Here is a 57,037-nt window from a genome sequence, read left to right as displayed (position 1 = left end):
TCCGGATACCCACCCGCGCCGGCGGCTGGGCCACGATCCACGGCTGGCGGCTCACCGGGCCCGACCGCGTCGCCCTGTCCATCGAGCACAGCCGCCCGGAGGCGGTGACGTCACTGGCCCTGGACGGCTACGGTCTGTCCGCGCGCGAGCGCGAGGTCGTGCGGCTGCTCCTCGCCGGCCGGTCGACCCGCGAGGTGGCGACCGACCTGTACCTCTCGCCGCACACCGTCCGTGACCACGTCAAAGCGATCTTCGCGAAGACCGGGGTGCGGAGCCGGACCGAGCTTGTGGCGGCGCTGCGACCGATCCGCTGACCGGGTCAGAACTCGCCGCGCCGGCGGCGCAGAGCGGCCAGCGCCTCGGCGAGCAGTGCCTCGCCGTCGGCGTCGCTGCGGCGCTCCTTCACGTAGGCCAGGTGCGACTTGTAGGGCTCGGCGCGCGACGGGCCGGGCGGGTTGAGCTGGTCGAGGCCGCCGGGCTGGCCGCATCGAGGGCAGTCCCACGTGGCCGGTGGGGCGACCTCGGCCGCGAGCAGGACTTCGATCGAGTGGCCCTTCGCGCACCAGTACGTCACGGGCCGGCGGGGGGCGGGGTCGCACCGCTCGGTGGGCCGGACAGGGCCCGATCCGACACGGGTGCCGCGGATGGCGCTGCCATGTGGCACGGCTCTTCGCTCCTGTCGTCGAGTGGGGGTTCGACGTCGCGACGGGGAACCAGGGGATAAATCAGACCGCGGAGAGTCTATGACTACGTACGGTGCTGAGGGCCCTAAGGGTTCATCGCGAGTTTGAGCCAAAGGCCTAGGCCGACAATACAGGCAAACCAGACGATGCCCACCAAGATGGTGTAACGGTCGAGGTTCTTCTCCGCCACGGACGAACCGGCGAGGCTGGTGCTCACACCGCCACCGAACATGCTCGACAGCCCACCGCCCTTGCCGCGGTGCAGCAGGATCAGCAGCATCAGCAGGAAGCTGGTGATTACGAGCAACACGATCAACGTGTATGCGAACGCGATCGGCATGGTGGCGGTCAGTCCTCTCGACACAGAAGCCCATCGAAGATAGCCCATCGACGATGGACACCAAGGAGCCCACCAAGGATAGCGGAAGCGGATCCGGGCGGGCCGGCCCGTACCGCCCCCATATCCGGTGCGAACCGGCCCGACCGGCCACGATGACCATATGAACCGCCGCCCGCCGCTGACACAACGCATCACGACCGGTTGGTTTGCCGGCGGCACCCGCGCTGACCTGCGCAAACTCATCAAGACCGGAAAGCCGGTTTCCGTGGCCGGCAGAAAGAGGCAGGATGGCCCGGGTACCGCCCCGGATGTATGCGAGGAACAAGTCGGATATGGCGCCCCAGAACGCCAAGGCGACGGTGGGCTCGCTGCTGCGCCGATACCGTCTGGCCGCCGGCCTTTCCCAGCAGGAGCTGGCGACCGGCGCCTCCGTCAGCGTACGCACGATACGGGACATCGAGCGTGAGCGGGTAGATACCCCGCGTGCTCCTTCGCTACGCCGGCTGGCCGAGGCGCTCGGGCTCGCCTCGTTCGACCGTGACCGGCTGCTCGCCGCCATCCCCCACCCCCGGCGGGCGCCGGAGACCGACCGGCGGCCACGCGTCCAGGTGCTGGGCCCGCTCTCGGTGCGCACCGGCGCGGCGGCGGTCGACCTCGGCCCGGCGCCGCAGCGCGACCTCCTCGCCCTGCTCGCGATCCAGCCGGGCCAGGTGGTGAGCCGCGACGAGATCGTCGACGTGCTCTGGGGCGACCAGCCGCCGAAGACCTGCCTGAGCATGGTGCAGACGTACGTGGGGCGGCTGCGCGGGCGCCTCGACCCCGACCGCGAGCCCCGCTCCCCCGGCCGGGTGATCAGGCTGGCCGGCGACGGGTACGCGATCGACCTCGACGGCGAAAGTCTCGACCTGGCGCGGTTCCAGGACCTCGTCGAGCGGGGCACCGCCACACCCGACACCGGCACGGCCGTCGACCTGCTCGACCGCGCACTGCGCTGCTGGCGCGGCCCGGTGCTGGCCGGCGCGAGCCCCCGGCTGCGCAGCCACCCGGCGGCCGTGGCGGCGGGGCGGCGGCGGGTGCGGGCCGCGCTGGCGTACGCGGACCTGGCGGCCGACCTGGGCCTGCACGCCGCCGCGGTGGCCCGGCTCCAGGAGTTGGCGCCCGACGAGCCGCTGCACGAAGGCCTGGCCGCCAAGCTCATGGTCGCGCTGGCCGGCTCCGGCGAGCGGGCGGCCGCGCTGTCGCTCTTCGCCGAGGTGAGCCACCGCCTCGCCGACGAGCTCGGCGTCGAGCCCTCCGCCGAGCTGCGCGACACCCACCTGCGCATCCTGCGGCAGGAGCAGGTCGTCCGCCGCGCCGACCCGCGGCCGCGCCAGCTGCCGGCGTCGGTGCCGGGCTTCACCGGGCGGGCCGCCCATCTGGAACGGCTCGACGCGCTCCTCCCGCGCGAAGGGTCCGGCCACGGCACCGCCGTGGTGATCTCGGCGATCGACGGCACCGCGGGCGTCGGCAAGACCGCGCTCGCCGTGCACTGGGCGCACCGGGTCGCCGACCGCTTCCCCGACGGCCAGCTCTACGTCAACCTGCGCGGCTTCGACCCGGCCGGCCCGGTGCCGCCGGACGAGGCGGTGCGCGGCTTCCTCGACGCCCTGCACGTGCCCGCCCAGCGGATGCCGGTGGGGCTCGACGCACAGGCCGCGCTCTACCGCAGCCTCCTGGCCGGCCGCCGCATGCTCGTGGTGCTCGACAACGCGCGCGACGCCGACCAGGTGCGCCCGCTGCTGCCTGGCTCCCCCGGTTGCCTGGTGATCGTGACAAGCCGCAACCAGCTCGGCGGCCTCGTCGCGGCCGAGGGCGCGCACCCCGTTCCCCTGGATCTGCTGGATCCCGCGGACGCCGCGCAGCTGGTCGCCCGCCGGCTCGGCGCGGACCGGGTGGCGGCCGAGCCGGAGGCGCTGGCCACCATCGTCCGGGCCTGCGCCGGCCTCCCGCTCGCCCTGGTGATCGTGGCCGCGCGCGCCGCGACGCGGCCCGGCCTGTCCCTCGCCGCGCTCGCCGACGAGCTGCGGCAGGCGCGCGGCGGGCTCGACGCGTTCTCCGGCGCCGACCCGGCCACCGACGTGCGGGCGGTCTTCTCCTGGTCCTACCGGGCGCTGAGCGAGCCGGCCGGCCGCCTCTTCCGCCTGCTCGGCCTGCACCCGGCCACCGACCTGGCGATGCCCGCCGCGGCGAGCCTGGCCGGTGCGCCGGCGGCGGAGGTACGGCCGCTCCTCGCCGAGCTGGTCCGGGCCCGGCTGGTGGCCGAGCAGACGCCCGGCCGGTACGCGTTCCACGATCTGCTCCGCGCCTACGCGGCAGAGCTCGCGGCGCAGACCGACCCGCCGGAGGAGCGGCAGGCGGCGCTCCAGCGGATGTTCGACCACTACCTGCACACCGCGTACGCGGCGGACACGCGCCTCAACCCGCACCGCGACCAGATCACCCGCACCGCCGCGCTGCCCGGCGTGACGATCTACGTGGCCGGCGACCAGCAGCAGGCGCTGGCCTGGTTCGCCGCCGAGCACGCCACGCTGCTGGCGGTCGTCGAGCACACCGCCACCGCCGGGTACGACACGCACACGTGGCAGCTGGCCTGGGCGGTCACCACCTACCTCGACCGGCAGGGCCACTGGCACGACTGGGCCGGCGTGCAAGACCTCGCGCTCAAGGCCGCCCGCCGCCTCGGCAACCGCCCCGACGAGGCCGACGCGCACCGCGGGCTGGCCCGGGCGTACGCGCGGGTGGGCCGCTTCATCGACGCGCACGTGCACTACTGGCGGGCGCTCGACCTGTTCGAGGAGATCGGCGACCGGCTCGGCGAGGCCAACACCCACCGCAACCTCGCCTTCATGTGCGGCACCCAGGGCCACCAGCGCGACGCGCTCTACCACGCCGCGAAGGCGCTCGACCTGTACCGGGCCGGCGGCCACCAGGTCGGCATCGCGAACGCGCTCAACAACGTCGGCTGGTACCACGCGCAGAACGGCGAGTACCGGGAGGCGCTGGAGTACTGCGAGCAGGCGCTCCCGCTGCTGCGCGAGCTCGACCACCGGCCGGGCGTGGCGGCCACGCTCGACAGCATCGGCTACGCCCACCACCACCTCGGCAACCAGCGCGAGGCGGTGGCGAGCTTCGAGCGCGCGCTGGAGATGTTTCGGGCGGCGGGCGACCGCCCGCACGAGGCCGGCACGCTCACCCGCCTCGGCGACGCACACCACGCCGCCGGCCAACGCGAAAGAGCCCGCCGCGCGTGGCGACAGGCCCTGGTGCTGCTGGAGGAGCTGGATCAGCCCGAGGCCGACGAGGTCCGCGGCAAGCTGGCCGGCCTGGTCGGCTGATTCTTTCTTGAGCTACCGCGACGTCCGTCGTGGTCGCTCTCCGTTGCTCCCGCGGCCTCACCCTGGTTCTTTGGTTGCGCTTACCCCTTTCAAGCCTCCGACCATCAGGATGGGGAAGTGCCATCCCGACACCCATCAACCCGTCAAGAGCTGAGCATGCCGACGCCCGGGGCGCCCCAGAGTTGGGTGCTGATCGTTGCGGCCGTCTGGGGGGTGGTGCCCCGGGCGTTGGCATGCGCCAAGCGGACGGGTCGATGGCCGTCGGGATGGCACAACTAACCGCACCAAAAATGAAGCCAGAAAGTCGAGGGGCATTTCGTACCAAGATCTGCCAGGCCGAGCAGCTGCCGGGGTGTTTGGGCTTGGCCGGCGGGCCTGGCAGCGGAGGTCGGGGGTTTCGGTGAGCCCTGGCGAGCCGCCGACCGCCGCGGTCTCCGGCGGGAGCGGCGGTCCGCCGCTGACGCGGCCCGGGAAACGTGTCTGAAAAGGTTTCCGGTCCGCCCGCGACGCGGACGGACCGGAAGGCGAAGCTCAGCGCTGCACGTGCTCCGGGAAGCGGCAGATCTGCACGAACTCCTCGGCGTCGATGCTCGCCCCACCCACCAGGGCGCCGTCGACGTCGGGCTGGGCCATGATGCTGGCGACGTTGTTGGCCTTGACCGAGCCGCCGTACAGCACGCGCACGACCTCGGCCGTGGACGCGCCGAACTTTTCGGCGATCCGCTGGCGGATGGCGCCGCAGACCTCCTGCGCGTCTTCGGGCGTGGCGGTCTTGCCGGTGCCGATCGCCCACACCGGCTCGTACGCCACCACGACCTTCTCCACCTGGGCCGGGGTGAGCTTGTCGAGGCCGGCGTCGAGCTGCTCGATCACGTAGGGCACGTGCTCGCCGGCCTCGCGGGTCTCCAGGCCCTCGCCGATGCACACGATCGGCACGAGCTCGTTGGCCTGGGCGGCCTTGACCTTCGTGTTGACCAGCGCGTCGTCCTCGTGGTGGTACTGCCGGCGCTCCGAGTGGCCCACGACCACGTACTGGCAGCCGAGCTTGGCCAGCATCGCGCCGGAGATGTCGCCGGTGTAGGCGCCCTTGGGGTGCGGCGAGAGGTCCTGCGCGCCGTATCCCAGCAGGAGCTTGTCGCCGTCGACGAGCGTCTGCACGGTGCGGATGTCGGTGTACGGCGGGAGCACCACCACCTCGACATCGCTGAGCTGCTGCTCGTTGAGGCTCGCGGCAAGCTTTTGCACGAGCAGGTTGGCCTCGAGGTGGTTGAGGTTCATCTTCCAGTTGCCGGCCATCAGCGGCCGGCGGGCGGGCTTGCCTGCCATCACTGCTCCAACGCGGCGACGCCGGGGAGGGTCTTGCCCTCCAGGTACTCCAGCGAGGCGCCCCCGCCGGTCGAGATGTGCCCGAACGCCTCCTCGTCGAGGCCGAGCGTGCGCACGGCCGCGGCCGAGTCGCCGCCGCCGACCACGGTGAAGCCGTCGACCTTGGTGATCGCCTCGGCCACGCCCCGGGTGCCGGCCGCGAACGGGGCGAGCTCGAAGACGCCCATCGGGCCGTTCCAGAACACGGTCCGGGCCCCGGCGAGCGCCTCGGCGAAGAGCGTGACGCTGGCCGGGCCGATGTCGAGGCCGAGCCGGTCGGCCGGGATCGCGCTCGCGTCGACCACGTCGTGCGCCGCGTCGGCCGCGAACGCCGTCGCCGCCACCACGTCGACCGGGAGCACGATCCGGCCGGCGGCGCGGTCGAGGAGGTCGCGGCAGGTGTCGACCATGTCCTCTTCGAGCAGCGAATTGCCGACCTCGTGGCCCTGCGCCTTGAGGAACGTGAAGCACATGCCGCCGCCGACCAGCAGCTTGTCGACCTTGGGCAGCAGCGCCTCGATCACCGCGAGCTTGTCGGAGACCTTGGAACCGCCGAGCACCACCACATAGGGACGCTCGGGCTGGCCGGTGAGCCTGCCCAGCACCTCGAGCTCGCGCAGCACGAGCCCACCCGCGAAGTGCGGGAGGCGGGCGGCCACGTCGTAGACGCTGGCGTGCTTGCGGTGGACGGCGCCGAACGCGTCGTCGACGAACGCCTCGGCGAGCGCGGCCAGCTCGTCCGCGAAGGCCGACCGCGAAGCGTCGTCCTTGCTCGTCTCGCCCGCGTTGAAGCGGAGGTTTTCCAGCAGCGCGATCTCGCCGGAGGCAAGGCTCGCGGTCACCGACTTGGCCGACTCGCCGACCGTGTCGGTCGCGAACGCGACCGGGCGGTCGAGCAGCTCACCCATGCGCCGGGCGACCGGCTCGAGGGTGTACTTGGGGTCGGGCGCGCCCTTGGGGCGGCCCAGGTGGGACACGACGATGACCCGGGCACCCGCCTCGCTGAGCGCGCGGAGCGTCGGCAGCACCGCGCGGATGCGGCCGTCGTCAGTGATCGTCGTGCCATCCAGAGGGACGTTGAGGTCGGCGCGCACGAGCACGCGCCGACCCTCGACTCCCTCGGCGAGGAGGTCGTCCAGCGTTTTCATCAGAGCGAGGAACCCACCAGCTTGACGAGGTCGACGAGGCGGTTGGAGTAGCCCCACTCGTTGTCGTACCACCCGACGACCTTGACCTGGTCGCCGATCACCTTGGTGAGGCCGGCGTCGAAGATGCACGAGGCCGGGTCGGTGACGATGTCGGAGGAGACGATCTCGTCCTCGGTGTAGGTGAGGATGCCCTTGAGCGGCCCGTCGGCGGCGGCCTTGACCGCGGCGTTGACCTCCTCGACGGTGACCTCACGGGACAGCGTCACGGTGAGGTCGGTGGCCGAGCCGGTCGGGATCGGCACGCGCAGCGCGTATCCGTCGAGCTTGCCCTTGAGGTCGGGCAGCACGAGGCTGATCGCCTTGGCGGCGCCGGTGGACGTGGGCACCACGTTGAGCGCGGCGGCGCGGGCGCGGCGCAGGTCCTTGTGCGGGCCGTCCTGGAGGTTCTGGTCCTGCGTGTACGCGTGGATCGTGGTCATCAGGCCGCGCTCGATCGTGAACGTGTCGTGCAGCACCTTGGCCATCGGAGCGAGGCAGTTGGTGGTGCAGGAGGCGTTCGAGATGATCGTGTGCCGCGCCGGGTCGTACTGGTCCTGGTTGACGCCCATGACGAGCGTCACGTCCTCGTTTTTCGCCGGGGCGGAGATGATGACCTTCTTGGCGCCGGCCTCGACGTGGGCCTTGGCCTTCGTCGCGTCGGTGAAGAAGCCGGTCGACTCGAGCACGACGTCGGCGCCGAGGTCGCCCCAGGGCAGCTTGGCCGGGTCGCGCTCGGCGAGCGCCTTGAACGTCTTGCCGTTGACGGTGATCTCGTCACCGGTGGCCTTGACCTCGTAGGGCAGACGGCCCAGGATGCTGTCGTACTTCAGCAGGTGGGCGAGCGTCGCGTTGTCGGTGAGGTCGTTGGCGCCGACGAGCTCGATGTCGGCGCCGGACGCCAGCACCGCCCGGAAGAAGTTACGGCCGATCCGGCCGAAGCCGTTAATGCCAACGCGGATGGTCACGGTCCATCTCCTCGTGCGCTTTGGATTTTGCTGTGATTCGGCCTCGTCGCCGCCTCTGACAGTAGCCGAGTCGCCGCCGTGGATTTGGGCCGGGGCCTCGCCTTATCCGACCAACATCTCGGGTGTGACGGCCGCCTCAGTGTCGGGGATTCCCAAATCGCGGGCACGCTTGTCGGCCAATGCGAGGAGCCTGCGGATCCGTCCCGCGATCGCGTCCTTCGTCAGCGGCGGGTCGGCCAACGCGCCCAGCTCCTCCAGCGAAGCTTGACGGTGTTCCAAGCGGAGCTGGCCGGCGGAGGTCAGGTGGTTAGGTGCGTCGTCGGCGAGGATCTCCAGGGCGCGGGTCACCCGCGCCGCCGCCGCGACGGCCGCGCGGGCGCTGCGCCTGAGGTTGGCGTCGTCGAAGTTGGCCAGCCGGTTGGCCGTGGCGCGGACCTCGCGGCGCACCCGGCGCTCCTCCCACGCGAGCACGCTGGAGTGGGCACCGATGCGGGTGAGCAGCGCGGCGATCGCGTCGCCGTCCTTGACCACGACCCGGTCGACCCCGCGGACCTCGCGCTGCTTGGCGCTGACGCCGATCCGCCGCGCGGCACCGACCAGCGCGAGCGCCGACTCCGGCCCCGGGCTGGTGATCTCCAGCGCGCACGAGCGGCCCGGCTCGGTCAGCGAGCCGTGCGCCATGAACGCCCCGCGCCACGCGGAGACCGCGCAGCACATGCCGGCCGAGACCACGTGCGGCGGGAGGCCGCGCACCGGCCGGCCGCGCACGTCGAGCAGGCCGGTCTGGCGGGCCAGCGCCTCGCCGTCTTTGACCACTCGCACGATGTAGTGGCTGCCCTTGCGCAGCCCACCCGAGGCCAAGACGTGAATCTCGCTCGGATACCCGTACACTTCGGCGACCTCGCGCCGTAGCCGCCGGGCGACCGCGCCGGTGTCCAGCTCGGCCTCCACGACGACCCGGCCGGAGACGATGTGCAGCCCGCCGGCGAACCGGAGCAGCGCGGCCATCTCCGACCGGCGGCAGCAAGGCTTCGGCACGTCGACCCGGCTGAGCTCGTCCTTGACCGCCGCCGTCATAGCCATCTCGTCGTCATCTCCCGGACAGTTGCGAGTGCTTCAGTTGTGACTAACGACCGGCGCCCAAGACAGGCACCAGTGCGGCGCCGAGCGCCGCCGGATCGTGTCGAGCGCTGCCGTCAGACACCGCCACGGGGGCGAGAGTGAGCCGCGCACCCAGCGATTCTGCCGCATGGCGCACGGGTTCGGGGTCGCCTACGGCCTTCTCGTCGGCGATGACCGTGTCGATTTTCAGCTCGGGCAGGTACCAGCGGAGGGCCGCCAGGTGGCCGGCGACCGACAGCCCGAGGGTCTCCTTCTCCTCCGCGAGGTTGAGGGTGACCAGGCGGCGGGCGGGGCTGGCGACGATCGCGGCGGCCAGGCCCGGCATGAGCAAGTGCGGGATCACGCTGGTATACCAGCTGCCCGGCCCGAAGATCAGCCAGTCGGCCGCCGCGACAGCCGCGACCGCGTCCGGGCACGCCGCCGCCCGCGGTGGCGTCAACCGCACCGACAGCACCCGCCCCCGGGTCACCGCGACCGCGTGCTGGCCACGGACCGTCAGCACGTCGTCGGGCACCGACGGATCGGCACCCTGCACCTCGGCCTCGATCCCGAGCGGCTCGCAGGACATCGGCAGCACCCGCCCGGCCGCACCCACCATCGCGGCCGCGTGGTCGAGCGCCGCCACCGGATCGCCGAGCAGCTCCATCAGCCCGAGCAGCACAAGGTTGCCCACCGTGTGACCGGTCAGCGGCCCCGGCGGCCGAAACCGGTGCTGGAAGAGATCGGCCGTCGCCACCGAGTCGGGCGCGGCCAGCGCGGCCAGCGCCTGCCGCAGGTCGCCCGGCGGCAGCGCGCCCCGCTCGTCTCGCAGCCGCCCACTCGAACCACCGTCGTCACCCACGGTCACCACGGCCGTGATGTCGAGGTCGAGGTCGGCCTGACACAGCCGCAACGCGCGGAGCGAGGCGGCCAGCCCGTGGCCGCCGCCGAATGCCACGACGTTCATTCCCGCCCCAGGTCCCTGTGCGAGGCATGGGCCGAAATGCGCGCCTGCCGCAGCCGATCGGCCAGCTCTTCGGCTATAGCCACACTGCGGTGCTTGCCGCCCGTACAGCCGACCGCCACGGTGAGGTAGCGCTTGCCCTCCCGCTCGAACCCGGGCGCGGTGGCCCCGACCAGGCTGGCGTACGTGGCGACGAACTCCCCCGCCCCCGGCTGGCCCAGCACGTAAGAGCTGACCGCCTCCTCCTGCCCGTTGTGCTCGCGCAGCTCGGGCACCCAGTACGGATTGGGGAGAAAACGCGCGTCCAGCACGAAGTCGGCATCCTGCGGCAGCCCGTACTTGAAGCCGAACGAGAGCACCGTCACCCGCAGCCGCCGCGCGTCCTCACCGCCGAAGAGCTCCTCCACCCGCCGCCGCAGCTGGTTGACGTTGAGGTGGCTGGTGTCGATGATCACGTCGGCGTGGTCGCGCGCCTCCTCCAGCAGCTTGCGCTCGGCCGCGATGCCATCCGCCAGCCGCCCGTCACCTTGGAGCGGATGCGAACGCCGCACACTCTCGAACCGCCGGATCAACACCTCGTCGTCCGCGTCGACGAACACCACCCGCGGGTGGAACCCTCGCTCCTTGAGCGCGTTGATCGCCCCCACCAGATCGGTCGAGAACGCGCGGCTGCGCACGTCGAGCACCATCGCGGTGTGCTGGGCCGCACCGCCCGCCTTCTGCGCCAACTCGGCCATGTCGAGCATGAGCGCCTGCGGCAGGTTGTCGACCACGTAGAAGCCGACGTTTTCCAGCGCCCGGGCCACGGTGCTGCGCCCGCCGCCGGAGACGCCGGTCACCACCACAAGCTCGGTGTCGTCGTCGGGCGGCGCGCTGGAGTCGTCGTGCACCAGAGAATCCTAGGCGCTCCGGGTCGCGGGCGCCCCGCCGGCATGGCCGGGCTTCCTCGTTCCTAGAGACAGAGATTTGAGCTACCGCGACGTCCGTCGTGGTCACTGTCCGTCGCTCCCGCGGCCTCACCCATCCGCCGCTGGTCACGGCCACCCCTTTAATTCGTCGACCCGTCAAGAGCCAGGGCGCCAACGCCGGAGCGCCAGCGTCGGGTGCTGATCGTCGCGGCCGTCGGAGATCGCCCGGACGTCGGCATCTCCAGAAGCGGTCGGGTCGATCGCCGTCGGATGGCACAGGCAAGTGGCGTGCGCGGCGTCGCCCGCCGGCTTCACACTGCGCGACGGTTAGCGTTTCGTCCACAATGTCGCTCGCCGGGGTCGACGGCTTGGGCTTTCGTCGCCCTGAGTAGTCGCCGCAACCGGACGAGCGGCCCTCGGGTCGAGATCTTGGAGAGTTAGGGCGCTATTTCGACCCTAAGTGTCCTAGATCTCAACCTTCCCGACCCGACCAGTAACGCCGCGTTGCTTCCGTGCGGGCGGCAGCCACGCCTGTCAGCGGTTGGGCGTGAAGCGCGAAGGGTGAGGCCGCGGGAGCAGCGGTCCGGACCACAACGGACATCGCGGTAGCTCAAATCCCTATCGTGAAACAGATTTCCCGGCGGCGGTGGTGCCCGGCCCCGCCTCCGCATCGGCAGCGGAGCTCGGCCCTGCCTCGCCGGCCGAAGCGGACCTCGGGCCCGCCTCGCCGGCGGGAGTGGAGGCCAGCCCCGGGTGCTCGGCCGAAGCGGCGGTCGGATCGGCGTTGCTGGAGGGGCCGGTGGCGGGAGGCGCGTCCCCCAGGGTGGCGACGATCGCCTCGGCGGTGCGGCGGCCGATGCCTGGCACCTCGGCGATCTCGTCGACGCTGGCCGCACCTAGGCGCTTGATCGAGCCGAAGTGCCGCAGCAACGCCTTGCGCCGCACCTCGCCCAGGCCCGGGATCGAGTCCAAACTGGACACGGTCATCCGCTTTGACCGGCGCTCGCGGTGGAAGGCGATCGCGAACCGGTGGGCCTCGTCGCGCAGGCGCTGGAGCATGTAGAGGCCTTCGGAGGCGCGCGGCATGATCACGGGGAAGTCGTCGCCCGGGAGCCACACCTCCTCCAGGCGCTTGGCCAGGCCGCACAGCGCGACGTCGTCGATGCCCAGCTCGGCCAGGACCGCGGCCACCGCGGCGACCTGGGGCTGGCCGCCGTCGACGACGACCAGCTGGGGCGGATAGGCGAACTTGCGCGGGCGACCCGTCGTCGGGTCGATGCCGGGGCGCTCGGGGTCTTCGGCCTCCTCGGCGTCGAGCTCGCCCAGCGACGCGCGCGCCTCCAGATATCTGGCGAACCGGCGCCGCAGCACCTCTGACAACGCCGACAGGTCGTCGGTGGCGCCGCGCACCGCGAAGCGCCGGTATTCGCTCTTGCGGGGCAGGCCGTCTTCGAAGACCACCATGCTGGCCACCACGTCGGTGCCCTGGATCTGCGAGACGTCGTAACACTCGATGCGCAGCGGCGCGGTGGGCAGCCCCAGCGCCTCGGTGATCTCCTCGAGCGCCTTGCTGCGCGTGGTGAGGTCGCCGGAGCGGCGCAGCTTGTGGCGGGTGAGCGCCTCGGCGGCGTTGCGCGCGACGGTCTCCAGCAGCGCCTTCTTGTCGCCGCGCTGCGGCACCCGAAGCTGCACCCGGCTCCCCCGGTGCTGGCTCAGCCAGTCGGCGAGCGCGTCGGCGTCGGGCGGGAGCGCGGGCACGAGCAGCTCGCGTGGGACGTCGCCCTCGCCCTGCTCACCGCCGTAGACCTGGCTGCAAAAGTGGTGCACGAGGTCGCCGGTGGTCAGGTCTTCGACCTTTTCCACGACCCAGCCGCGCTGACCGCGGATGCGCCCGCCGCGCACGTGGAAGACCTGCACCGCCGCCTCGAGCGGATCTTCGGCGAAGGCGACCACGTCGGCGTCGGTGCCGTCGCCGAACACGACGGCCTGCTTTTCCAGCGCCCGCCGCAGCGCCACGACGTCGTCGCGCAGGCGGGCGGCGAGCTCGAACTCCAGCCGCTCCGAGGCGGCCATCATCTCCCGCTCCAGCCGCTTGACCATCGTCTCGGTGCGGCCGGCCATGAAGTCGCAGAACTCTTCGACGATGGCCCGGTGCTCGTCGGCCGTCACCCGGCCGACGCAGGGCGCCGAGCACTTGCCGATGTCGCCGAGCAGGCAGGGCCGGCCGATCTGGCCGGCCCGCTTGAAAACCCCGGAAGAACACGTGCGCGCCGGGAACACGCGCAGGAGAAGGTCGAGCGTCTCGCGGATCGCCCACGCGTGCGAATACGGCCCGAAGTAGCGCACACCCTTGCGCTTGGCGCCGCGCATCACCTGAAGCCGCGGATACTCCTCGTCGAGCGTGACGGCCAGATACGGGTAGGACTTGTCGTCGCGGTACTTCACGTTGAACCGCGGGTCGAACTCCTTGATCCACGAGTATTCGAGCTGGAGGGCCTCGACCTCGCTGCCGACCGTGACCCAGTCGACCGCGGACGCGGTGGTGACCATCTGCTGGGTGCGCTGGTGCAGATGCCACAGGTCGCCGAAGTACGAATTCAGCCGGCTGCGCAGGCTCTTCGCCTTGCCGACGTAGATGACCCGCCCACTCGCGTCGCGGAAACGGTAGACCCCCGGGGCGTCCGGAATAGTGCCCGGCGCGGGACGGTAAGTCGAGGGGTCTGCCACGCGAAAAAGCCTAGCCCGCGCCTCTGTCAATCTCGCGAGGCGCGGGCCGGCGGCGTGGTGTCAGGCGAGGGTGATGTTGTCGCCGTCGACCTTGATCTGCTTTTCGGCCAGCGGCTTGCTCGCCGGGCCGCCCTTCACCGAGCCATCGGTGATCGAAAACTTGCTGCCGTGACAGTTGCAGTTGATCGTGCCGCCCTCGACGGCCGTCACCGGGCACCCCTGGTGCGTGCACGTCGAGCTGAAACACTTGAACTCGCCCTCGGTCGGCTGCGTCACCACGACGCTCGACGACGCGATGATGGCACCGCCCCCGACCGGCACCTTGCTGGTCTGGATGATCGCGCTGCCGCCGCTGTCGCCGGAGCCCGCGGCGGGGTCACTAGCGCCGTTCGACTGGGTGCCGCCCGAGGTGGAGGTGTCCTCGTCAGGGTCCGTGCCGCAGGCCACCAGCACCGCGGTCGTGCCGATGGCCCCCGCGCCCGCCAGCAGTGCCCGGCGGGTGGTCACCCCCGACTGCGTCACCGCCTGTTCCTCGCTCATGCCTCACCCTTCCTGTCTTCGGCCCACCGTGATCAGGGCGATCACGGCCACGTCAGTACACACGAGCCTCCGGGCGCCATGGTTCACCACCCCGCTCTTGTCGTCCCTCGGCGGCGCCGCGCAGGCGTATATCACCGCTGCTCAGGGCCGGTTCTGCCGATCGTCAAAAGCTCAACTTCCGATCTACAAGATCGCAAATAGACCCACGCTCGTCGATCCGCCAATACCCCTCCGACCCGATCTTCCGGGCCGTGGAGGATCACCGCGACATCAAATGCGTGCCGTCACTTTGTGTAATGGTCCATTTACTCTTTCTTGTTGGTGGAGAGCATCCCCAACAGGTCCTTCATCGTGCTGACGCGGTCGTTGAACAGCGGGTCGAGTGCGGTCATGAGCACCACGACGCCCCACAGCGTGGCGGCGACCACGATCGTCCGGCTGGTGGAGTCTCCGCCGAGAAGCCCAAAGCGCAACAGCACGGTGGCGGCGAGCACAGGCAGCGCCGCGACAAGCAAGACCCGGAGGGCGGCGCCCACCGTCGACCACAGCCTCCGGCGGGCACCCGCGACAGGCGACGGGGACAGCGCGAGCGAGCCGAGCCGGCCGGTGCAGATGGCGGACGTCGTCGCCAAGGTCATCCGGCGCAGGGCGGGCAGCGTCTCGACGTCCGGGAACGCCAACGACACCTGGTAGGTGCGGATCGTCCGGGCGAGCTGCGCACACTTCGCCGCGAGCGCGTCGCGATCCGCGGCCGCCGCCGGGACGATCGCCCGCGGGTAGCCCCGCTCGATGGTGCGGGCCAACTGCTCCAGTCCCCAAACCAGCCGGCGGCGGGTCACCAAATCCGCGAAGGTGCGCTCCGGCCGGGCGAGCAGGCCGATGACGCGCCGCACCGCCCGGAAAGCGACGACGTCGGGCTCCCTCCGCATGAGTCGCACCTCTCGCGGCCATTCGACCAGCGCCTGTAGGGCAACCATCAGGATCAGAAACGCGGCCACGGTGGCGGCGACGATGCCGCACCACAGGACGGCACCGGCGTCCTCGCCCGGAAGCCGTTGTCCCGGCGTCGACGTCGGCCAGCGCACGTGCCACCGCGTTCGGAGCAGAAGGGAGGCGCCGACGAAGACGGCCACGATCACTACGCCCGCGCGCACCCACGACGCGAAGCGGGTCAGCCTGGTGAACAGGTAGAAGGTCGCCATCACTCCCGCCAGCACGGCAAGGTACAGCAGGACGTGGCTCGCCGGATCCATATGGATCGGTGCCTGGAGGACCACCGGAAGCCCCATGAACAGCAGGCCACCCGGCACGCTGATCATCGCCATGTGGCGCTCGTCCGCCCGCTCCAGTCTCAGCGCCCGGAAACAATGGCGGCGGAAGCGTGACGCGAGGAGCGGGTCCGCGGGAGTCACGCCATTGAGCCAGACGAACTGCTGCCACGCCACCTGCGCGTCTCTCCCGCGCCTCATCAAGTGGCCGTAAGCCCGCCGGCGCATCTGCTCTCGATCACGCCGGATGTCAGCTCGAACCTGATCCAGGTCCTGCTTCATCCGCACGACGATCAGCCAGGGCACCAACAGCGGGGACAGGATCGCCAAGGCCAGCCACTGGCTTGGTGTGTCCGGGCGCAACACCTGCGCGATGAGCCGTGCCACGGCACCCGGTCGAGGCGCGTCCACACGCTCGGCTGCCGGCGCGACCCGGACCGGTCGCGGCACCGTGCGTCTCGTCGCGATGCTGCCTTGCCGGCGCGCCCGGTGGCGGGCCGACCGCGAGATGCCAGCGGCCGTGAGGGTCACCGTGCCCACCCTCCCTCCGATCTTCGAAGGCGGCCTGGACAGGCCCAAGGGTTGGCATCATGCCATACGCATCAACGGCGCTGACCGCATCGACGCCGGCCGTGACGACCCCGGCGACCGGAAGGGTCGCAGCCGCCGCCCTGTACCGCATCGACTCCGGCCGTGACGACTCCGGCGGCCTGAAAGGTGGCAGCCACCGCCCTGTGCCGAAAGCTCAGCCGCGCGACTTGGCCGGGGCCCGCCGCGCGGCCTTGGCCGGTGCCGCCTTCGCGGTCTCCTTGGCCGCGCTCGTCGCCTTCGCCCCGCGCGCCGACCCCGTCGCCTTGGCCGGCGCGGCGGCCTTGGTGCCCTTCGCCGCGGCGGTGGTCTTGGCGCTGGTGGCCTTTCGGGGTGCGGCGGCCGCCGGCGCCCGCTTGGTGGTGGCGGCACCGTTTGCCTTCGCGGCCCGGGTGGTCGCCTCGGCGGCGCCCACCGCCTCGCCGTCCAGGCCGAGCACGTGCCGCAGGTACTGACCGGTCGCGCTGTCGGGCACCTCGGCGATCTCCTCGGGCGTGCCGGTCGCGACCACCGTGCCGCCCTTGTGACCGCCCTGGGGGCCCATGTCGATCAGCCAGTCGGCCGTCTTGATCACGTCGAGGTTGTGCTCGATCACGATCACCGTATTGCCCTTGTCGACGAGGCTCTCCAGCACCCGCAGCAGCTTGCGGATGTCTTCGAAGTGGAGGCCGGTGGTCGGCTCGTCCAGCACGTAGACCGTGCGGCCGGTCGAACGCTTTTGCAGCTCGGATGCCAGCTTGACCCGCTGCGCCTCACCACCGGAGAGGGTGGGTGCCGGCTGGCCGAGGCGCACGTAGCCCAACCCGACGTCGACGAGCGTCTTGAGGTGGCGGTGGATCGCCGGGATCGCCTCGAAGAAGGTGGACGCCTCCTCGATCGGCATCTCCAGCACCTCGGAGATCGTGCGCCCCTTGTAGTGCACCTCGAGCGTCTCCCGGTTGTATCGGGCGCCCTTGCAGACCTCGCACGGGACGTAGACGTCGGGCAGGAAGTTCATCTCGATCTTGATCGTGCCGTCGCCCGCGCAGTTTTCGCAGCGGCCACCCTTCACGTTGAACGAGAACCGCCCCGGCCCATAGCCCCGGACCTTGGCCTCGGTGGTCTCCGCGAAGAGCTTGCGGATGTTGTCGAAGACGCCGGTGTACGTCGCGGGGTTGGACCGCGGGGTGCGGCCGATGGGTGACTGGTCGACGCCCACCACCTTGTCGACCTCGTCGATGCCGGTGATCCGCGTGTGCCGCCCGGGCACCAGGCGGGCGCCGTTGATCTGGTTGGCCAGCACCGTGTACAGGATGTCGTTGACCAACGTGGACTTGCCCGAGCCCGAGACGCCGGTGACCGCGATGAACTGCCCCAGCGGGAACGACACCGTCAGGTTCTTCAGGTTGTGCTCGCGGGCGCCCTGCACCACCAGCTCGCGCCCCGGAATCTGCATGCGCCGCATCCCCGGTGTGGGGATCTGGCGACGGCCGGAGAGGTAGGCGCCGGTGATCGACTCCTTGCTCTTCAGCAGGCCGTCGACCGAGCCGCTGTGCACGATGTGACCGCCATGCTCGCCCGCGCCGGGGCCGATGTCGACCACCCAGTCGGCGGTGCGGATCGTGTCTTCGTCGTGCTCGACCACGATCAACGTGTTGCCGAGATTTTTGAGCCGGACCAGCGTCTCGATCAGCCGGTGGTTGTCACGCTGGTGGAGGCCGATCGACGGCTCGTCCAGCACGTACAGCACGCCGACCAGGCCGGAGCCGATCTGGGTGGCGAGCCGGATGCGCTGCGCCTCGCCGCCGGAGAGCGTGCCCGCCGGCCGGTCGAGCGACAGGTAGTCGAGACCCACGTCGACAAGGAAGCGCAGCCGCGCGTTGATCTCCTTGAGCACCCGCTCGGCGATCATCTTCTGCCGGTCGTTGAGCGTCATCGCGCCCAGCAGGTCGGCGCACTCACCCACCGACAGGTTGCACACCTCGGCGATGCTCTTGCCGTCGATCGTGACCGCGAGCACCTCGGGCTTGAGCCGCGCGCCGCCGCACGTGGGGCAGGGCACGTCGCGCATGTACCCCTCGTACTTGTCGCGCGACCAGTCGGACTCGGTGTCGGAGTGGCGCCGCTCGATCCACTGCACCACGCCCTCGAAGCCGGTGTAGTAGGAGCGCTCGCGCCCGTACTTGTTGCGGTAGCGCACGTGCACCTGGTCTTCGGCACCGTGCAGGATCGTCTTCTGCGCGCGCGACGGGAGCGCCCGCCACGGCGTGTCGATGTCGAAGTGCTCCTGGTCGCCGAGCGCCTCGAGCAGCCGAATGAAGTATTCCAACGTGGTGCCGCCGGCCCACGGCTGGATCGCCCCCTCGCGCAGCGTGCGCTCCGGGTCGGGCACCACGAGCTCTGGGTCGACCTCTTTCTTGGTGCCGAGGCCGGTGCACTCGGGGCAGGCGCCGTAAGGCGAGTTGAACGAGAACGAGCGCGGCTCCATCGCCTCGAACGACAGGTCGTCGTAGGGACACGCGAGGTGCTCCGAGAACGTGCGCTCGCGGTGCTCGTCATCCTCGGGCAGGTCGACGAACTCGAGCAGCACCACGCCGGCCGCCAGCCGCAGCGCGGTCTCGACCGAGTCGGTGAGCCGCTGCTTGGCGCTCGCCTTGACCGTGAGGCGGTCGACGACCACCTCGATCGTGTGCTTTTCCTGCTTTTTCAACTTGGGCGGCTCGGTCAGCGGGTAGACCACCCCGTCGATGCGGACCCGCGCGTATCCCTTCGCCTGGAGCTCGGCGAACAGGTCGACATACTCACCCTTGCGGCCCCGGACCACCGGCGCGAGCACCTGGAACCGGGTGCCCTCGTCCATCGCCAGCACCCGGTCGACGATCTGCTGCGGCGTCTGGCGGGAGATCGGGCGGCCACACTTGGGGCAGTGCGGCTCACCCACCCGGGCGAAGAGGAGCCGCAGGTAGTCGTAGACCTCGGTGATCGTGCCGACCGTGGAACGCGGGTTACGCGACGTCGACTTCTGGTCGATCGAGACGGCCGGGCTGAGGCCCTCGATGAAGTCGACGTCGGGCTTGTCCATCTGCCCGAGGAACTGCCGCGCGTATGACGACAGCGACTCCACGTATCGCCGCTGGCCCTCCGCGAAGATCGTGTCGAACGCGAGGCTTGACTTACCAGACCCGGAGAGCCCGGTGAAAACGATCATGGCGTCGCGGGGTAGGTCAAGGTTGACGTCGCGCAGGTTGTGCTCGCGCGCGCCACGAATGATCAACCGATCCGCCACTATGTGCCCCCGGGGAGAACGTCCAGACTGCCGGAACGACTTTAGACCCCCGGTATGACACTTTCCGGAGCCGCCACATTCCCGCAGCTCAGGGACGGTTGTGGCCGCGCACCTCCTTGTGGATCCGCTTCCACATCGCCCGCTGCTCGGCCAGCAGCCGCGCGTCCTTGCGCCGCATCTCGTAAGCGATCTCCCGCTGGAGCTTCAGCCAGCTCTCGTACCGCCGAGGTGGGAGGTCTCCGGCGTCCAACGCCGCGCGCACCGCGCAGCCCGGCTCCCCGTCGTGCTGGCAGTCCGCGAAGCGGCAGGTCGCGGCCAGGTCGGCCACGTCCGCGAAGGCCCGGTCCAACCCCTCCTCCGCGTCCAGCAGGCCCACCGCGCGGATGCCGGGAGTGTCGAGAACCGCACCGCCGTCCGGAATCGGGATCAACGCCCGATACGTGGTCGTGTGCCGTCCCTTGCCGTCCACACGCCGGATGGTCTGCGTGCCCATCACCACCGCGCCGGCGAGCGCGTTGACGAGCGTCGACTTGCCCGCGCCGGAGGGCCCGAGCAGCGCCAGCGTGCGCCCCCACGCCACGTGCGGCGCCAGCTCGGCGAGACCGTCACCGCGCTGCGCGCTGACGGCGAGAACCTCGACACCGGGCGCGGCCTGCGCGATCTCCGCGACCACCGCACCCGGATCCGCGGCCAGATCACATTTTGTGAGTACCACCACGGGCTGCGCGCCGGACTCCCAGGCGAGCGCGAGCAGGCGTTCGACGCGGCCGACGTCGGGCGCCGGATGCATCGGCTCGACCACGGCTGCCGCGTCGACGTTGGCGGCGAGCACCTGCCCGACCGAGTCCTTGTCGGACGTGCGGCGCACGATCGCCGTCCGGCGCGGCAGCACGGACTCCACCGTTATCCGTTCGTCCGGCCACGTGCGCACGGTCACCCAGTCGCCCGCGCAGGGCAGGTTGACCGGATCGCGGGCGGCCGCCGAGAGGATCGCGCCGGCGAGGCTGGCGCGCACGGTGCCCTCGGCGCACAGCACGGTGCAGACGCCGCGGTCGACCCGCACGACCCGGCCGGGCTGGGCGTCGCCGTCGGGCATGGTGTGGCTGCCGTCCCAACCGAGGGACGCAAGATCGAACGTCATCGGTACAACCCTTTGTGAGAGGAGACTCAGAAACTCGAACAACGTGAGGCGAGGAAAGCCATAGCTCCCCACCTCCTCTCCCCGGGCCTTCGTCGTGACGCGTCTGCCCCAGACCGTAAGGTCCAATGCCGGTGGGGCGAAAGCCATTTCTGTAGGGTCAGGAGTGTGACGGCTGACCCGCTCGTACTCCTGCCCGAGCTCGACCGCGCCACCGACCGGCTGCTGCGCACCGCGGCGGCTTTGGACGACGACGCCTTGACGGCCCCGTCCCTCCTGCCCGGCTGGACCCGCGGCCACGTGCTCACCCACCTCGCGCGAAACGCCGACTCCCAGTTCAACCTCCTGACCTGGGCCCGCACCGGGGTGCGCACCCCCGGATACGCGAGCGCCGAGGCCCGCGAGGCCGGCATCCGGGAGGGCGCCGCCCGCCCGCTGGCCGAGCAGCTCGAAGACCTGCGCGTGGCCTCCGCCCGCCTCGCCGAAGCGGCCGCCGAGATGCCCGCCGACGCCTGGGGCACCATCGTCGAACGGACCGGCGGCCGCAAAGCCCCGGCCGCCACCTGCGTGTGGGGCCGCCTGCGCGAGGTCGAGGTGCACCACGTCGACCTCGACGCCGGATACAAGCCGAGCGACTGGCCAGACGCGTTCAGCCAGCACCTGCTCCGCGAGGTGGTCAGCGACCTCACCAACGCCACCGGCGTCACCCCGCTGATCCTCCGGCCGACCGAGCTCGCGCACGACCTCACGATCGGCCAGGTGGAGCGGGACACCCCGGTGATCGCCGGCCCGACGTTCGAGCTGGCGGCCTGGCTGGCCGGCCGATCGTCCGGTGTAGACCTCGACGCGACACCCGCAGGCCCCCTGCCCACCCCACCCGCCTGGATCTGATGACCGCCATGCCTTACACCGGAGACGTCACCCCGGGCGGCCCACCCGACGTCCGCACGCTGGAAGCGCTCACCATCACCAAGGTGTCGGTCGGCCCGATGGACAACAACGCGTACCTGTTGCGCTGCAACGCGACCGGCTCACTCCTCCTCGTCGACGCCGCCAACGACGCGCCACGGCTGCTCTCGCTCGTCGGCGACGACACCCTGTCCACTGTGGTCACCACCCACCGCCACATGGACCACTGGGTGGCGCTGGAGGAGGTGATCGCCGAGACCGGCGCCAGATCGCTGGCGCACGAGGCCGACGCCGGCGAGCTCCCGGTCACCTCCGAGACCGTCCACGATGGAGACGTCATCTCCGTCGGCGACTGCCCGCTGGAGGTCATCCACCTGGTCGGCCACACGCCGGGCTCGATCGCCCTGCTCTACGCCGACCCGGCGGGCGTCCATCACCTCTTCACGGGCGACAGCCTCTTCCCCGGCGGCGTGGGAAACACCCGTGGCGTCAGGGCAGACTTCGAGTCCCTGATCGGCGACGTCGAGCGCAAGCTCTTCGACAGACTGCCGGACGAGACCTGGTTCTATCCCGGCCACGGCAAGGACAGCACGCTGGGCGCGGAACGCCCGAGCCTCCCGGAGTGGCACGCCCGCGGCTGGTAGTGGCCTCGCGCCGCCGTCATTCCCAAGCCGGCACCCACCACTGCCAGCCTGTGGGCGCCGGCGGCCAGGCCGGGTCGGGGCGCCAGCCCGGCGGTGGCACCCATCCTGACGGCGGAGCCGGCCATTCCGGTGGCACCGTAAACCGGATCGACGTCGGCGGTGGCGGGATCGGACCGTGTTCGCGCGGCTGAGTCCGGGGCACCGCGGCTGCGGCGACGACCGCTTCCGCAGCGGCCGGGGGCTTGCGATCCGCCACCCCGTTGAGCCAGGTGTCCGGAAGCTCATGCGCGCGGGCCACATAGAGCACGACTTCCGCCTTGATCCGGTTGCCCTTGACGATCGCTCGCGCCGACGTGCTCGCCTCCATCTCCGCGATGTGCCGGATGGCGGGTAGCAGCTCACCGCTCATCTTGGGCGTGAGCTGCCCGACACGCTCGCCGTCGACCCGCACCTCGACGACCGTCTTGGAGGTCCGGGCGGTCTCTTCGACGATCTCGTGCAGCGTCACGTATGCCCAGCACTCCCCCTCTGGCCGCAACAGCGGTTGCAGGGCATCGAGATGTTTTTCTTCGCCGGTGACCTGGATCGCGCCACCCAGCGGCAGCGTACGGTGTTCGCCGCTCGGCGGCAGGTTCGCCGGCACGAGCATGTGCGGCTCGGCGAGATCCAGCGTCACTCGGGCGCGAAACTCGACCCGGCCCGGCTGAGGAAATCGTCGAGCGGGCGCGGGTCTGAGTCTCTACGATCGCGGCCATGACGGTCGAAGAGATCCATGGTGTGCGTGTGCTCAGCGTCCCCGAGGAGGGGCCGGCCATCGGGAGTGGCGCTGATGCCCTCGATCTCATCGCTGCCACCTACGAGCACCAGGCCGACTTCATCGCCATCCCGGCCGCGCGGTTCGATCCCGAGTTTTTCAGGCTCAGCAACGGGATCGCCGGGGAATTCCTCCAGAAGCTCGCCAACTACCGGCTGCGGGTGGCCATCATCGGCGACGTGTCGGCGCACGTCGAGGCGAGCAACGCCCTCCGCGACTTCGTCCGGGAGAGCAACCGCCGCAAGCAGAACTGGTTTCTAGGCACCCGGGCCGAGCTCCGAGACCGGCTCGCGGGCGAGGACGCCGCCAGCCCCGGGGCGTGACCGCGCGGAGCGCGCCAGTCTCGGCTCGGCGAGGAAGAGGGCGAGAGCGGCGGCCGCTAGTGCGGCGCCGGCTAGCGCGACGCTTCGTACACCTTCGGTTTGGATCAAACCACCGCCCAGGAGTGAGCCGCCCGCGATGCCCAAGTTGAACGCGGAGCCCATGCCCGCCCCGGCGAGGTCGGTGCTGCCGGGCGCGACCTGGAGTGTGCGGTTTTGGACCGCGACCGCGAACGCCGAGTAAGCCATCAGGGCGAGCGCGACCGTCACGACGGCCGCCGCCTTGGCGGTGCCGAGGGTGTAGAGGGCCAGCAGCGCGGTGACCGTCGCGGTGAGCGGCACGACCAGCGAACCCCACGGCCGGCGGTCGAGGAAGCGGCCGACGACCAGCGTGCCGGTCACGCCCGCCACGCCGGTGACGAGGAGGAGCGGCCCGAGTGCCGATGGCGCGAAGCCGCTCACGTCGAGGAGGAAGGGCGTCACGTAGGTGTACGCCGTCATGGATCCGGCCACGCCGATCGGGCACGCCACGACGAGGATGGCGTAGCGGCGGACGTCCGGCGCGGTGCCACGCGCGGCACCGCCCTCCGCCGGCGCGAACGTCGGCACCAGCGCCGCGACCGCCACGCATGTCGCCAGCCCCGCGGCCGCCATTACCAGGAAGGCCACCCGCCACCCGGCCAGCTGCCCGATCCACGTGCCCACCGGCACACCGACCACAGGGGACAGTGCGGCCCCGATCGAGAGGCGGGCGACCGCCCGGCCGCGCACCTCGGGCGGGAAGAGGCCGGCCGCGGTCGGGCCGACGACCGACCAGAAGAGGGCCTGGGTGAGCGCGATCGCGAGGCGGGCGGCGAGCAGCACCCAGTAGTTCGCGGCGATGGCGGTAACCAGCGCGCCGGTCACGAAGATGGCCAGCGTGACGGTGAGCAGCCAGCGCCGCGGGATATGGCCGGTCAGGTAGGTGAGCGGGATGGAGGCGAGCACCACCACGCCCGCGTAGCCCGTCACCAGCAGCCCGATCTCCGAGTCGGAGCGGCCGAGGTCGTCGGCCATCACCCTGAGCAGGCCGATGGGCAGCACCTCGGTCGTCACGTACGTGAACGTGGCCACCGACAACGCCACCAGGGCACCGGTGGCACGCCGTTTCGATATCGTCACGGTGTCTCCACTAAAGCCGGTTACGGTGGTAGCATCTCAGGCGTGTCGGAGGAGCGCAAGCCGGATTTGCGGATCGTCGGCGGGCACCCGGTGCTCGACCTGGTCAACACCGTGACGCCACGGCGACCGGGCGGCCAGGAGCACCTCACGTCCCCGGCGGAGCTGCTCGCCTGGTCACAGCGGGTCGGCCTGGCCGACGCGGGCGAGGCCCGCGTCGTCAGCGCGGCCTGGCGAGCCAGGTCCGGGTCCGCCGGCCAGGCACTGCACGCGACACTCGATGTCCGGGAGTCGGTGTACGAAGTTCTCCGCGCGACCCTCGCGGATTCCAGCCCTGACAGCGCGGCGCTGGAGCACCTCACCCTCCGCTGGGCGGCCGCCGCCGCACGCTCCACATTGGTCGGGGCCGCGGATCACCCGGCGGCGGTGGTGGTCGGCACCGACCCGGCGTTCCTGTTGCCCGACCGGCTCGCGTTCGCGGCGGTGGAGTTGCTGCGCACCGTCGATCCGGGGCAGCTCAAGGAGTGTCCGGTGGACGAGGGCGGCTGCGGCTGGCTCTTCCTCGACCAGAGTCGAAACGGCTCGCGCCGCTGGTGCGCGATGGCCGACTGTGGCGCGCAGGCCAAGGCGCGCAAGCTCACCGCACGCCGGCGGGCAGTGCGCGCTTCCACCGTAAAGGCTTGAGGGGGTAGCCGGCTGGTGGCCCGACTAGCCGGGCGCAGGTCGGAGCCACCAGCCGGGGACCGTGGGGTGTGGTGCCCTCCCTTCCTTTACTCAGCCTGTGATGTCACCGGGAGCCAGACCCGCATCGAAGCCGGGCCCCGGTTTGCCCAAAGGTGGAAGTCGCCCAACCGGCCGGTCTCCTCCAGCCACCGGTGCACGTGCGGGGTCGTCGCCTCCGCGTTGCGCTCCTGGCGCTCACCCCAGAAGCCGCCGCGGAGCCGCACCGCGTCCACGCCCAGCGGGCGCGGCGCACCCGCCGACGGGAGCACCGGTCCGATCATGCCCAGCCACCACCGTCTATGTGAACGTGAACCTGGCAAACACCGGACATGCGGCCACCCTTTGATGGTCGGATAGGACCTGGCCGCCCGGTGGCCGAAAACCTTTTCGGCAATCTAGCGACGGCGCCATAAGGCTGTCAAGGGTGTCTTGGTGTACCCTCCGACGAAACGCCTCACGAAAGGATTTCGGTGGCCAGGCAGCGTTCTCGCCCCGTCACGCTGACCGACGTGGCTCGCCGCGCGGGCGTGTCGGTGGCCACCGCGTCGAAGGCGCTCAACGCCCGTGACGAGGTCGCCCCGGAGACCCGCCGCCGGGTCCTCCAGGCGGCCGACGAGCTCGCTTTCCAGCCCAACGTACTAGCTCGCGGGCTCCTCACGGGACGCACCCGCACGATCGGCCTGCTGACCGACGAGCTCGCCGGCCGGTTTTCCATCCCGATCCTGCTCGGCGTGGAAAACGCCCTGGCCAACGGCCAGATGTCCGTGCTGCTCTGCGACGCCCGCGGCGACGCGATCCGGCGCCAGCACTACATCCGCACACTGATCGCCCGCCAGGTCGACGGCTTCGTCGTGCTCGGCGACTCCAACGACCTGCGCCCGTCGCTCACCCGCCAGATCCCGGTCCCGGTCGTCTACGTGTACGGCGAGTCAGACGACGCCAACGACCTGTCCGTCCTGGCCGACGACGAGCACGGCGCCCGCCTCGCCACCGAGCACCTCGTGTCGCTGGGCCGCCGCACCATCGCGCACGTCACCGGCCCGGAGACGTACCGCGCCGCCCGCGACCGCGCGGCCACGGTGCGGAAGGTGTTGACCGACGCCGGCCTGCCGCTCGCCGGCGGCGACCCGCTCTACGGCGAGTGGTCGCAGCGCTGGGGCCGCCACGCCGCCCGCACGATCCTCACCGCGCATCCGGACGTCGACGCCATCTTCTGCGGCAACGACCAGATCGCGACCGGCGTGGCCAATACCGTTCGCGAGCTCGGCCGCCAGATCCCCGACGACATCTCCATCGTGGGATACGACAACTGGCACGAGTTCGCGTCCGACTGCCAGCCGCCGCTGACCACTGTGGACCTCAACCTCCAGCAGCTCGGCGAGACGGCCGTCAAGCACCTCTTCGCCGCCCTCGACGGCCAGCCCACCTCCGGCGTCATCCGCCAGCCCTGCCGCCTCGTCGTCCGCGACTCCACCGGTCCGCCCCCGCAGTAGCGCTCCCGCGGCCTCTACCCTGGCTTGTTGGACATTCCGGGGCGCGCGGGTGACGGGACCGGCACGGGTCCCCGGCACTACCTGGATTTCCGCCCGCACAGGATGGGGCCGGCCGCCGTCTATGACGCAGCGTCAGCAGGCTCGGCTGAGAACATCGAGATCTAGGATAGTTAGGGTTGATATGGCGCCCTAACTCTCCAAGATCTGGAATCTTGGATCGCGCGCCCGGCAGCGGTGTTTACTCAGAGCGACGAAGCCCTGTTCGACGACGGGCATATTGGACAAATACCGCTGGCCGCGCATCCGCGGGAGGCAAAGGGGCGAGCGTGACCAGCGGCGGATGGGTGAGGCCGCGGGAGCAGCGGTCCAGACCACGACGGACGTCGCGGTAGCCCACATCTGCTTTTGGGTTTGGATTCCTGTGCCCGGAGACCGAGCACGGCGTGCCGTGGGGCCGGTGCCCCTCCGCGCCGGCCCCACGGCTGTCACCTGGTAAGAGCGGCGCGCCGCGCGGCTCCGTTACTGCCCGGTCAGGAGAGCAGGTCACGGACGGCCTTCTCCGTGGGCGCGGACACCACCTGGCCGTCGTGGTAGAGGTCGATCACCCGCGGGTCGACGTAGGAGGCCTTGGCCACCGCGGGTGTGTTGCCCAGCAGCTCGGCCACCTCGCGCATCACCGCCGCCACCGTGCGCTTGCGCCGGGTCGCCGAGCCCTGCGGACCCTCGCCGGCCAGCTTCGCGGCGGCCAGCACCGTCGCGTGCCAGGTGCGGAAGTCCTTGGCGGTCATGTCGACCCCGCTCGCTTCGCGCAGGTACTCGTTGACCTCGTCGCTGCGCACGTCGTGCCAGCCGTTGCCCTTCCAGTAGGCGAACAGCCGCTCGCTGCCCTTGCGGCGGCGGCGCAGCGCCCGCAGCACCTCGCACACCCGCCCGTCGGTGACCTCGCAGGCCTGCTCGACGCCGCCCTTGGCCGGAAACTCCAGCACGATGCAGCCTTTGCGCCCGCGCACGTGCTCGGGGCGGAGCGTGGACACGCCGTAGGTCGGGTCCTCGCCGCCGGCGTACTCGTCGCCGCCGACCCGGAACGCGCCGAGGTCGAGCAGCGCGGCGATAGCCGCCAGCACCCGCTCCCGGGTCAGGCCCCGCCCGCCGAGGTCGGCGTTGATCCGGCGGCGCAGCGCGGGCAGCCGGGCCGCGACGTCGAGCACGTGTTCGTGTTTCGCCGCGTCCCGCGCGACCCTCCACTGTGGGTGGTAGAGGTACTGCTTGCGGCCGGCCGCGTCGACGCCGGTGGCCTGGATGTGCCCGCGCGGGTCCGGCGAGATCCACACGTCCTTCCAGGCGGGTGGTATCACGAGGTCACGCAGGCGCCGCACCGTTTCCGGATCGGTGATCTTCCGACCTTGTTCGTCCACAAAGGAGGTCCTGCGCCGGCCGTAGCCGGGCTTGGACACGTCGCTACGCCGCAGCCGCACACGTCACCTCGTCCACAGCGGCGAGCACCTCCTCGACTCCGATCGACGCCACGGTCGGCCCGCGCCAGAGTGCGCGGTGCTCGGGCCGGTCGGGCGGCGGGCCCCACAGGTCGGGCGTCATCGGCCCGAACATGACGACCGACGGGATCCGGTACGCGGTCGCCAGGTGGCCGACGCCGGTGTCGCCGCTCACCACAAGCCGCGCGTGCGCGACCACGCCGGCCAGCTCGGCCGGATCGGTGCCGCCGGCGAGCACCGCGTCGCCGGGGAGGTCGGCCAGGGCGGCCACGCACTCGGCGATCGGCCGCTCGGCGGCGGAGCCGGTGACCACCACCTCGTACCCCCGGCTGGCCAGGTCTCGTGCCACGGTGGCGAAGCGCTGCGGCGGCCAGCGGCGGGACGCGGCCTTGGCGCCGGGGTGCACGACCGCGACGCCCTCGCGCGGCGGCCGAGAGGGCACCGCCAGCGAGAGATCGGTGGGGTCGGTCGGAATGCCGTACCACTCCAGCATCCGGCACCAGCGCCGCACCTCGTGCTCGCTGTCGTTCCACTCCGGGCCGTCCACATGCTCCGCCTCCGGACACGCGAACGCCCACAGCCGCGCGGGCCGCGAGCGGCGCAGCAGCCGGTGTGACCGCGGCCCCTTGCCGTGGAGGTTGACCGCCAACGAGGCCTTCGGCAGCGTCCGCGGCTCCAGGCCGTCGCAGGGCACCACCGCGTCGATGCCGCCCACCAGCTCGACGAGCGGGCTGAGCCAGGTGGGCGCGGCGAGCGCGAGCGTCCGCTCCGGAAACGCCCGGCGCAGCGCGCGCAGTGCCGGCACACCCGTGGCGAGGTCGCCGATCCCCAACGCCCGCAGCACCAGGATCATGGGTAGGACGACTCCTGCTCCGCGCAGACCACGATCTCGCGTACCGCGGAGCCGGGCGGCTGGTTGAGCGCGAACATGACCGCGCCGGCGGTGTTGTCCGGGTCGTTGAGCTGCGCGTCCGGGCCGGGCTTGTACTGCTCGTCCCGCCCGTCGAAGAACGGCGTGCGCATGCCGCCCGGCACGAGCAGCGTCACGCCGACCGTGCCGGCGAGCTCGGCGGCGAGCGCGCGGGTGAAGCCCACGACCCCGAACTTCGCGGCACAGTACGCGGTCGCGTCGCTGACCGCCTTGAACCCGAGCGTCGAGGCCACGGTGACGACCGTGCCGTGCGCCCGCTCCAGGGCCGGCAGCGCCGCCCGCACGACGGCCGCGGTGGCGAGCAGGTCGATCGTGACGGTGCGCTCCCACACCTCCGCCGGCACGTCCGCCAGCCGGCCCGGCACGTCGACGCCGGCCGCGGTCACGACGGCGTCGAGCCGGCCGGCCTCGGCCGCGATCCGCCGCGTGGCGTCTTCGGCCGCGCGGGTGTCCGCGAGGTCACACTCCACCCAGGACGCGCCGTCGACCGGTGACACGGGTGCCTGCCGGTCCAGGATGTAGGGCTGCCAGCCCTCCTTCGCCGCGGCGGCGACCACCGAGGCGCCGAGCCCACTCGAGCCACCGGTCACGAGAACGACCTTCATCAGACTCCCTCCAGATGCCGAGCCGCCGCGATCATCCGCGTCGTCGAGCGGCCGTCCAGGTACGGCACGATCACGCACTCCCCACCCCACCGTTGAACGAGGTCGGCCTCCGGGAGTAACCCGCCGTCGCTGCCGTAGTCGCCGCCCTTGACCCACACGTCCGGGCGCAGCCAGGAGAGCACCGCGTCCGGTGTGGACTCGTCGAAGACCACGACCGCGTCGACGGCGGAGAGCGCGGCCAGCAGCCGGGCCCGGTCTTCCTGACGGACCATGGGCCGGTCCGGTCCCTTGAGGCCGGTGACGCTGCTGTCGGAGTTGAGGCAGACGACGAGGCAGTCGCCGAGCCGGCGGGCCGCCTCCAGCGTGGCGATGTGGCCGGCGTGCAGCAGGTCGAAGCAGCCGCCGGTGGCGACCACCCGCCCGCCGCGGGCGCGTACCGCAGCGACGAGCTCGCCCGCCGCCTCCCGGCCGATGCCCGCGGCGCCCACCTCCAGCTCGTCCGGGGCGAGCACCGCACGCACTCCCCCGCTCGCCACGTACGCGGTCGCCTCCCGCACCGCCGCCTGTACCGCCTCGGAGACCAGCGCGCCACCGGCGAGGGCGAGCGCGGCGGTCGTGGCGAAGCGGTCGCCGGCGCCGCAGGTGTCTCCGTCGACGCGCCCGGGGGTCGGCACGACCAGCGGCGTCGGGCCGTGGCAGAGCAGCGCGCCGTCGCCGCCCATCGTCACCGCGACCGCGCCGGTGCGCCAGCGCCCGCGCAGCTCCTGCCCGCCCCGCGCGGCGGCGGCGACCCGGTTGCCGCCGGCCTGGTCGCCGGTCAGGTGGCGGACCTCGGCCTCGTTCGGGGTGGCCAGCCGCACGCCCCGTACCGGCGCGGGCCCGCGCGGATGCGGATCCCACACGACCGGCGCGGTCGCCTCGGCGAGGGCCGCCCGCAGGGTGGGATGCCGGGCGACGCCGCGCCCGTAGTCGCTGACCAGGATCGCGTCCGCCTCCGCGATGGCCATCAGCGCGGCTTCGGTCGGCTCACCGTCCACTTCGGCGTCGCCCCGGTCCAGCCGCAGCAGCACCTGCCCGCGCGCGCTCAGCCGGATCTTCTCCGGGGTGCTGCCGGTCATGGGCAGGGGGTAGATACGGACGCCGGCCTCGGACAGCAGGGTGCTCAGCCGGGCCCCGCCCGCGTCGCCGGCGAGGCCGGTGACGAGCGCGACGTACTCGCCCCGCCGCGCGGCCAGCAGCGCCGCCAGCCCGGCACCGCCAGGACGGTCCGATGTGGACCGCTCGGCCAGCACGGGCACCGGCGCGTCCGGGCTGACCCGGTTGACCGCACCGTCGACGTCCCGGTCGAGCAGCGTGTCACCAACTATGACGATCACGAGAGTCCTCCCACCGGTACTGCGCGCCACGCGGGCGCCGGGAGTGACGGCAGCGCCAGGTCGACGTACTCGCAGAGCACGTGCACGGAGACAAGGTGCAGCTCCTGCACGACCTGCGCGTCGGGCGACGGCACCGCGAGCACGTCCGAGCAGAGCTCGGCGAGCGGGTTGGGCGTCGGCCCGGTCAGCCCGAGCACCCGGATGCCGAGCGAGTCGGCGGCCTCCGCGGCGGCCAGCAGGTTGGTGCTGCGCCCGCTGGTCGACAGCAGCAGCAGCGCGTCACCGGGCCGGCCGTGGGCGCGCACCTGCCGGGCGAAGACCTCGTCGTACCCGAAGTCGTTGCCGATGGCGGTGAGCGAGGACGTCTCCGCGGTCAGCGCGATCGCCGACAGCGCCGGCCGGTCGTCACGCAGCTTGCCCACGAGCTCGGCGGTGAGGTGCTGGGCCTCGGCGGCGCTCCCGCCGTTGCCAGCCACCAGCAGCCGCCCGCCGCCGACCAGCAGCCGGGCCAGCTCGTGTCCCCAGCGGGAGAGCTTTCGGGCCGCCTGGCGGTACGGCACGAGCGCCGTCGCCAGGCCCGCCAGGTGACTGTCCAACGCCGACACCTGACCGTCGCCCATCAGGCCACCGCCCCGGTCGGGCGGCGCACCCCGCTGACCGTCGCGTAGACAGCGCTCAGCTGCTCGGCCGCGCGCTTCCACGAGTAGCACTGGCGGGCCCGGTCGAGCGCCGCGGTGGCGTACGCGAACCGCCGCACCGGATCGCCGAGCACGCGGCGCAGCGCCATGCCCAGCGAACGCGGGTCGCGCGGCGGCACGAGGTCGCCGGTGAGCCCGTCCACGACGGTGTCGGTGAGGCCGCCGACGGCGGACGCGACCACGGGCACGCCGCAGGCCATCGCCTCGAGCGGCGTGAGCCCGAACGGCTCGTACCAGGGCGTGCTCGCCAGGATGTCGGCGGAGCGGTACCAGCGGGGCATCTCGTTCGCCGGCACGGCACCGACGAGCTTGACCCGGTCGGCGACCTTCGTGGACTCGGCGAGGCTGCGGAGCTTGCCGGCGAACGGGTCGGTGTCGAGGTTTCCGGCCGGCGGCCCACCCACGATGACGCACTCGGCGCCGGGCACGATCTTCAGCGCGCGGATGAGGTCGGCGAAGCCCTTGCGCTCCACGAACCGCCCGACCGTCAGGATCCGCGGCCGGTCCGGGTCGCGCGGCTCCGCGGGCCCGTCCGGTGAGAACTTCTCGCTGTCCACACCGGACGGTATGACCGCCATCCGGCTGCGCGGCACGCCCATGCGGACCAGCTCGCGCACCTCGTCCTGGCACTGCGCGACGACCCGGTCGACGGCGCGGCCGAGCGCCCGCTCGTAGCCGATGCGCCGTGGCGGGCTGGTGTCGGCCGCGCCCTGGTGCCGCTTCTTCACCGTGCCGAGCGCGTGGTACGTCTGCACGACCGGCACGCCGGTCTGGCGGCCCGCGGTGACGGCGGCCAGCCCGCTCATCCAGAAGTGGGCGTGCGCCACGGTCGGCGCCCAGTCGTCCCCGCGCCACTCGTCGACGAGCCAGCGGCTGAAGTCCTTCATGTGCGGCAGCAGCTCGTCCTTGGGGAGGGGCTCGGGCGGCCCGGCCGGCACGTGCGCGACCGTGACGCCTTCCCGCATCGGCACGAGCGCCGGCTGGTCCGGGGAGTCCCGGCGCGTGTACACGCGTATCTCGTGCCCCTCGGCGGCGAGCGCGGCGGCCAGCTCGGCGACGTGGGTGTTCTGCCCGCCGGCGTCGACGCCTCCGAGCGCGGCCAGCGGGCTGGCGTGTTCCGAGATCATCGCGATGCGCATGGTGAAACCTCCTCAAGCAGGCTGTCCCAGTCGGCCAGAAACCGGTCGAGGCCGTAACGCTCGTTCGCGACGGCTCGGGCGCGGGCGCCGAGCCGGCGCGCCTCCCCCGGCTCCTCCAGCAGCCAGCGGGCCGCCTCCACCAGGTCCTCCACACGGGTGGAGAGCACGCCCGCGTCGGGCGGCACCGCCCGGACCGCCTCGGTAGTGGCCAGCGCGACGACCGGCATGCCCATCGTCATCGCCTCGATCAGGCTCAACCCGAGCGAGGTCCACCGGCACAGGTGCAGGTACGCCCGGCGCCGGGCCAGCTCGGCGTGCATCCGCTCCTGTGGAAGGTCTTCGTGCGCGTCCACTCCGGACAGTCGATCGAGATCGGTGACGCCCATCCCGTACACGTCGAGCGGCGCCACGGCCGCGAAACGCGGAAACAGGTCGGTGCCGGTGACCCGGCCACGGCGCACCGGCTCGTTGGTGGCGACGGCGAGGCGGGACAGGTCACCGGAGTAGCGGGCGGCCGGCGGCACCACGCCGTGCTCGACGACCGCCGTACGCGTTCCGCCGGTATCCCAGAAGAGCTCGTTGAAGTGGGTGACGTGGACGACGAGGAGGTCGTCCCGGTCGGCCATGGGATGGCGGGAGTTGGGCACGTCGCCCTTGGGCGTGTTGTGCTCCACGTAGACCAGGGGCGGGCGGCGGCCGAGCCAGCGGTCCACCAGCTCCAGCTCCTCGGGGCGCTGCACCACCACGACGTCGACGTCCTCGGTGGCGAGGCGCTCCGGCGGCACCTCCTCGATCGTGTGGGGCCAGGCGTACGTGCGGGCGCGGCCGAGACCGTACGGCCCGCGGTCGGGGGTCACCGGCACGAGGTAGCGGTGCTTTCCGTGCACGAACGCGGTCGTCCACGACCCATGGACGTGCCAGAGCAGGATGTTCATGTCACACCCACTCGGCGCACCGCCTCCACCACGGCAAGCGGATCCACTGTGGACAGGCAGGGATGGCCGTCGACCGGGCAGACCGCGGCCCGGGTGTTCCGGCAGGGCGCGGTGGCGTCGCCGAGCCGTACCCACGGCACGCGGTACGGCCCCCACTGTCCAAACGGGACCGTCGGCGCGAAGAGGCTCACGACCGGTGTGCCGACCGCGGCGGCCAGGTGGGCGGGGCCGGTGTTGGCGACGACGAGGCAGGCGGCCCGCGCGATGACCGCGGCGAGCGCGCCGAGCGAGGTCTGGCCGCCGAGGTCTAGCGCGGCGGCGCCGGCCACGCGGGCGCTGAGCGGGCGCTCGTCCGGCCCGCCGGTGACCACCACGCGGTGGCCGGCGTCGGTGAGCGCGGTGACGATCGCGGCGTACCGCTCCGGCGGGCAGGAACGGGCGGGCACCGAGGCGCCGGGGTGCACGACGACATAGCCGGGCGCGAGGTCCGTGCCGCCTTCGGCCCCGCGCAGCCGCAGCTCCGGCACGTCGTCGGCGGGCAACGGAAAGCCGGCCGCGGCGGCGAGCGACAGCGCGCGCTCCGTCTCGGGGATGCCGAGCGGCACGCGGTGGCGAACGTCCAGAAGGGAGCCGGGGTAGTCGTCGCTGATCGCGAAGATCCGGCGCACGCCGGCCATCCGCAGCACCAGCGCCAGCGGCAGCGCCGACTGGTGGAACGAGGTGAAGAGCACCGCCTCCTCCGGCGCCGCCGCGGCGATCCGGTCCACCATGCCGTCCACTTCGGACCTGGCGAGCGGCTCCGGGCTCGGGTCGATCCAGGGCAGCCGCCACTCGATCAGCTCGTCGACACCGGGCAGCAGCTCGGCGGCGCGGCGGCCGCGCGGACCGCAGAGCATCACGACTCGCTCGGCGCCGGCCGCGACGGCCCGGATCGCCGGCCCGGTGACGAGCACGTCGCCGGCCGAGTCCGGGCGGGCCACGAGCACGGTGCCGTGGCGGGGCCGGGGCGTACCCGGCGGCACCAGGCGGGCCCGGCGGAGGATCTGGTGCACGGCCGCGGGCAGGTCGCCGGCCACGGTGGGCGCGGCGGCGACCTCCTCGACCCGGGTCACCGCCGTGGGCACCAGGATGCCGGCCGCACCCGCGGCACCGGCGGCCGCCATGTCGCGGCCGATGTCGCCGACGACTACACAGCGCTGGGGTGTGGTCCCCAGCGCCGCGGCGGCATCGATGACCATGCCGGGTTGTGGTTTGCGACACCGGCACCCGTCGCGCTCCCCGTGCGGACACACCTGCCAGGTGTCGAACGGGCCGAGCAGCTCCTCGACGCGCGCGTTGACCTTCGCCACATCCTCCGGCGCCAGCCGTCCCCGCGCGATCCCTGACTGGTTGGTCACCACACCGAGCTTGAAACCCGCGGCGCGAAGCCGATCCAGTGCCGCCCGCGCGCCGGGCATCGGGCGCACCAGGGCGGGATCCCCGTTGTACGGCACGTCCTCCACGAGCGTGCCGTCGCGGTCGAAGAGAACCGCGTCGAACAGGTGGCTTCGCACGTAGCGCTGGTTCCCGGGGAGGAGAGAAGTAAACATCAACAGAACCGCCCGCCGAGCGGGCGCGCGCCCCGCCACCGCCACCATCCGCGCAGCCAGTGGGCGGTCGCGAGCGGCGGGATGAAGAGACTGGTCAGGAGCGTCGTGCCGACCTCCCGGGGCGTCTTCGGACCGGGCCGGACTCGGGCCGCGGCGAACTCCGCCGTACCCGCGAGCCACACGGCCCCGGCGACCGGGCGCAGACGCGGCACCGCGACGGCCACGGCCAGCGCGGCGGTCACCACGGCGTGCCGGGGCCGCCGCCCGGGGAGCGCTTCCACGAGCGTTCGCCAACGCGGTCCGTACATGTGCCGCAACAGTGCGTCATCGGCGTTGCCGCGCTGCGCCCGCAGGCTCGCCCAGGGGCCTTCCGGTCGCACCGGATGGGTGACCCGCCGCGCGCCACGGACGAGTTGCCAGCCCGCGCGCCGCACCCGGTAGGCCAGCTCGGCGTCCTCCCGGTACGCGCGCGGGAAGCGCTCGTCGAAGCCGCCCGACTCGACCAGCGCGGCCCGCCGGTACGCCATGTCCGCGGTGATCCAGCGGGAATCCTCCAGGCCGGCGGTCGAGCGCTCCCAGTCGGTCGGCGGGCGGTCCGCCGGCAGCGGCACCCACACCCGGCCCTGCACGCCGCCCACTCGATCGGGCACCTCCAGGTCCGCGCGCAGCCGCGCGAACCAGTCCGGGTCGGGCACCACGTCGTCGTCGAGGAAGGCCACCCAGGGGAAGCGGGCGGCCCGCCACCCCGTGTTGCGCGCCGCGGCGGGTCCCCGGCCAGGTCCACTGAGGACCTTCGCGTACGGCACGTCCAGCGGGCCGGACTGGTCCTTGCGGTCGTCGACCACGAGGATCTCCGCGCCATCCTCTATGGAGGGTGCCAGGCGTTCGAGGAGCGCGGAGAGGCTCGGCCGGCCCAGGGTCGGCACCACGATCGAGATCAAACGAAGGCTCCCGTCCGGTGCACCGCGTACGGGCCGAGTGCCAGCAGGTCGACCGGCGCCGAGCCGAAGAGCTCCATCGCTTCGCGGGGCGTGTCCACCATCGGCCGCCCGGCCGTGTTGAGCGACGTGTTGACCACGACCGGCAGCCCGGTCAGCCGGTCGAACTCCGCCAGCATCTCCGCCACCAGCGGCTCGTCCGCACTGTCCACTGTCTGCACCCGAGCGGTGCCGTCGACGTGGACCACCGCCGGGATCCGCTCCCGCCACTGTGGCCGGACACTGTGGACGAACAGCATGTACGGGCTCGGCAACACTCCGTCGAACACCTCGGCCGCCCGCTCGGCCCGCACCATCGGCGCGATCGGGCGGAACTGCTCGCGCCCCTTCACGTCGTTCATGCGGCGGGTCGTGTCCTTGTCGCCGGGGTGGGCGAGCAGCGAGCGGTGGCCGAGCGCACGCGGCCCGTATTCGCTGCGACCCTGGAACCACGCCACGATGCCGTTGCCGGCGAGCACCCGCGCGGCCTCCGCGGCGATCGAGTCCGGCCGGCTGAAGGGCAGCCCGGCCCGCCGCAGCTCCGCCTCCAGCTCGCCGTCGCTCCAGCCACGGCCGAGCGCGGCCCCGGGCATGGCCTCCGGCCGCGGCCCACTCTCCCGTGCGAGGTGCAGCGCGGCACCGAGCGCGGTGCCGGCGTCACCCGCCGCCGGCTGCACCCACACGTGATCGAATGGCCCCTCGGCCGCGATCCGCGCGTTGGCGACGCAGTTGAGCGCGGTGCCGCCGGCCATCGCCAGCACGCGCGGCCCGCCGGCCGCGTCGAACGTCCAGCGGGCGAGGTCGAGCAGCACCTCCTCCAGCCGCGCCTGCACGCTGGCGGCGAGGTCGGCGTGCTCGGCCGCCATCTCCGCGCCGGCCGGGCGCACCTTCGCGAGCGTGTCCCACTCGATCGGCGCCACGGTGAAGCCACCGTCGCCGGTCGCGCGGACCAGCTCGCGCAGCAGCGGCAGGTGCTTGGGCTCGCCGTAGGACGCGAGCGCCATCACCTTGTACTCGTCGCTGGAGTGCGTGAAACCCAGGTGGCGGGTCAGATCCTCGTAGAGCAGGCCGAGCGAGTGCGGCAGCCGCTGCGTGTAGAGCGTGGTGAGGTGGCCGTCCCGGTACGCGCCGGCCAGATGGCTCGCCGCCTCACCCCGCCCGTCGAGCACGAGCACCGCGGCGTCGTCCCGGTGCGGCATGGCCAGCCCCGCCGAGGCGGCATGCGCGACGTGGTGCGGCACGAACCGCACCGCACCGGGGTCCAGCCCAGGCAGCGCGGTGGCGAGAAACTGGGGCGCACGCTGGGCATACTCCACCCGCAGCCAGTCCCACGGGTCGCTCTCGCCGACCACCTCGCCACAGAGCGCGGGGTCGAACGAGTACCCCACCGCGTCGAGGTCGCCCGGCTCCAGCCCGGCGGACTCGAGGCACCACGCGGCGGCCAGCTCCGGCAACTCCCAGGCGCTGAACGGCACGGGCCGCTTGCCATGCTTACGCCGACTGAACCGCTCCTCCTCGGCAGCCGCCACGACCCGCCCGTCCACGACAAGGGCAGCCGCCGGATCATGGAAGATCGCGTTGACACCTAGCACCCGCATGCCCGCAGAGATACCCCCGCATGCCTGGTCTAACCACGGTCACGGCGCGGCGGCCACCGCCTCGCTTTCCAGCGGCCGCGCCTGCTCCGCGAACGTCGCCGGCACCCGCCCGATCTCCACACCGCGAATCTAGACAGACCTTTTCGGAGTCGGGGTGTCGCGCCCTCGTGAAAGACATATTTGCCCACGTCCGCGTCAGCTGTAGACCGTATGCTCCCGCGGGCACCGCTCCCGGCCGGCGGCTCGCAGACCGAGCCGAAACCCCCGGCCGTCCACTGCCAGGCCCGCGGTGCAAGCCATCTCGGTACCTGTTGCCCCTGTGTCACGCCCATTTGGGCGAACGATCATGACACCGCCCACATGCTGAGCCACATCCGCGAACAGTGGGAAGGGTGGGCCGGCGCGGCCCGGCCACCCCTAAACCGCAGCCAGCGCGCGAAGCCAGGACCACCATCTGTGACGCGGCGTCAGCAGGCTCAGCCGAGAAACCTTGAGATCTAGGAGAGTTAGGGCTGGTATGGCGCCCTGACTCTCCTAGATCTCGAATCTTGGACCGCGCGCACGGCGACGGCGGTTACTCAGGGCGAGGGGTGACCGCGACAAAAGGGCGTGGGTGAGCGCCTGATCGGTGGCTGCACAGTTGCGGAAGGGCGAGGCGGGGTTAGGCGGCCCGGACGGTGATGTCGCCGACGTCGGCGGTGAGCTTGACGCGGTGGTCGGCGCCGGGGCGGTTGGGGAGGTCGATCGTGGTGTCGCCCATGTCGACGTCGACGTCGAAGCTGTAGGACGCGCCGGACGGCAGGTGGACGGTGGTGCTGCCGACGTCGTTGGTGGCGTCCAGGCTGGCCGGTGCCGTGCCGTACCGGAGGTCGACGTCGCCCACGTTGGTGCGGATCCGGGTCGTGCCGGCCAGGCCGGTGCCTTTGATCGTGCCGACGTCGGTGGTCACGTCGAGCGCGCCGGTGATGCCGGTGATCGTGACGGGCGCGGCGTCCACCTCGATGTTGAGGGCGACGCCGGCCGGTGCCTCTATGCGGTAGTTGGTCTCGCAGGTCTTGCGGATGCGGATCTGCGCGTCGCAGCCCTTGTCCACAAGGTAGAGCGTGCCGCCGTCGGTGCGGTGGCTGGTCTTCGGGGAGGTGCCGGTGTACTCGCGGCGCTCCGTCACCCGTACCCCGGTGTCGGTCGCCACGACCTCGACGGCGCCGGCCTGGCCGTTGAGCTGGATGGTCTTGATGTCGCCGCGCACGTCGTACGTCTCGGCGGTGCTGGACTTCTCGCCGTCGACAAGGCCGCAGCCGGCGGCGGCGAGGATGGCGGCTGTGGCGAGACCCAGAGTGGACAGTCTGGCAAGCATGCGCCGATCGTCCCGGCGTGTTGGCCTTAAACGAATCCGGCGCCGACCCTGACCTGGCCCGGAACCCGCTCCCCTACGGGCGGTCATGGCAATGTATCGATCGCGGAATTGAGCCGTGGGCGGGAAGACAGGATACTTGGTGTCCTACCACCCAGAGGAGCGCGATGACGGACCGACCGGACTGGGCACCCGCCGACGTCGATCACCACACCGCCACCGTGGCCAGGGCGTATGACTACCTGCTCGGCGGTTCGCACAACTTCGCCGCCGACCGGGCGCTGGCCCGCCAGCTGATATCCGTCTTTCCGGATGCCAAGGTGCAGGCGCGGATCAATCGGGCATTTCTCCACCGTGCCACGCGCTACGTGCTCGACCAGGGCATCCGCCAGTTCCTCGACATCGGCTCCGGCATCCCCACGGTCGGCAACGTGCACGAGATCGCACAGAAGGTGGACCCGGACGCGCGCGTGGCCTATGTGGACATCGACCCCATCGCGGTGGCGCACAGCCGCCAGATCCTGGCGGGCAACCCGCACGCGACCGCGATCCGAGAAGACCTGAGCCAGCCGCGGGCGATCCTGGAGCACCCGTCCGTGGCCGGCCTGCTCGACTTCGACGAGCCGGTGGCGCTGCTGCTCGTCGCCGTGCTGCACGCCGTCCGCGACGACCGCGACCCCTACGGCGCGTTGGCCCTGCTCAAGGAGCGGCTGGCGCCCGGGAGCTATCTGGTGATCGGCCACGGCACCCACGAGCGCCACCCCGACGAGTTCCGCGAGGCGGTCAAGGCCGTCGAGCACACGCCCACACCGCTGGCGATGCGCACCCACGCGGAGATCTTGCGGTTCTTCGACGGATTCGAGATGGTGGAGCCGGGTCTGGTCTGGACGCACGAGTGGCGCCCCGACTCCCCCGACGACACGCCGAGCAATCTCTCCGCACTCAACTACGGGGGTGTCGGACGCAAGCCATGACGCCCGTCGAGCGGTTCGCGCTGGCGTGGAGCAGGTCGGTCCACGACGCCAGCTACGTGCTCCTGCCCAGCGGCGAGCGGGACGCGTTCTTCCTCGACCTGACCGAGCGGATCGTGGCGGCGCTGACCGCCGAGCGGTTCGACCCGGCGGTCGGCTACCGGGTCGGCGTCGACCTGGCCAGCACCGAGGAGATCGCGCCGGAGGCGCTCGGGCGCACCATCACCGAGCTGTCCACCCGACTTCTCTCCACGCTCGACCTGTCCGGTGTGGTCAGCCGCGACCGGCTCACCGCCCTCGTCGAGGCGCTCGCGATGGGATACGCGACCGCGCTGCACGACTACACCCTCGACCGGCAGGAGGCCGTGCGCCGGGCCGACATCACCGCGCGCTCGGAGGCGGAGCTGGCCCTGCGCCGCAGCGAGGAGCGGCTGCGCCACGCCGCCCTCCACGACTCGCACACCGGCCTGCCCAACCGGGTCCAGCTCACCCAGTGGCTGGGCGAGCTGCGCACCGACCCGGCAGGGCCGACCCGCTTCGGCGTCTGCCTGATCGGCCTCGACCGCTTCCACTCGGTCAACAACAGCCTCGGATACGCCGCCGGCGACCGCCTCCTCACCGCCGTCGCGGAGCGGCTGGCCCACCTCCCCGACAGTGTCGCCTGCCACCTCGGCGGCGACGAGTTCGCGCTGCTGCTGCGGGGCACGTCCGAGCCGGAAGACGCCATCAAGTCCGCCGACCGCGCGTTGGCGGCGTTGCGCACGCCGTTCGAAGTGGACGGTCACGAGTTGCCGATGTCCGCCAGCGCGGGCGTCGTAGAGCAGGCCGTGTCCGACGGTGACCCGGTCGACGCGCTGCGTGCCGCCGCGATGGCGCTGCACTGGGCCAAGGTGGACGGTCGCGACCGGTGGCGGTTCTTCGACGAGCGGCGCAACGCGAGCGCGGTCGCCCGCTACCGGCTGTCCGCCGAGATGCCGGCCGCGCTCGCCCGCCGCGAGTTCGGGCTGGCCTACCAGCCGATGGTCGACCTCGCCACCGGCAAGGTGGTGGGCGTGGAGAGCCTGGCCCGGTGGGACCACCCGGAGCTTGGGCAGCTGGGCCCCGACCGGTTCATCACGCTCGCCGAAGACTCCGGCTTCATCCTGCCGCTCGGCATGCACCTGCTGGAGATGGCCTGCCGCCAGGCGGTGCGCTGGCACGGTGAGGACACCGAGCCACCTTTCGTGAGCGTCAACCTCGCCGCCCGGCAGCTGTGCCACCCGGGCCTCGCGGCCGAGGTCGCCGCCGTGCTCGACCGGGTCGGGCTGCCGCCACACCGGCTCCAGCTTGAGATCACCGAGCACGCGGCGATGACCGCCGAGGCCGAGGCGATCGACAACGTACGCGCGCTCGCCGGCATGGCGGTGCGGGTCGCGCTCGACGACTTCGGCACCGGCTACTGCGGACTGTCCTATCTGCGCAACCTGCCGGTGCACGCGATCAAGCTGGCCGGCACGTTCGTCGCCGGCCTCGACGGCAACGGCCCGGCCAGCCGCACCGACGAGGCGGTGCTGGCCGCGCTGATCCACCTCGGGCACACGCTGCGGCTCACCGTCACCGCCGAGGGCATCGAGTCGGAGCACCAGCGCTCGCGCCTGCTCGCGCTGGGCTGCGACGTCGGCCAGGGCTGGCTGCTGGGCCGCCCCACGACCGCCGACAAGCTCTTCACCTAGGCCTGTCCCGACATCCAGGCGACAGGCCTAGTACAGCGTGCGGTGCGCGGCCGCGATCAGGGCGTGGTAGGCGTCGCCGGTCAGGAAGCGGTCGCGGGCCAGGGCCGCGCGGGCCGCGTTGGCGCCCGGGCCGCCGTGCACGCCCGCGCCCGGGTGCGCCGACGAGCTGGCGAGGTAGAGCCGGTCGATGGGTGTGTCGGCCCGGCCGAGCCCCGGGATCGGGCGCAGGAAGAGCTGCTGGTAGGCCGCCGCGGTGCCGCCGCCCAGCGCGCCGCCGACCAGGCTCGGGTTTTCCCGCTCCAGGTCGCCCGGACCGGCCACGTGGCGCCCGACCACCAGCCGGCCGAAGCCCGGTGCCTGCTCCTCCAGCACGCTCTCCATCCGCTGTACGTGCGCCATCACCTCGCCCGCCGCCCACTCGCGCCGGAACGGCAGGTGGGTGTAGGACCACAGCGACTCGGTGCCGGCCGGCGAGCGGGCCGGGTCGGCGGTCGTCATCTGTCCAACCAGGAGGAACGGGTGGCTGGGCACCTCGCCGGTCGCGAGCGCGGCCGCGTAGCGGGTCAGCCCGTCGAGGTCGGCGCCGAGGTGGACGGTGCCGGCGCCGGCCGCGGCCGGATTCTTCCACGGCATCGGGGCGGAAAGCGCCCAGTCCACCTTGACCGTCGAGCCGTCCCACTGGAAGTGCGCGAGGTCCTCGACCAGGCGGGGCGGCAGTCGCGCCGCGCCGACGAGGTGTAGGTAGAGCGCGGGTGCGGGCACGTCGGCGAGCACCGCGCGGCGGGCCCGCCACCGCCGGCCGTCCACGGTGGACACACCCAGCGCGCGGCCCCGTGCGGTCAGCACCCGGTCGGCGCGGGCCGTGTACTCGACGCGCCCGCCGCGATCCCGCAGCCGCGCCACGAGCGCCTCGGTGATGCGCCGCGCGCCGCCCTCCGGCACCGGCCAGCCGTGCTCCTGGCCCAGCATCGCCAGCAGCCAGCCGTAGACGCCGCTGCCCACGTCCTCAGTGGACAGGTCGGTGTGCAACGCGCAGCCGGCCATCAGCAGCTGGGCGCCCTCGCCGCGAAACAACTCCCGGCCCAGTTTGCGGCTGGGCAGGATCAGCCGGCGGGCCAGACGCAACGCCCCGGTCGGCCGTAGCCGGGCGAGCAGCGCCGCGCCGCCGCGTACCGGCGGGAAGGGCGTGAAGAGGGTGTCGAGCATCGGCGCGGAGACCGAGCGCCACTCGGCGTACGCGTCGAGCCAGCGCTCGCCGTCACCGGCGGCGAACTCCTCGACCGAGGCCGCGGTCGTCTCGGGCCGGCGGTTGAGCGTGGCCGCGCGCCCGTCGGGCAGCAGGTGGGCGAGCACGTCCGGCGCGTGCCGCCAGGAGAGGCCGAGGTCGAGCGCGCGCATCACCGGCGACGCGTACCCCAGCGGGTAGAACGAGCTGTAGAGGTCGCTCAGGTAGCCGGGCGCGGTGACCTCGGCCGACTTGATCGCCCCGCCGGGCTCCGCGGTGGCCTCCAGCACCACCACGTCCCACCCGGCGTCGGCCAGCAGGTTGGCGGCGACGAGGCCGTTGTGCCCCGCGCCGACGACGACGGCGTCGGTGTTGGTCACGTCAGGTGCGTCCACACCTGCAAACTACCGCTGGCGGGCCTTGGCGGTGCTGCGGTTGTTGGCCTTCTCGATCGCCTCGACGAGCTCCGCCTTGTTCATCTTGGAACGGCCGGAGACGTCGAGCTTGCGCGCGATCTCCATGAGGTGCTGCTTGGAGGCGTTGGCGTCGACGCCACCGGCGGTTTCCGCGGGCCGGTCGCCGTACGAGCGGGCGGCCTGCGCGTCGCTCGGGCCCTTGCGCTCCTTCGGCTCCCAGTGGTCGCCGACCTTCTCGAACGAGTGCTTCAGCGCGGCGAAGGCGGTCCGGTGCGACCGCTCACCCTCGCCGTACGTCTCGACCGCCGAGTCGTGTGTCTCCGCCCAGGTGTCCTGCGCCTTCTTCGGGGAGCGCCGGATCGTGCTGGGCATGTCCTCGCGTCCGGGCATGGTCTTCTCCTCTCCGGAGCGTCTGAAATCCCCTACCCGACGGTCGCGGGCACAAACGTTTGCCCACGTCACACCTCGGGTAGAGGCGGGCATGGCGTCAACTGCGGCACCGACGGGCACGGCGCGTCGCCGGAGGCTTTCCCGGACCTCGTTCGCGACCTGGCGGGGCGTGCTCGTCCGCGCCGGACGCGAGTTCATGGACGACAACTGCACCGACTGGGCGGCCGCGCTGACGTACTACGGCGTGCTCTCCCTCTTCCCCGCGATGATCGTGATCGTCGCGCTGGTCGGGCTGGTCTCCGAGGGCGAGCGCACGGTCGACACGATCGTCGACATCGCCACCGACCTGGGCGCCGGCTCGATCGTCAAGAACCCAGGCGTCGTGGACCAGATCCGCGACGTGACCGACCAGGGCTCGGCGAGCGTGCTGCTCAGCTTCGGCCTCCTGGGCGCGCTCTGGTCCGCCTCCGGGTACATCGGCGCGTTCACCCGCGCCTCGAACGCGATCTACGAAGTCGAGGAGAGCCGCAAGTTCTACAAGCTGCGCCCGATCCAGCTGCTCATCACCGCCGTCGCGCTGGTACTGCTCGCGCTGGTCGCGCTGATGCTGATCGTGAGCGGATCGGTCACCGACGCGATCGGCAACGCGCTGGGCGTCGGCGACGGCGCGCGGATGACCTGGTCCGTGCTGAAGTGGCCGGTGCTCGTCCTCATCGTGATGCTGCTACTCGGCCTGATGTTCTGGATCGCGCCGGACGTCGAGCAGCCGCGCTTCCGATGGATCACGATCGGCGGCGCGGTGACGATCGTGGTGTGGGCGATCGCGTCGTTCGGCTTCGGGCTCTACGTGGCCAACTTCAGCTCCTATCAGGGCACCTACGGCACGCTGGCCGGCGTGATCGCGTTCCTGGTCTGGCTGTACCTGTCGAACTGCGCGGTCCTGCTCGGCGTCGAGATCAACGCCGAGGCGCGGCGGGTGGCCATGCCCGAGGCGGAGGAGTTTGCCTCCCGCGAGCCGGGGTAGGACCCAGGACATGGATCGGGGCAGCAGCAAGCACGGCCCGCGCTTGGACGACGAAATGGCCCGCGAGGTGCGGGGCACCGTCCAGGGCATGGCCGGATCGCGGGTCGAGGAATGGCGCGAGCCGGAACCGGCCGGCGAGGACCAGCCCGAGGCTACCGAAGTGCCGGCTGGAGAGAGCCGGGCCGGAGTCCCGCAGGGCATGACCAACGAGGAGGTGGAGCGGCGCAGTGAGCTGGGTCGGTACCTCGACCTGTCCGCGCTGCCCGCCGACCGCGAAGCCCTGCGGCGTACGGCCGAGAAGAACAACGCGCCCGACGACGTACTGGACGAGCTGGGCCGCCTGCCGGCGGACCGCACGTTCGGGACGGTGTCCGAGGTGTGGGCCGTACTTGGGCACGCGAACGAAACGAAAAGGTGGTAGGAGGACCCCCAATGGGTGGTGTAACCGAATCGGTGGACGTGGCTGTACCAGTGCGGACCGCCTACAACCAATGGACCCAGTTCGAAGAGTTCCCCCGCTTCATGGAAGGCGTCCAGGAGGTCCGGCAGCTGTCGGACACCATGACCCACTGGAAGACGGAGATCGCCGGCGTCAAACGCGAGTTCGACGCCCGGATCACCGAGCAGATCCCTGACGAGCGGGTGGCCTGGACCTCGACCGAGGGCACCAGGCAGGCCGGTGTGGTGACGTTCCACCGGCTCGACGACACCCACAGCCGCGTGACGGCACAGGTGGAGTTCGAGCCGGATGGCGCGGTGGAGAAGGCGGCCGACAAGCTCGGCGCCGTGACCCACCGGGTCAAGGGCGACCTCAAGCGGTTCAAGGAGTTCATCGAAAACCGCGGCCAGGAGACAGGCGCCTGGCGCGGCGAGGTCTAGGAAACCATTTGAAGGGGTCACGGAGGCTTCCGCCTCCGTGACCCCGAACGCGAACGCTCCAGCCGTCCGTGGCGAAAAGTGGCCCCTGGAGGGGCCAGAATTCGCCACGCACACGCGGGAGCTCTCTAAGTCTGGACGGCCGGGGTTTCGATCGTGCTGTCGCCGGCGCGGCGGCGGGACGACGCGGCGTAGAGGAGCATGAGCAGCAGGCTCATCACGACCAGGGACGGGCCGAGTGCCTCCACGTCGACGCGGCTGATCAGGATGCCGACGAGGCCGGGCAGGAGCGCGCCGCCGAGGGCCGACGCGCCGAGTTGCACGCCGATCGTGCGGTCCGCGTGTGCCTCGCCGACCCGGTCGGCCGTCATCAGGGTCATCAGCGGAAATACCGGTGCCGCCGAGAAGCCGATGATGCCCAGCCCCAGCGCCGCCACCCAGCCGGGCGCGGGCAGCGCGACGAGCACCGCGCCGCCCGCCATGCCCGCGAGGCTGGCCCACAGCACCTGGCCGCTGCCGACCCGCTCGGCGACGATGCCCTGCACCACGCGGCCGAGGAAGAGGCAGGCCCAGTAGCCGGAGACGCAGACGCCGGCCACCGCGTCGCTGATCCCGCGTCCTTCGGTCAGCAGCGTGTACGCCCACAGGCCGGCCGCCACCTCCACCGCGACGTACACGCCGAACGCGAGCGCGCCGAGCCACACGGCCGGGATCACGAGCGTGGCGCGGATCGGCACGGCGGGAGGCGCGGGCAGGTCGCCGTTCGCCGGGCGGTGCACGGCCCAGCGGTTCACCGTCACCACGAACGCGCCCGCCAGCAACGCCTGTGCGCCGGCGACCACCCCGTACCCCCATCGCCAGGACAGGCCCGCGGAGAGTGCGGTGGTCATGATCAAAGGGCCGATGGCGACGCCGAGGCCGAAGAACGCGTGCAGCCAGTTCATGTGGCGGGGGCCGAAGGCCGCCGCGGCGTAGGCGTTGAGGCCGGAGTCGATCGCGCCGCCACCGAGGCCGAGCACGAGCGCGAACGCCACCATCACGGCGAGCACCGGCGAGGCCGCGTACGCCGCGAGGCTGATCGCGCAGAGCGCCGTACTGCCGGCGAGCAGCCGCCCGACGCCCAGCCGCGCGATCGTGAAACCGGCCGCCACGCTGGATGTCAGGTAGCCCACCGTGCCCACGGTCAACAGCAGACCCACGGTCTCGCGGGGTACGCCGAACTCCTCGCTGATCGACGGCCAGCCCACGCCGAGCAGGCCGTCGGGCAGGCCGAGGCTGATGAACGCGAAGTAGGCCAGGAGGAGCATGCCCCCGCGGGTACGAGTCACAAGAAGCGATCTTAGGTCGGCGCGGACTCCCGGCGGATCTTGGACGAGCCGGTGCCCACCGACCAGTCCACTTCAGCCACCTTGCGCGCGGCCGACGCACGGGCGTCCAAACCGGACGCACACGGCAACATCAGCCGAACGACCGACGGGCGATCGGGGCACATCGAGCAAAACTGTCCGGATGCGTCGTGCCCCCCAAGCCACCGGCTTCCTCAACCCGCGCCAGCGCCGCCTCGCCTGGCTGGGCTTCATCCTGCTCGCCTGCCAGGCGCCCATTTCCGCGAAGATCCTGCCGGACGACTCGTGGTTGTTCAGCATCGTGGTCGCCCTCATGGTGGCGACGGTCATCATGGCCGATGACACGATGCGACGGCGTCCTGCCACAGAGTAATCACGCACGGGGTGACGTCCGTCTCAACCCCGCGCGCGACCGTAAGATTCAGCCGACCAGACGAGGCTGGCCCCACCGTGCCCCGGCTAGCGTCGATGCCCATGAGTGGGCTGTTCAACGGCTTTACCTCGCGGGCCGCCACGCGTTCGGCACGTTCCGCCATCAGCGGGATGATGTCGGCGTTCGGCGCGGCCGGCCTCGATGCGGCCGCCCGCCACCCCGGCCTGCTGGCCGCCATCGACCAGCACGCGGCGGCGATCCGCGACAGCCTCCTAGGCGACCTGCGGCCGCTGACGCCGGTGCACCTGGCAGGCTACGCCGAGGGCGTCCGCGACGCGGCCGCCGAGCACGGCTGGCACCTGCCCGAGGGGCCGATCGACTGGTCGGCAGGCGCCGACTGGGTGCTCACCCGGCTGCTCGCGGTCTGCCACCTGGCCCACGGTCTGGCCTCGATCCCCGCTCCCCGCACCGCCTGATTTTCTGGGCTACCGCGACGTCCGTCGTGGTCTGTGCCGTTGCTCCCGCGGCCTCACCCGTCCGCTGTTGGTCGCGGTCACCCCTGTTTTCGCCTCCGGCGGGAGCGCTCCGGACCGTCGGGATGGCGCAGGCGAGTGGCGCGCGCGAAGCGGGGCGCCCCGAAGGGCGCCCCGCGTCCACGTTCGCGGCGAGCTACTGCTGGGGTTCGATCCGCTGGGTTTCGTCGTCCGCGCGTGGCGGCATCGTCCCGCCGGTCGGGTAGACGCCCGAAGGGGCGGCCCCACCCGTGCCCGACATCGCGGGCGTCGCCATCGGGGCGGGCTCGCCGGCGCGGTCGGCCATCTGCCGGCGGGCGTCCTCGCGGCCGCTGCTGTACGCCTGCGTCTGCTCGCGGATGGCCTGCGACTCGGCGGCCGCCCGGTCGAGCAGCCCCTCCCAGCGCTGCTGCATCGGGCGGATCAGGCCGCCGCCCACACCCACGATCAGGATGCCGGCGATCGTGGCGAGCGCGGCGATCAGCACCGGCGTGGTGACCGTGGTGGCGATGCCGACCTGGTTGAGGGCCGCGATCGCGCCCAGCACGATGATGAACGCCCAGGCCATCGTGGCCAGCAGCTTGCCGTAGGACAGGCCGCCGAGCGCGCTGCCGACGAGGTCGCGCACCGCGTTCGCGATCGCGATGGCGACCACCATGATGACGATCGCGACGAAGGCCTTGGGCAGCCACGACACCACGCTCGTGATCAGGTCGCTGACCGGGTTGGGGCCCCAGATGGAGAAGGCGATCTGGAGGACGAGCAGCAGCGCCGCGTAGTAGACGATCCGCGAGGTGATCGTGCTGGCGTCGTACCGGCTGTTCTGGAACGCGCGACCCATGCCGCCCCGCTCGATGGCGCGGTCGAGGCCGACCCGCTTCAACGCCTTGTACACGATGCGGCGGATGAACCGCGCCACGATCCACCCGACGAAGAGGATCGCCAGGAAGGCGACCGCCTTCGGGAGGAAGACGAACACGGACTTCCACATATCGGTGAGCGCGCTGTCGATGTCGACTTGCCGCACCGCCAAGGGCTCGGACATTGCAGCCTCCAGTTCCCATAGCTCCTTTGGCAGATCATGCACCCCTTCTGAGCATTTATCTGGTATTTCGGACAAAAAGGGAGCCCGCCCTCGAAAGGGCGGGCTCCCGGGAGCGTCAGCGGAGACCGTTGCGGATCGCCACCGCGACGAGCGCGTCGGGGTCGTCGGAGATGATCCCGTCCACGCCCAGGTCGATCACGCGCTGCATGACGGCCGGGTCGTTGACCGTGTACGGCACCACCTTCAGGTCGTACCGGTCCTGGAGCACCGGCACCGTCGGCCCGTGGAAGTAGGTCGGGTCGGTGCGCAAGTACCAGTCCGGCGATTGCGCCGCCACCTGCGCCGGGTCGTGCACCTGCCAGTTGGAGGAGACCGTGGCGGCACCCGCGGCGCGGACCAGCTTGCCCAGGTCGCGGTACTTCCACCAGTCCAGCCCACCGGTCCACGGGCTCTTGACGGACGGGTCGCCGTACACCGCCTGGAGCGAGCACTCGTCGGCGAGCGTGGCGCACTCGGCCGGGCCGTACTGCCACACCAGCGCCACCGTCTCGATCCGCCGGTCGAGCTTGCGGGCCAGGATGATCGTGCGCCAGTCGAAGGACTGGATGGTCACCCGGTCGACAAAGCGAGCCTTCTGGATGGCGCCCACCAGCAGCCGCGTGAACACGTCGTACGGTGCCGTGTCGCCGGCGGTCGGGCTGATCTTGGTCTCGATGTTCAACCGGACGTCGGCGCGGCCGCTCGCCCGCACCAGCGCGAACACCTCACTGAGCGTGGGGATGCGAGCCCCCGGCACGGCGACCTGCGAAGGGAACTCGGCCAGCGTCTTCGAGCCGCAGTCGATCGTCTTGATCTGGCGGAGCGTGAGGTCGTGCACCCGCTTGCCCACGTACGGGAACTCCGGGTCGCCCGCCCACGCCGGCGCGGTGTCCACGCAGTGCGAGCCGTTGATCGTGCGGTCGTGGATCACCACGAGCTGCCCGTCCTGGGTGACGCCCGTGTCCAGCTCCAGCGTGGAGACCGCGCGGTTGGCCAGCGCGTACTCGAACGCGGGAAGCGTGTTCTCCGGCCGCACCGCCCGAGCGCCCCGGTGGCCCTGGATGTCGAACGGCGAGGCGTACCCGCTGGGCAGCTTGAAGCCGCGCTGCGCGAGCAGCCCGCGCAGCCGGTCGGGGTAGTCGGTGATGATGCCGTCCACCCCGTCGTCGACGAGCTTGCCCATGGTGGGCAGGTCGTTGATGGTCCACGGCACGACCTTGATGCCGTTGCGGTGCGCGTGGCGCACCATCTCCTTGGTCACGTACGGCTTGTAGCCGGGATCGACCACCGAGCCGCCCTGCGGCGTGCCGTGCACCGGGGAGAACGTGGTCGCCCCGAAGCTCTTGATCGCCTTGATCGGGTCGCCACCAAAGTCGTCGATGTCGATGCCGCCCAGCCACGGCGAGGCGCCCGGCTTGCCGGTCTGAAGGAAGTCGATGTTGGTGAGCGCCACCAGCGGGAGGCGCGGCTCGACCTCGCGCATGCGCATCAGCGCGCCCCAGTCGAAGCTCTGGATCGTGACCTGGCGCAGCAGCCCCGCCTTGCGGACCTCCCGCGCGGTCACCCGCACGAACTGCTCGCGCGGCGCCGTCTCGCTCGGTGCCCCCGCCTCCACTTTGGTCTCCACGTTCAGCTTCACACCGCTAGCGCCGTAGCGGTTGACGAGCGCGAAAACCTCGCTGAGCAGCGGCATGCGCGCGCCCGGCACCGCGACCTGGCCCGGCCGGTCGGCGAGCGTCTTGCTGCCGCAGTCGAGCGTGCGCACCTGGGCCAGGGTGAGCGTGTTGACGTACTTGCCCACGTACGGGAACTCGGGGTCACCGGGCGTGGCCGGCGCCGTGTCGGTGCACTTGGTGCCGGTCACCCGGCGGTCGTGGGTGACCACCGCCTGGCCGTCCTCGGTGATCTGCACATCCAGCTCCAGCGTGCTCACGCCGAGCTGGAGGGCGTTGCCGAAGGAGGCGAGCGTGCTCTCCACCCGCAGGCCGAGCCCACCGCGGTGGGCCTGGAGGTCGAATTCCGGCTTGTGCTTCGGGTGCGCGACGGCCGCGCCGGGCAGCACCGTGAGGGTAAGGCCCGCAGCCAGCGCCGCGAGAGCGATTCTCCGCATCATCACGCGCGTGATCGTCGCGAAGCGGGACGGCCTCCGCGCGTGCGCGGGGTGAACACAAAGCTAACTACTCGCAGGCCCGCCCGTTGATCGCGCAGCCGGTGGGCTCGCCCGCCAGCAGCCCCGGCACGTCGAACGTGAACGTGGCCGACCCGCCCGCGGCCACCTCGCCGCGCCCGGCCAGCGGCGTGAACGTCACAAGCTCGCCGTCCTGCCGCGCGTCGGCCCCCTCGACGCTGTCGACCTTCTGCCCGGCGGGGAGGCTGAGCGTGACCGTCCAGCCGTCGGCCGCGCCCTTGCCGCGGTTGGAGATGGTGACCTTGCCGCGGTAGCCGGTGAGCCCGAGCAGCCCGGTATTCGCCTCGCGCGAGTAGGCCGCGACGAGGTCGGCCGCGGCCGGCGGCGCCGCGCTGGTCGCCTCCGGCGAGGGCGGCGCGCTGCCCGCCGACGGCTCGGCACCGCCACCCGGCGCGGCGTCCGGAGACGGCTCGGCGCTCGGACCGGCCCGCCCCGGCGCGGCGGGCGTGGGCTCCGCCACCGGCGGCCCCTGCTCCCCCGCGGCCTCCGCCGACGGCATCGGCAGCCGCACATCACCCGTCGGCGGCCGGTTGGCCAGCAACACGGCGTAGGCTCCGCCGACGATGGCCACCGCCGCCACCACCACGAACGCGACCGCAAGACCCACCTCAGTGCGGGTCCACGGTGGTCGCCCTTGCTTTTTTGGTACGGACGCCGGCTTACCAGTCCGCGGCGCTCCGCCCGCCGGCGGCCGACTCGCACCGTCCCCCGACAACGGCGGCTCCGCCGCGTCCCCGCCACCCGGCTCCCGGCCCGCCCGCTCCCGCCCGGCAGACGCGCGACCGGCAGCCTCCCGGCCCGCTAGCTCCCGGCCCGCTGGCTCGCGGCCGGCTGGCGGACGGCGTGGCCTGGGCGTGCGGCCGGGCGGGGTGGCCTGGCTGGGCGCCGTGCCACCGAGCGGGGGTCGGTCCGGCGCGGGTCGCTCCGGCGACTCGCCGTCGGCCTCGGTCCCGGTCATGCTGTCGTCGAACTGCTGGAGCTCAGCGACGTATCCCATCACGCCGGCGTCGCGCTGGCGCGGGATGGGCGCCTCGACCGCCTCGTGCGTGCCTTTGGGATCAGCCGTCACGCCGCGACTATATGTGCGCCGCTCATATCGGGCGCAACCCCCTAATCCCTAGTCGCGCTCGGGGCGCGGGTCTGGGCCAAGGTCGTGGACAGCGGAGGGTGAGGCCGCGGGAGCAGCGGTCCGGACCACGGCGGACGTCGCGGCAGCTCAAATCCCTATCCAGGATTGGGTCACCAGCAGAGGCAGAAGGGGTGGCCGGCCGGATCGGCGTAGACCCGGAAGCTGACCTTTTCCTCCGTCATCGGCAGCGGGCGCGCGCCGAGCGCCAGGGCCTTGGGCTCCGCCTCGTCGATGTCGTCGACCGTGATGTCGAGATGGAACTGCTGCGGATAAGCCGGGTCGGGCCAGCGCGGCGGGATGTGGTCGGGCGCCTCCTGGAAGCTCAGCGTGGTCGTGCCGTCGCTGACGTCGACCCAGTCGCCGTCGACACGGGTGATCGGCAGGCCGAGCAGCTCGGAGTAGAAGCCGGCCAGCGCGTGCGGGTCGGGACAATCCAGCACCACTGAGGACAGACGACCGATCATCACGCTCTCCTTCCTCTCGTTCCTTCGACCGTCCGAATGGTGCTCCAGGGGTACGACAGTTTCCCGATTGGTGTGATCGTTGCCGTACGGTGACCGTTCGCCGATGTGCGCGTGAAATCCCATCGCATTACCGTGACCGGTAGGCGATCCCACTCCCCGTTGGGAGGGCATGGCGTGGTCGGAGCCTTGGTCCGCACCCGCGTGGCGAGCAACGGCAGCATGGTCGTGCAGGTGCGTGGCCATGTCGGCGAGGCCGCCACGGCGCAGCTGCGGCGCGCACTCCTGCACGCCCTCCTCCGGGTCCGCTCCCACCGCCTCGTCGTCGACCTCCGCGACGCGGGCTGGGTCGACCCGCTCGGCGTCGGCGCGGTGGTCGCCGGCTGCGACGTGGCGAGCGACAGGTCCGTCTCGGTGGTCGTGCACCGCCCCAAGCACGGTGTCGCCCGCCGGCTCCGCGCCGCGGGCCTGCCCGGGAGCGCGCTCCCGCGCCGCTAGCCCAGCAGAGGGCATCCATCACCGTCGATTTTTTCGAAATGCCGCGAACACGGTTCGACGCGGGGTCTTCACATCCGCGCAACATAGCCGTACGGTAATCGATGTCTATGGGAGCGCTTCCAACGAGGAAGCTCTATACCGGGAAGGAGCCCCGCATGCGCAGGAGATCCGCGCTCTCCGCCATCGGCGCGGCCGCAGCCGCAGCCTTGGCAACAGCGACGGCGGTCGGCGTCGGGCTGCTTCAGCCCCAGGCCGCGTCGGCCGCCGATTCCGTGTTCTACACCGATCCCGAAACCAACGCGGCCCGCTGGGTGGCCGCCAACCCCAACGACTCCAAGACCGCGGTCATCCGCGACCGGATCGCGAGCGTGCCGCAGGCCCGTTGGTTCACGACGACGAACACCTCGGCCGTACGCGGGCAGGTGAACGCCTTCGTCGGCGCCGCCGCGGCGGCGGGCAAGATCCCGATCATGGTGGTCTACAACGTCCCCAACCGCGACTGCGGCGGTGCGAGCTCCGGCGGCGCCCCCAGCCACCAGGCCTACCGCGCGTGGGTGGACGAGGTCGCGGCCGGTCTGGCCGGCCGCCCGGCGTACATCATCCTCGAGCCCGACGTGCTCGCCCTGATGAGCGACTGCCAGAGCGCGGCGCAGCAGGCGGAGACGTCCGCCTCGATGGCCTACGCGGGCAAGCGCCTCAAGGCCGGCTCGTCGCAGGCCCGGGTCTACTTCGACGCGGCGCACTCGGTCTGGCACCCGGCGAGCGAGATGGCACGGCGCCTGGTAGCCGCCGACATCGCCAACAGCGCCGACGGCATCTCGGTCAACGTCTCCAACTACCGGACCAACTCGGAGCTGATCACATACGCCAAGAACGTCGTCGCCGCCACCGGGCGCAGCAGCCTCAAGATCGTCGTCGACACCAGCCGCAACGGCAACGGCCCGGCCGGCTCGGAGTGGTGCGACCCGCCGGGGCGCGCGATCGGCATCCCGAGCACCAACAACACCGGCGACGCGGCGGTCGACGCGTTCCTCTGGATCAAGCTGCCGGGCGAGGCGGACGGCTGCATCGCGGCCGCCGGCCAATTCGTCCCGCAGCGGGCGTACGACCTGGCGATCGCCGCTGGCCCGTACACCACGCCGCCGACCACCCGGCCGCCCACGACCGTGCCCACGACGGACACGCCGTCGCCCCGGCCCCCGACCACCTCGGCGCCGCCGCCGACCACCTCGGCTCCGCCGCCCGGTGCGTGCAGCGTGGTCTACGTGCCCAACCAGTGGACCGGTGGCTTCACGACCGACGTGCGGATCACCAACCGGGGCGCCGCGGTGGCGAACTGGTCGCTGCGCTTCACGGTCGACCCGAGTGTGCGCCTGTCCAACGGGTGGAACGGCACCTGGAGCCAGTCCGGCAACCAGATCACCGTCACCAACGCCAGCTGGAACGGCAACATCCCGAGCGGTGGCACGGTCAGCACCGGCTTCCAGGGCACCGGCACCCTGGGCACGCCGACCGCGATCACCCTGAACGGCACCGCATGCGGTTGATGTACCTCTCCTGAAAGGGATGGCCCCGCGCGGTGTGGCGCGGGGCCATCCGTACGTCTCTCCAGATAGGACGGTGCCGACATGACCGCCGACCTGACGACCGCCACGGATCCCCTCGCGCCGCCTCCGCGCCGCCGCGGCAGGGCCCGATGGATCGCGGTCGCGGTGGTGGTGGTCGCGGCCGCCGTGCTGGCGGTGGCGCTGCGGACGGTCGCCTTCGGTGGCCCGTCCCGCCCGCCCACGCTGGAAAACCAGCTCGCCGACCGGATCGCGGCGGTGCTCGAGCAGTCGACGCCGGCCGACCACCACGCGCACGGCCACCACAGCATCGGCGACGCCAACGTGGCCAAGAGCCCGACGGTGTGCGCGGTCCGGACGCTCGGCTTCGAGCCGGCCGGGGCGAAGACGACCGCCGAGGTGCGCACCGTGTACGCCTACCACCTGTGCGCGCTCGTCGAGCCGGGCCGGGCGTGGGACTTCGCCCAGAAGCTCTCCGGGCCGATGGCGATGCAGCTCACCGAGCCGCCGAAGATCCAGGTCGTCGAGGCCGGTCCCGGGTTCCCGGACCGGGTGCGCGCGCTCATTCCCGCGCCGTACCAGGAGGAGGCGCTCAAGGAGCTCCTCGAGGACGACCAGATGCGTGACCTGCGCGAGCGGTTCGAGGAGGCGTACAGCAAGGTCTGACCGCCTTCCGCTCGGCAAGATGGGCGCCCCCGGCCGGGGGCGCCCATCTTGCATGTACGCTATTCGCAGCCATATACTCGGCGACGAGTATCCGTTGGCGAGGGAGTTCGCGATGGCGACGAGACGCAAGGTGAGCAACCTGCTCGCGCTCGCTGTGCTGACCGCGCTGGTCGAGCGCCCCATGCATCCGTACGAGCTGGCGTCGGTGCTCCGCGCCCGGGGCAAGGACCGGAGCATCAAGATCAAGTGGGGCTCGCTGTACACCGTGGTGCAAAACCTCGAAAAGCACGGCTTCGTCGAGACCACCGGCACCACCCGCGAGGGACGCCGCCCCGAGCGCACGGTCTACGCGCTCACCCCGGCCGGCCGCGACGAGATGCTCGACTGGGTGCGCGAGCTCGTCGCCGTCCCCGAGCGTGAGTTCCCGCGCTTCGAGGCGGCGCTCTCCGAGATCGGCGTGCTTCAGCCCGACGAGGCGGTCGAGCTGCTCGATCAGCGGCTCCGCCTCCTAGAGACCGAGGCGGCGGAGGAGCGGGTGGCCATGGGCGGCCTCGCGCAAGGGCTGCCGCGGATCTTCCTGATCGAGGTGGAGTACCACGCGGCGTTGCGCACGGCCGAGATCGAGTGGATCCGCTCGCTGCTCAAGGAGATCCGCGACGGCACGCTCTCCGGCGTCGACGCCTGGCGGGAGTACCACGAGACCGGCCAGGTGCCGGCGGATTTCGCCGAGCTCGCCGGCATCGGCAGTCTCGCCAAAGACGAGGAGGACGGCGACCCGGACTCCTGAAGAAAGCGGCCCCGGCGGGTGCTGCAACACCACGCCGGGGCCCTGACCTCGAACCGGCCCGCGGCGAAGCGCGCGCCCGACGCCCGAGATGGCACTCGCAAGGATAGTCGGGAGCGCTTCTCCACGGGATGGTTCACCCATCACATCGGAGGAGAGACGTGGAAACATCCACGACCGCCCCGACGGCGCTCGCCGTGGAGGCGCACGAGCTCACGAAGACGTACCCGAAAGGCGTGCGGGCCCTCGACGGCCTGTCACTGGCCGTGCGGCCGGGTGAGGTCTTCGGGCTGCTCGGTCCCAACGGGGCCGGCAAGACCACGACCGTCAAGATCCTGACCACCCTCGCCCGCCCGACCGGCGGCACCGCACGCGTGGCCGGCCACGACGTGCTCCGCGACCCCGACCGGGTGCGCCGCGTGATCGGCACCGTGTCACAGCGTTCGGGTGCCGATCCGGCCGCCACGGGCCGCGACAACCTGCTGCTCCAGGGCCGCCTCTACGGGCTGCGCGGCACCGCGCTCACCGGCCGGGTGGCGGAGCTGCTGCAACGCTTCGACCTCGCCGAGGCGGCCCGGCGGCCGGTCCGCACATACTCCGGCGGCATGCAGCGCCGCCTCGACGTCGCGCTCGGCCTGGTGCACCGCC

The 57,037-nt window shown here is 71.9% G+C and carries 52 protein-coding genes and 1 pseudogene (2 of these 53 cut by a window edge); 19 read left to right on the top strand and 34 right to left on the bottom strand.

From position 1 onward, the window contains the following. On the top strand, positions 1-314 hold the 3' portion of the coding sequence (locus AC5L36_RS19840) for a helix-turn-helix transcriptional regulator (protein ID WP_441218192.1). The gene continues 706 nt to the left of window position 1, outside the view; 314 of the gene's 1,020 nt are visible here — the last part of the coding sequence; the start codon falls outside the window, past its left edge; it ends in the stop codon at positions 312-314. 5 nt (positions 315-319) lie between these two features. On the opposite strand, the gene AC5L36_RS19835 is transcribed toward AC5L36_RS19840, so the two are convergent. Then, the gene (locus tag AC5L36_RS19835; RefSeq protein ID WP_441218190.1) at positions 320-664 is read right to left on the bottom strand and encodes an RNA polymerase-binding protein RbpA; all 345 of its coding nucleotides are present in this window, start codon (positions 662-664) and stop codon (positions 320-322) included. A gap of 104 nt (positions 665-768) precedes the next feature. Then, positions 769-1,023: a preprotein translocase subunit SecG gene (gene secG, locus AC5L36_RS19830; RefSeq protein WP_441218188.1), complete on the bottom strand. Its 255-nt coding sequence runs from the start codon at positions 1,021-1,023 to the stop codon at positions 769-771. 332 nt (positions 1,024-1,355) lie between these two features. On the opposite strand from secG, the gene AC5L36_RS19825 reads away from it, so the two are divergent. Then, positions 1,356-4,397, top strand: a complete 3,042-nt coding sequence (locus AC5L36_RS19825; protein WP_441218186.1) for a BTAD domain-containing putative transcriptional regulator — start codon at positions 1,356-1,358, stop codon at positions 4,395-4,397. Between the two features lie 531 nt (positions 4,398-4,928). Here the strand turns inward: AC5L36_RS19825 and tpiA are convergent. The 11 genes and pseudogenes from tpiA to rsgA form a co-directional block, all read right to left on the bottom strand. Next, entirely contained in the window at positions 4,929-5,723 is a 795-nt protein-coding gene (tpiA, locus tag AC5L36_RS19820) for a triose-phosphate isomerase (RefSeq protein ID WP_441218184.1), read from the bottom strand. After that, positions 5,723-6,910, bottom strand: a complete 1,188-nt coding sequence (locus AC5L36_RS19815; RefSeq protein WP_441218182.1) for a phosphoglycerate kinase — start codon at positions 6,908-6,910, stop codon at positions 5,723-5,725. The genes tpiA and AC5L36_RS19815 overlap by 1 nt, the downstream gene beginning before the upstream one ends. Further along, the gene (gap, locus tag AC5L36_RS19810; protein WP_441218180.1) at positions 6,910-7,914 is read right to left on the bottom strand and encodes a type I glyceraldehyde-3-phosphate dehydrogenase; all 1,005 of its coding nucleotides are present in this window, start codon (positions 7,912-7,914) and stop codon (positions 6,910-6,912) included. The genes AC5L36_RS19815 and gap overlap by 1 nt, the downstream gene beginning before the upstream one ends. Positions 7,915-8,016: 102 nt before the next feature. Next, complete coding sequence (gene whiA, locus AC5L36_RS19805) at positions 8,017-8,997, bottom strand: DNA-binding protein WhiA (protein WP_441218178.1); 981 nt, start codon at positions 8,995-8,997, stop codon at positions 8,017-8,019. Between the two features lie 43 nt (positions 8,998-9,040). Further along, complete coding sequence (locus AC5L36_RS19800) at positions 9,041-9,982, bottom strand: gluconeogenesis factor YvcK family protein (RefSeq protein WP_441218176.1); 942 nt, start codon at positions 9,980-9,982, stop codon at positions 9,041-9,043. Further along, on the bottom strand, positions 9,979-10,869 hold the full coding sequence (rapZ, locus tag AC5L36_RS19795) for an RNase adapter RapZ (protein WP_441218174.1): 891 nt from the start codon (positions 10,867-10,869) through the stop codon (positions 9,979-9,981). Before rapZ ends, AC5L36_RS19800 begins: the two co-directional genes overlap by 4 nt. A gap of 636 nt (positions 10,870-11,505) precedes the next feature. Then, the gene (gene uvrC, locus AC5L36_RS19790) at positions 11,506-13,614 is read right to left on the bottom strand and encodes an excinuclease ABC subunit UvrC (protein ID WP_441218172.1); all 2,109 of its coding nucleotides are present in this window, start codon (positions 13,612-13,614) and stop codon (positions 11,506-11,508) included. A gap of 60 nt (positions 13,615-13,674) precedes the next feature. Then, on the bottom strand, positions 13,675-14,154 hold the full coding sequence (locus AC5L36_RS19785; RefSeq protein WP_441218170.1) for a Rieske (2Fe-2S) protein: 480 nt from the start codon (positions 14,152-14,154) through the stop codon (positions 13,675-13,677). 305 nt (positions 14,155-14,459) lie between these two features. Further along, positions 14,460-15,953, bottom strand: a complete 1,494-nt coding sequence (locus tag AC5L36_RS19780; RefSeq protein WP_441218168.1) for a hypothetical protein — start codon at positions 15,951-15,953, stop codon at positions 14,460-14,462. Positions 15,954-16,332: 379 nt separating this feature from the next. Next, positions 16,333-19,275: pseudogene (gene uvrA / locus AC5L36_RS19775) on the bottom strand (excinuclease ABC subunit UvrA); the annotation flags it as partial. An 88-nt stretch (positions 19,276-19,363) separates the two neighbouring features. Then, positions 19,364-20,416 (bottom strand): ribosome small subunit-dependent GTPase A, encoded by a 1,053-nt coding sequence (gene rsgA / locus AC5L36_RS19770; RefSeq protein ID WP_441218166.1) that lies wholly within the window; start codon positions 20,414-20,416, stop codon positions 19,364-19,366. Between the two features lie 165 nt (positions 20,417-20,581). Here rsgA and AC5L36_RS19765 point away from each other — a divergent pair, with 165 nt between their 5' ends. Both AC5L36_RS19765 and AC5L36_RS19760 read left to right on the top strand, forming a co-directional pair. Beyond that, positions 20,582-21,304 carry a maleylpyruvate isomerase family mycothiol-dependent enzyme gene (locus AC5L36_RS19765; protein ID WP_441218164.1) on the top strand — a complete coding sequence of 241 codons (723 nt, stop codon included), beginning with the start codon at positions 20,582-20,584 and terminating at the stop codon, positions 21,302-21,304. Positions 21,305-21,312: 8 nt separating this feature from the next. After that, the gene (locus AC5L36_RS19760) at positions 21,313-21,966 is read left to right on the top strand and encodes an MBL fold metallo-hydrolase (RefSeq protein WP_441218247.1); all 654 of its coding nucleotides are present in this window, start codon (positions 21,313-21,315) and stop codon (positions 21,964-21,966) included. A gap of 16 nt (positions 21,967-21,982) precedes the next feature. Here AC5L36_RS19760 and AC5L36_RS19755 read toward each other — a convergent pair whose 3' ends face one another. Next, positions 21,983-22,642, bottom strand: coding sequence for a hypothetical protein (locus AC5L36_RS19755; RefSeq protein ID WP_441218162.1), 660 nt, complete (start codon positions 22,640-22,642; stop codon positions 21,983-21,985). A 77-nt stretch (positions 22,643-22,719) separates the two neighbouring features. Here AC5L36_RS19755 and AC5L36_RS19750 point away from each other — a divergent pair, with 77 nt between their 5' ends. Continuing rightward, positions 22,720-23,103, top strand: coding sequence for a DUF4180 domain-containing protein (locus tag AC5L36_RS19750; RefSeq protein WP_441218160.1), 384 nt, complete (start codon positions 22,720-22,722; stop codon positions 23,101-23,103). Here AC5L36_RS19750 and AC5L36_RS19745 read toward each other — a convergent pair. After that, on the bottom strand, positions 23,038-24,261 hold the full coding sequence (locus AC5L36_RS19745) for an MFS transporter (RefSeq protein ID WP_441218158.1): 1,224 nt from the start codon (positions 24,259-24,261) through the stop codon (positions 23,038-23,040). The genes AC5L36_RS19750 and AC5L36_RS19745 overlap by 66 nt on opposite strands. 42 nt (positions 24,262-24,303) lie before the next feature. Here AC5L36_RS19745 and AC5L36_RS19740 point away from each other — a divergent pair, with 42 nt between their 5' ends. Continuing rightward, positions 24,304-24,942, top strand: coding sequence for a CGNR zinc finger domain-containing protein (locus AC5L36_RS19740; RefSeq protein ID WP_441218156.1), 639 nt, complete (start codon positions 24,304-24,306; stop codon positions 24,940-24,942). A gap of 86 nt (positions 24,943-25,028) precedes the next feature. On the opposite strand, the gene AC5L36_RS19735 is transcribed toward AC5L36_RS19740, so the two are convergent. Further along, positions 25,029-25,262, bottom strand: coding sequence for a hypothetical protein (locus tag AC5L36_RS19735; protein WP_441218154.1), 234 nt, complete (start codon positions 25,260-25,262; stop codon positions 25,029-25,031). A gap of 189 nt (positions 25,263-25,451) precedes the next feature. Here AC5L36_RS19735 and AC5L36_RS19730 point away from each other — a divergent pair, with 189 nt between their 5' ends. After that, on the top strand, positions 25,452-26,474 hold the full coding sequence (locus AC5L36_RS19730) for a LacI family DNA-binding transcriptional regulator (protein WP_441218152.1): 1,023 nt from the start codon (positions 25,452-25,454) through the stop codon (positions 26,472-26,474). Between the two features lie 530 nt (positions 26,475-27,004). Here the strand turns inward: AC5L36_RS19730 and AC5L36_RS19725 are convergent. The 11 genes from AC5L36_RS19725 to AC5L36_RS19675 form a co-directional block, all read right to left on the bottom strand. Beyond that, the gene (locus AC5L36_RS19725; protein ID WP_441218150.1) at positions 27,005-27,949 is read right to left on the bottom strand and encodes a DNA topoisomerase IB; all 945 of its coding nucleotides are present in this window, start codon (positions 27,947-27,949) and stop codon (positions 27,005-27,007) included. Continuing rightward, a complete protein-coding gene (locus AC5L36_RS19720) occupies positions 27,933-28,820 on the bottom strand; it encodes a glycosyltransferase family 9 protein (RefSeq protein ID WP_441218148.1) in 888 nt (295 codons plus the stop codon). Before AC5L36_RS19720 ends, AC5L36_RS19725 begins: the two co-directional genes overlap by 17 nt. After that, on the bottom strand, positions 28,817-29,503 hold the full coding sequence (locus AC5L36_RS19715; protein WP_441218146.1) for an SDR family oxidoreductase: 687 nt from the start codon (positions 29,501-29,503) through the stop codon (positions 28,817-28,819). Before AC5L36_RS19715 ends, AC5L36_RS19720 begins: the two co-directional genes overlap by 4 nt. Continuing rightward, positions 29,503-30,876: a PfkB family carbohydrate kinase gene (locus AC5L36_RS19710; protein WP_441218245.1), complete on the bottom strand. Its 1,374-nt coding sequence runs from the start codon at positions 30,874-30,876 to the stop codon at positions 29,503-29,505. The genes AC5L36_RS19715 and AC5L36_RS19710 overlap by 1 nt, the downstream gene beginning before the upstream one ends. Continuing rightward, positions 30,876-31,499: a D-sedoheptulose-7-phosphate isomerase gene (locus AC5L36_RS19705; protein WP_441218144.1), complete on the bottom strand. Its 624-nt coding sequence runs from the start codon at positions 31,497-31,499 to the stop codon at positions 30,876-30,878. The genes AC5L36_RS19710 and AC5L36_RS19705 overlap by 1 nt, the downstream gene beginning before the upstream one ends. Beyond that, positions 31,499-32,716 carry a glycosyltransferase gene (locus tag AC5L36_RS19700; RefSeq protein WP_441218142.1) on the bottom strand — a complete coding sequence of 406 codons (1,218 nt, stop codon included), beginning with the start codon at positions 32,714-32,716 and terminating at the stop codon, positions 31,499-31,501. The genes AC5L36_RS19705 and AC5L36_RS19700 overlap by 1 nt, the downstream gene beginning before the upstream one ends. Beyond that, complete coding sequence (locus tag AC5L36_RS19695; RefSeq protein ID WP_441218140.1) at positions 32,701-33,651, bottom strand: glycosyltransferase; 951 nt, start codon at positions 33,649-33,651, stop codon at positions 32,701-32,703. The genes AC5L36_RS19700 and AC5L36_RS19695 overlap by 16 nt, the downstream gene beginning before the upstream one ends. Further along, on the bottom strand, positions 33,648-35,240 hold the full coding sequence (locus AC5L36_RS19690; RefSeq protein ID WP_441218138.1) for an HAD-IIIA family hydrolase: 1,593 nt from the start codon (positions 35,238-35,240) through the stop codon (positions 33,648-33,650). Before AC5L36_RS19690 ends, AC5L36_RS19695 begins: the two co-directional genes overlap by 4 nt. Further along, positions 35,240-36,181: a glycosyltransferase family 2 protein gene (locus tag AC5L36_RS19685; protein ID WP_494908568.1), complete on the bottom strand. Its 942-nt coding sequence runs from the start codon at positions 36,179-36,181 to the stop codon at positions 35,240-35,242. Before AC5L36_RS19685 ends, AC5L36_RS19690 begins: the two co-directional genes overlap by 1 nt. Then, positions 36,178-37,815: a carbamoyltransferase family protein gene (locus AC5L36_RS19680; RefSeq protein WP_441218134.1), complete on the bottom strand. Its 1,638-nt coding sequence runs from the start codon at positions 37,813-37,815 to the stop codon at positions 36,178-36,180. The genes AC5L36_RS19685 and AC5L36_RS19680 overlap by 4 nt, the downstream gene beginning before the upstream one ends. 661 nt (positions 37,816-38,476) lie before the next feature. Then, a complete protein-coding gene (locus AC5L36_RS19675; protein WP_441218132.1) occupies positions 38,477-39,172 on the bottom strand; it encodes a DUF4097 family beta strand repeat-containing protein in 696 nt (231 codons plus the stop codon). Positions 39,173-39,336: 164 nt separating this feature from the next. On the opposite strand from AC5L36_RS19675, the gene AC5L36_RS19670 reads away from it, so the two are divergent. Beyond that, entirely contained in the window at positions 39,337-40,143 is an 807-nt protein-coding gene (locus tag AC5L36_RS19670; protein ID WP_441218130.1) for an SAM-dependent methyltransferase, read from the top strand. Next, on the top strand, positions 40,140-41,852 hold the full coding sequence (locus tag AC5L36_RS19665) for a putative bifunctional diguanylate cyclase/phosphodiesterase (protein ID WP_441218128.1): 1,713 nt from the start codon (positions 40,140-40,142) through the stop codon (positions 41,850-41,852). Before AC5L36_RS19670 ends, AC5L36_RS19665 begins: the two co-directional genes overlap by 4 nt. A gap of 27 nt (positions 41,853-41,879) precedes the next feature. Here AC5L36_RS19665 and AC5L36_RS19660 read toward each other — a convergent pair whose 3' ends face one another. Both AC5L36_RS19660 and AC5L36_RS19655 read right to left on the bottom strand, forming a co-directional pair. After that, positions 41,880-43,457, bottom strand: a complete 1,578-nt coding sequence (locus AC5L36_RS19660; protein WP_441218244.1) for a phytoene desaturase family protein — start codon at positions 43,455-43,457, stop codon at positions 41,880-41,882. Between the two features lie 24 nt (positions 43,458-43,481). Next, on the bottom strand, positions 43,482-43,883 hold the full coding sequence (locus AC5L36_RS19655; protein ID WP_441218126.1) for a ChaB family protein: 402 nt from the start codon (positions 43,881-43,883) through the stop codon (positions 43,482-43,484). 91 nt (positions 43,884-43,974) lie between these two features. Between AC5L36_RS19655 and AC5L36_RS19650 the strand changes: the two genes are divergently transcribed. From AC5L36_RS19650 to AC5L36_RS19640, 3 genes are read left to right on the top strand one after another with little or no spacing between them, the layout of a single operon-like run. After that, positions 43,975-44,907 carry a YihY/virulence factor BrkB family protein gene (locus tag AC5L36_RS19650; protein ID WP_441218124.1) on the top strand — a complete coding sequence of 311 codons (933 nt, stop codon included), beginning with the start codon at positions 43,975-43,977 and terminating at the stop codon, positions 44,905-44,907. A gap of 10 nt (positions 44,908-44,917) precedes the next feature. Then, positions 44,918-45,328, top strand: a complete 411-nt coding sequence (locus AC5L36_RS19645) for a DUF2795 domain-containing protein (protein ID WP_441218122.1) — start codon at positions 44,918-44,920, stop codon at positions 45,326-45,328. A gap of 11 nt (positions 45,329-45,339) precedes the next feature. Beyond that, positions 45,340-45,786, top strand: a complete 447-nt coding sequence (locus tag AC5L36_RS19640) for an SRPBCC family protein (RefSeq protein WP_441218120.1) — start codon at positions 45,340-45,342, stop codon at positions 45,784-45,786. Positions 45,787-45,911: 125 nt separating this feature from the next. On the opposite strand, the gene AC5L36_RS19635 is transcribed toward AC5L36_RS19640, so the two are convergent. Then, a complete protein-coding gene (locus AC5L36_RS19635; RefSeq protein ID WP_494908563.1) occupies positions 45,912-47,090 on the bottom strand; it encodes an MFS transporter in 1,179 nt (392 codons plus the stop codon). 202 nt (positions 47,091-47,292) lie between these two features. Between AC5L36_RS19635 and AC5L36_RS19630 the strand changes: the two genes are divergently transcribed. Next, positions 47,293-47,502, top strand: a complete 210-nt coding sequence (locus tag AC5L36_RS19630; RefSeq protein ID WP_441218116.1) for a hypothetical protein — start codon at positions 47,293-47,295, stop codon at positions 47,500-47,502. Positions 47,503-47,603: 101 nt separating this feature from the next. Beyond that, positions 47,604-47,978: a DUF6401 family natural product biosynthesis protein gene (locus tag AC5L36_RS19625; RefSeq protein ID WP_441218114.1), complete on the top strand. Its 375-nt coding sequence runs from the start codon at positions 47,604-47,606 to the stop codon at positions 47,976-47,978. A 193-nt stretch (positions 47,979-48,171) separates the two neighbouring features. Here the strand turns inward: AC5L36_RS19625 and AC5L36_RS19620 are convergent, their stop codons facing one another. From AC5L36_RS19620 to AC5L36_RS19605, 4 genes are all read right to left on the bottom strand, one after another. Beyond that, positions 48,172-49,059, bottom strand: coding sequence for a mechanosensitive ion channel family protein (locus AC5L36_RS19620; RefSeq protein ID WP_441218112.1), 888 nt, complete (start codon positions 49,057-49,059; stop codon positions 48,172-48,174). 115 nt (positions 49,060-49,174) lie between these two features. Further along, complete coding sequence (locus AC5L36_RS19615) at positions 49,175-51,208, bottom strand: glycerophosphodiester phosphodiesterase family protein (RefSeq protein WP_494908560.1); 2,034 nt, start codon at positions 51,206-51,208, stop codon at positions 49,175-49,177. A 67-nt stretch (positions 51,209-51,275) separates the two neighbouring features. Next, a complete protein-coding gene (locus tag AC5L36_RS19610) occupies positions 51,276-52,355 on the bottom strand; it encodes a cellulose binding domain-containing protein (protein ID WP_441218110.1) in 1,080 nt (359 codons plus the stop codon). A 170-nt stretch (positions 52,356-52,525) separates the two neighbouring features. Beyond that, entirely contained in the window at positions 52,526-52,879 is a 354-nt protein-coding gene (locus AC5L36_RS19605; RefSeq protein WP_441218109.1) for a VOC family protein, read from the bottom strand. Between the two features lie 174 nt (positions 52,880-53,053). Between AC5L36_RS19605 and AC5L36_RS19600 the strand changes: the two genes are divergently transcribed. From AC5L36_RS19600 to AC5L36_RS19580, 5 genes are all read left to right on the top strand, one after another. Next, positions 53,054-53,374 carry an STAS domain-containing protein gene (locus tag AC5L36_RS19600; RefSeq protein ID WP_441218107.1) on the top strand — a complete coding sequence of 107 codons (321 nt, stop codon included), beginning with the start codon at positions 53,054-53,056 and terminating at the stop codon, positions 53,372-53,374. A 155-nt stretch (positions 53,375-53,529) separates the two neighbouring features. Beyond that, positions 53,530-54,921 (top strand): glycoside hydrolase family 6 protein, encoded by a 1,392-nt coding sequence (locus AC5L36_RS19595; protein WP_441218105.1) that lies wholly within the window; start codon positions 53,530-53,532, stop codon positions 54,919-54,921. Between the two features lie 81 nt (positions 54,922-55,002). Beyond that, positions 55,003-55,605: a hypothetical protein gene (locus AC5L36_RS19590; protein WP_441218103.1), complete on the top strand. Its 603-nt coding sequence runs from the start codon at positions 55,003-55,005 to the stop codon at positions 55,603-55,605. A gap of 112 nt (positions 55,606-55,717) precedes the next feature. After that, a complete protein-coding gene (locus AC5L36_RS19585; protein WP_441218101.1) occupies positions 55,718-56,392 on the top strand; it encodes a PadR family transcriptional regulator in 675 nt (224 codons plus the stop codon). Positions 56,393-56,550: 158 nt separating this feature from the next. Then, on the top strand, positions 56,551-57,037 hold the 5' portion of the coding sequence (locus tag AC5L36_RS19580; protein ID WP_441218099.1) for an ATP-binding cassette domain-containing protein. 503 nt of this gene lie beyond the right edge of the window; only the first 487 of its 990 coding nucleotides appear in the window; its start codon is at positions 56,551-56,553; its stop codon lies off the right edge, out of view.

This window comes from Phytohabitans sp. LZ39 (assembly GCF_059359075.1).
The sequence above is the reverse complement of the archived record's forward strand: the minus strand, read 5'-3'. Positions and strand labels throughout refer to the sequence as shown.

Coding starts and splice junctions, on each gene's coding strand:
- secG (WP_441218188.1), bottom strand. CDS start 1,023: ATGCCGATCGCGTTCGCATACACGTTGATCGTGTTGCTCGTAATCACC.
- AC5L36_RS19825 (WP_441218186.1), top strand. CDS start 1,356: ATGGCGCCCCAGAACGCCAAGGCGACGGTGGGCTCGCTGCTGCGCCGA.
- tpiA (WP_441218184.1), bottom strand. CDS start 5,723: ATGGCAGGCAAGCCCGCCCGCCGGCCGCTGATGGCCGGCAACTGGAAG.
- AC5L36_RS19815 (WP_441218182.1), bottom strand. CDS start 6,910: ATGAAAACGCTGGACGACCTCCTCGCCGAGGGAGTCGAGGGTCGGCGC.
- whiA (WP_441218178.1), bottom strand. CDS start 8,997: ATGGCTATGACGGCGGCGGTCAAGGACGAGCTCAGCCGGGTCGACGTG.
- AC5L36_RS19800 (WP_441218176.1), bottom strand. CDS start 9,982: ATGAACGTCGTGGCATTCGGCGGCGGCCACGGGCTGGCCGCCTCGCTC.
- AC5L36_RS19785 (WP_441218170.1), bottom strand. CDS start 14,154: ATGAGCGAGGAACAGGCGGTGACGCAGTCGGGGGTGACCACCCGCCGG.
- rsgA (WP_441218166.1), bottom strand. CDS start 20,416: ATGACGTTCGATCTTGCGTCCCTCGGTTGGGACGGCAGCCACACCATG.
- AC5L36_RS19760 (WP_441218247.1), top strand. CDS start 21,313: ATGCCTTACACCGGAGACGTCACCCCGGGCGGCCCACCCGACGTCCGC.
- AC5L36_RS19750 (WP_441218160.1), top strand. CDS start 22,720: ATGACGGTCGAAGAGATCCATGGTGTGCGTGTGCTCAGCGTCCCCGAG.
- AC5L36_RS19735 (WP_441218154.1), bottom strand. CDS start 25,262: ATGATCGGACCGGTGCTCCCGTCGGCGGGTGCGCCGCGCCCGCTGGGC.
- AC5L36_RS19720 (WP_441218148.1), bottom strand. CDS start 28,820: ATGATCCTGGTGCTGCGGGCGTTGGGGATCGGCGACCTCGCCACGGGT.
- AC5L36_RS19715 (WP_441218146.1), bottom strand. CDS start 29,503: ATGAAGGTCGTTCTCGTGACCGGTGGCTCGAGTGGGCTCGGCGCCTCG.
- AC5L36_RS19705 (WP_441218144.1), bottom strand. CDS start 31,499: ATGGGCGACGGTCAGGTGTCGGCGTTGGACAGTCACCTGGCGGGCCTG.
- AC5L36_RS19700 (WP_441218142.1), bottom strand. CDS start 32,716: ATGCGCATCGCGATGATCTCGGAACACGCCAGCCCGCTGGCCGCGCTC.
- AC5L36_RS19695 (WP_441218140.1), bottom strand. CDS start 33,651: ATGAACATCCTGCTCTGGCACGTCCATGGGTCGTGGACGACCGCGTTC.
- AC5L36_RS19690 (WP_441218138.1), bottom strand. CDS start 35,240: ATGTTTACTTCTCTCCTCCCCGGGAACCAGCGCTACGTGCGAAGCCAC.
- AC5L36_RS19680 (WP_441218134.1), bottom strand. CDS start 37,815: ATGCGGGTGCTAGGTGTCAACGCGATCTTCCATGATCCGGCGGCTGCC.
- AC5L36_RS19675 (WP_441218132.1), bottom strand. CDS start 39,172: ATGCTTGCCAGACTGTCCACTCTGGGTCTCGCCACAGCCGCCATCCTC.
- AC5L36_RS19670 (WP_441218130.1), top strand. CDS start 39,337: ATGACGGACCGACCGGACTGGGCACCCGCCGACGTCGATCACCACACC.
- AC5L36_RS19665 (WP_441218128.1), top strand. CDS start 40,140: ATGACGCCCGTCGAGCGGTTCGCGCTGGCGTGGAGCAGGTCGGTCCAC.
- AC5L36_RS19655 (WP_441218126.1), bottom strand. CDS start 43,883: ATGCCCGGACGCGAGGACATGCCCAGCACGATCCGGCGCTCCCCGAAG.
- AC5L36_RS19650 (WP_441218124.1), top strand. CDS start 43,975: ATGGCGTCAACTGCGGCACCGACGGGCACGGCGCGTCGCCGGAGGCTT.
- AC5L36_RS19645 (WP_441218122.1), top strand. CDS start 44,918: ATGGATCGGGGCAGCAGCAAGCACGGCCCGCGCTTGGACGACGAAATG.
- AC5L36_RS19640 (WP_441218120.1), top strand. CDS start 45,340: ATGGGTGGTGTAACCGAATCGGTGGACGTGGCTGTACCAGTGCGGACC.
- AC5L36_RS19635 (WP_494908563.1), bottom strand. CDS start 47,090: ATGCTCCTCCTGGCCTACTTCGCGTTCATCAGCCTCGGCCTGCCCGAC.
- AC5L36_RS19630 (WP_441218116.1), top strand. CDS start 47,293: ATGCGTCGTGCCCCCCAAGCCACCGGCTTCCTCAACCCGCGCCAGCGC.
- AC5L36_RS19625 (WP_441218114.1), top strand. CDS start 47,604: ATGAGTGGGCTGTTCAACGGCTTTACCTCGCGGGCCGCCACGCGTTCG.
- AC5L36_RS19620 (WP_441218112.1), bottom strand. CDS start 49,059: ATGTCCGAGCCCTTGGCGGTGCGGCAAGTCGACATCGACAGCGCGCTC.
- AC5L36_RS19615 (WP_494908560.1), bottom strand. CDS start 51,208: ATGCGGAGAATCGCTCTCGCGGCGCTGGCTGCGGGCCTTACCCTCACG.
- AC5L36_RS19605 (WP_441218109.1), bottom strand. CDS start 52,879: ATGATCGGTCGTCTGTCCTCAGTGGTGCTGGATTGTCCCGACCCGCAC.
- AC5L36_RS19595 (WP_441218105.1), top strand. CDS start 53,530: ATGCGCAGGAGATCCGCGCTCTCCGCCATCGGCGCGGCCGCAGCCGCA.
- AC5L36_RS19590 (WP_441218103.1), top strand. CDS start 55,003: ATGACCGCCGACCTGACGACCGCCACGGATCCCCTCGCGCCGCCTCCG.
- AC5L36_RS19585 (WP_441218101.1), top strand. CDS start 55,718: ATGGCGACGAGACGCAAGGTGAGCAACCTGCTCGCGCTCGCTGTGCTG.